This is a genomic window from Dermabacter sp. HMSC08H10 (assembly GCF_001807585.1).
GTDB lineage: Bacteria > Actinomycetota > Actinomycetes > Actinomycetales > Dermabacteraceae > Dermabacter > Dermabacter hominis.
This window is the reverse complement of sequence record NZ_KV789425.1, coordinates 113,824-169,231: the sequence shown is the minus strand read 5'-3', so window position 1 is coordinate 169,231 and position 55,408 is coordinate 113,824. Positions and strand designations below refer to the sequence as shown.

Sequence of the window (55,408 nt, the reverse complement as noted above, 5' to 3'; positions counted from 1 at the left end):
CCGTCAGTTTACGGCGCGAAATTTCTATTTCGTGGTTGCGGCGTGTGATTTGCGTGGAGATTCCGGGGAGGTTCCAGAGGGTGGGGCGTTTAGACTGAGGCCATGACAACTTTGGTTATTGGTGGTGCAGGTTACATTGGCGCACACGTTGTGCAGCTTCTTCTCGAGCGCGGCGAGTCCGTCGCCGTTGTCGATGATCTCTCGACTGGTTTTCGCAACCGCATCGGCGATGCTCCGCTCATTGAGCAGGACGTCACCGCCGACGGCGCCGTTGAGGTTCTCGAGCGCGAGATGCGCGAGCGCGGTGTGAAGGCCGTGATCCATTTCGCTGCCCACAAGCAGGTGGGCGAATCCGTCGAAAAGCCCGAAATGTACTGGCACGACAACATCGGCGGCCTCGCCAACGTGCTCGAAGCAGCGGCGCGTGCAGGCGTCCGCGACTTCGTTTTTAGCTCCTCCGCGGCCGTGTACGGCACGCCCGATGTTGACCTCGTCGATGAGGAACTCGAGTGCCGACCCATCAACCCCTACGGCGCGACCAAGTACGTGGGCGAATGGATGCTTGCCGACGCCGAGCGCGCTCACGGCATGCGCACCGTCGCCCTGCGCTACTTCAATGTGGCAGGCGCGGGCGCCCCCGAGCTCGCCGACACCCTCGTGATGAACCTCGTGCCGATCGTGCTCGACGCGCTCGAAAGCGGGAAGACCCCGAAGGTATTCGGCAACGACTACGACACGCCCGACGGCACGTGCATCCGCGATTACGTTCACGTTGAGGATCTCGCCGACGCGCACGTCGCCGCCCTCGGCTACCTCGAAAACGACGAGCGCGAGCACCGCGTGTTCAACGTGGGCACCGGAAAGGGCTCGAGCGTTCTCGAAGTGATCGACGCGATCGGCCGCGCTAAGGGCATCGAAATCACGCCCGAGATTGCGCCGCGCCGCGCGGGCGACCCGGCCCGACTCGTGTGCTCGACCGAGCGCATCGAGAAGGCGCTTGGCTGGAAGAGCTCGAAGGACCTCGACGACATCGTGCGTTCGGCGGTCGAGGCGACGACCTGCCACTGATACCGCCGCGCGTCGCCGTTCGCGATTTTGCATTTCTCGGGAGGGATCATGAATAAACCTGCCTCTTCGAGGCTCACGGGCGGGTAAACGCCGGGATTTTTCATAATTTGTGACGCCAAAGTGCCCCTGCCTTCGTTTTGTGCAGGGGCACTTTGCTCTAGTGAGGTATGGCGCGCCGAGTCGAGCCGGTGCTTGGCCTAGTTCGAGTCAGTGTTCGTCGGGTCGAAACCGAGCAGCTCGTCGAGAGCTTCGAAAGTCACCCGGGAATTTGTGCCGAGCAAAAGAGGCATACCGCTCAACTGGGGGATGCCGATCGATGAGGGAATCGTGACCGTCGTGACAATCGCATCGGCGGAAAACTGCGGCGACAGCAAATCCATCACGGTTGCCTGCGTAACGTTCACGTCAATCTTGCGAACGTCGTAATGCGCCTCGATGCGCTTGCGGATCACCGAGGAGGTCGCCACCCCGGCGCCGCACACAACCGCGACATGTTTCATCAGGACGCGAGAACCTCGTCGAGAATTTCCTCGGCGCGCTCAGGCGAGCAATCCTCTGCAAGCGCGAGCTCGGAGGTGAGAATCTGGCGGGCCTTCGAGAGCATTCGCTTCTCACCCGCGCTCAAACCGCGGTCCTGATCGCGGCGCCACAGGTCACGAACGACCTCGGCAACCTTCTTGATGTCACCCGAGGCAAGCTTCTCCACATTCGCCTTATAGCGGCGCGACCAGTTCGTGGGCTCCTCAACATAAGGCTGGCGAAGCACCTCGAAAACCTCTTCGAGGCCCTTTTGGTCGACGACATCGCGCACGCCCACCATGTCAACATTCTCCGCGGGCACTTCAATGGTGAGATCGCCCTGCGCAACCTTGAGCTTCAGGTACTTCTTGACCTTGCCCTTGATGGTGCGCTCGTTGACTTCTTCGATGAGCGCCGCACCGTGGTGCGGGTAGACGACTGTTTCGCCGACATTAAAATTCATGAGTTCAGGTCCCTTTCGTCCAGCAGCCATTCTAACATCCACGTGTGTGCTATATTTCGCCGCCACATAATTGGGCGGTGGCGCCCGAGTGTGGGGTAGTCTGTGAGGGTGCTGCTAGCGCGGCGGTTTCCCCTCCGGGTGGGCTCTTAGTCCCGGCCGGGAAGTCCCGCTTCGCGACGCAAACCATTACGTCATCGACAACTACGTGACCTCAAAATCGCAGGAGTCAGAGTGAAACTTCGTCCCCTCTCCCGCGCTGCCGCGCTCATGGGCATCGCCGCCTTCAGCCTCAGCGGTTGTGCCTATTTCAACCCGACGCAAACCCACCACTTCTACCAGCCGGCAGAGGGCGCCCTCCTCAACTTCACGCCCGAAGGTGCCTCGAAGCCCGTCGGCGTCCGCAATCTCCTCGCTGTCAAAGGGGCGAACGGCGTACAGGTCACCGGCGCAATCGTGAATCAATCGACCGAGGATTTCACCGTCAGCCTCGCCTTCGTCGAGGGCGCTAACGGCAGCGCGAGCATCAACGTGCCCGCCGGAGAAACCATCAAGATTGGCGGCGAGGGTGTCGACCCCATCCAGGTCACGACCTCGAAGAAGCCGGGTGACAACCTTTTCGTCGACATCACCGTTGGCAACGAGACGCAGCGCCTCACCGTGCAGCTGCTCGACGAATCTCTCGAATACCTTGCGCCAGAAAAATAGTCGACGCTGAATTCATGTGGCGGCCCTGCATCGCGGGGCCGCTTGCTTTTTAACTCGAGAGCCCGCTGGCTCTGTGCCTCGCGTCCTCTTTTTGGAAGTGGTGAAAAACGGCGTTAACTGCCCCTTTTTCATGGCTTCAAATGGCTGTTTTTCACCACTTTGGATCTGTGGGCGCGTGGTGGGGTCTTGAAGTAGTGACGAATCAGAAGGGCAAGGACGCAGCTAGAGAGTCAAGACGGCAAAAGCCCGGCCCCATGAGGCCGGGCTTCCATGTGGGTGGTAGCTATTTAGCCGCGGTTCGCGCGTGGGCGACGCGCGACGAGACGCTCGGCCCCCGACTGCGCGCCCTTCTTCGCCACCTGCTGCAGGCCCGAAATGACAACGCCGGACAGGATCGTGAAGAGGGCGACCTTCCAAGCGTCAACGTCCTCGTACTCGCTCGTCATGGCCTTGATCTCGGCCTTCGACGCGCCATCCTTCTTTGCCTGCTTCTGGCGAGCCTTGAGGTTCTTCTTCGCCTGTTTCTCGAACTTCGAGTCAGGAACTTCCTCGTCGAAAGCGCGATGCCAGCCGGCCTCGAGCGCCTTCTTCGCGAGGATCGACGTGCCAATCCCGGCAACCGTCACAATAGCGCCGACCAGGGGATTGCTGGGCTTCGAGGGCATGGGAACTCCTGTCGCTGTTGATGCGGGTACCGCCACAGGTTACCGGGAGAATCTGGAACGAGTTAGGGTTCCGACGGTTGCCTAGCCCCGGTGATTCTCGCTTTGCTCGCTGAGCAACGCCAACGCCGGAGTCGCGGCAGGTGATACGTCGACTGATTTCTGCCTGGTGCTCCTTCTCGTTATCTCTCCTGCACCGTCGGTCATCGGAACCGTCGACTATCGGAACTATGGCGACACTTGTGTCTCCCGCAGCTTCCTAAGTGGTGATTTTTAGCCACCTCACGTGCGATATCGAGGGGGTAGACGCCGTTTTTCACCACTTTGAAAGAGGCGAGGGGGAAGGCGGGCGGGGGAGAGGGAGAGGATGGCGCGAGGCGGCAGCAAAAGCGGGGCCCCGGTCAGAAGCCGGAACCCCGCTTTTTACTGAAAAACTGAGCGCCCAGGAGTGCGGCGCCGCTAAGGAATCGCTTTGCGGATCAGAACTCGTCGACGTCCGTGTGCGGGTTGTGCGAGTCGAGCGCATCGCCCGTCACGAGGAACACCACGCGGCGCGCAATCGAGACAGCGTGGTCGCCAAGGCGCTCGTAGAAGCGAGCGAGCAGCGCAAGGTCAACGGACTCCTTGACGGAGTAGGAAGCACCCTCGGCGGAGAGCGCGGCGTAAACCTCCTCCATGGCGCGATCCACGTTGTTGTCGCGTTCTTCGATGACGGCGGCGAGGGCAATGTCGTAGCTCTCGAGAACCTTCCCGGCGTCGTGGACGGCGTTGAGGCTGAGATCGGCGAGCGTCTCGATGGTCGGCTTGAGGTCGGCGGGGATGACCTCGTTCGGGTGGCGGCGGCGCAGCACAAGCGCGATGTGAGCGGCGAGATCGCCCATGCGCTCAAGCGACGCGCTCATGCGGAGCGTCGCAACGACTGTGCGCAGGTCCGTAGCGACGGGGGACTGAGTCGCGAGGACGTCAACGGCCTTCTCGTCGAGCTCCGCCTGGAGATCGTCGATCTCCTGGTCGCGGACGATGACCTTCTCGGCAAGCGCGAGGTCGCCGGTGAGCAGCGCCTTCGAGGCGTCCTCGAGTGCGGTGGCGACGAGGGAGTTCATCTCCATCAGGCCATCGCGCAGGACCTGAAGTTCATTCTGGAATGCTGCACGCATCGGATCGTCCTTTTCTGTAGGGGCAGTAATGCACCTCCCATTTTCCCGGTGGGAAGTGAATGTTCGCAAACCCCAAGGTGAATAACCAGGAAACGAAATTGGGTTCGATGGGGCGCAGGGAGCCGTCGGACCCCGAGACCGCGTACCCTGGTGGGGTGAATTCCGTTGCTCTCCTCTTCGTCGCTGCCGCGTGCGGTCTTGTGGCGGGAGTTGTGGCGACCTACGCGGCGCTGCGTGGAAGCCGGCCCGTGCCGGAACCGGCGAAGCCGGTCGTCCCGGAGCCCACCTCCGAAGTGCTGTCGATCCTCTCGAGCGCGTACGTGCTGCTCGATTCGAGCGGCGACGTCCTGCGCGCCTCACCCCTTGCCTACAGCTACGGCCTCGTGCGTACCACCGGCGGGGACTACCCGAGGCTCGCACACCGCGATCTCATCGACATCGTCACCCAGGTCTCGCGCCAAGGCGGCTTCCGCGAGCAGATGCTGACGAACGAGAAAACCACCCGCTCAGATCAGAACACGCCCACCGTAGTGAGCGTGCGTGTGGGCGCCCTCAGCAGCTCGCGGCGAATCCTCGTGCTTGCCGACGACCTCTCGAAGCAGTCTCGCGTCGAAGAAACGCGTCGTGACTTCGTCGCGAACGTCTCGCACGAACTGAAAACCCCCGTCGGCGCCTTGACGCTCCTCGCGGAAACGATGGAGGACGCCGCAGACGACCCCGAAGCCGTGCGCCGCTTCGCGGGTCGTATGCAAACGGAATCGCGGCGTCTCTCGCTCCTCGTGCAGGAAATCATCGAGCTGTCGCGCGTGCAGGGGGCGCAATCTTTTGCCGACGCCTCCACGGTCGACGTCGACTCCGTGATTGCCGAAGCTGTTGCCCTCAACCAGAACCTCGCCTCGGGCCACGGCATGACGATCCAGTCCGGTGGCACGCAAAACCTTGAGGTTTTCGGAAGCTCGACGATGCTGACCACGGCACTGTCGAATCTGATCATGAACGCGATTACGTATTCACCGCCGAATACCCTCATCGGCGTATCGACCCGCAGCCATAACGGCATGGTCGAAATCTCCGTGAAGGATGAGGGGATCGGCATCTCGCCCGAAAATATGGAACGCATTTTTGAGCGTTTCTACCGCGTGGATAAGGCACGCTCCCGTGCGACCGGCGGCACCGGCCTTGGCCTGTCGATCGTGAAGCACATTGCGAGCAACCACGGGGGCGAAGTCACAGTATGGTCGAAGGAGGGCTCAGGATCGACGTTCACACTTCGAATCCCCGAGCTCGCCGACGATTCACCACGGGATCTGCCCATTCACACAGGAGAATAGGAAACATGGCACGCATCCTCATTGTTGAAGACGAGGAGAGTTTCTCGGACGCGCTCAGCTACTCGCTGCGCAAGGAGGGATACGAGGTCGCGGTGGCGAACACCGGCGACCGAGGGCTCGCGGTGTTCCAGGTGCACGGGGCCGACCTCGTGCTTCTCGACCTCATGCTTCCCGGTATGAGCGGCACCGATGTGTGCCGTGAGATTCGCAAGACCTCGAGCGTGCCCGTCATCATGCTCACCGCGAAAGATGACGAGTTCGATAAGGTTCTGGGCCTCGAGCTCGGCGCCGACGACTACGTGACGAAGCCGTATTCGTCGCGCGAACTGCTCGCTCGCATCAAAGCCGTTCTTCGCCGCGGCGAGCAGCAGAAGGCACCCGGCCAGGACAGCGTTGAAGACGAGGCCGTGCTGACGGCCGGCGGGATCGAGATGAACGTCGATCGGCACGTTGTGCGGGTGCGTGGCGTGGACACGCCGCTTCCGCTCAAGGAGTTCGAGCTTCTCGAGATTCTTCTGCGCAACGCCGATCGTGTTCTCACGCGCGGCCAGCTCATCGATCGCGTGTGGGGCTCAAACTACGTGGGCGACACGAAAACTCTCGACGTGCACATCAAGCGCTTGCGCGCGAAGATCGAGGTCAATCCGAAGAGCCCGGAGCTCATCGTGACGGTGCGCGGCCTCGGCTACAAGTTCGAGTCGCCCGCCGAGGCCTAACCCGTCGGAGCGCTTACGCTTTTTGGTAGGCGAATTCCCATACGAGGCGCCCAGCCGCCGTTGCCTTCTTCTCGAAGGCGGTGCGCACGCGCCCGTCGAACCGCGGCGCGAACCCTACGTTCGGCATTGCGTCGCTCACCGAGTCAGACGCGGTGCCCTCGGGCCTCGGCCCTGACGGGTGGAGGTTCACGAGCAGCCCCTCGGCCGCGACGGTCTCGAAAGCGGCGTGCTGGTGCTCGGCGTAGTCAGCCCAGTCGGTCGCGGTGCGAATAATTCCGCCCGGCTCGAGGAGCGTCGTGAGGGCCCGCAGGAACTCGGGAGAGATCAGCCGACGCTTGTGGTGCTTTGTTTTGTGCCACGGGTCTGCGAAGAAGATCCACACTTCACGGATCGATTCGGGCCCGAGGAGCGTGGGCAGGGAGTTTTCGGCGTCGACCTCGAGCATTTTCACGTTGCGGGGCAGACCCAGGCGCTCGAGGTGGAGCATCGTTTGGGCAAGACCCGGCTTGTACACCTCGAGTGCGAGGAAGTTTTCGCTCGGGCGCGAGGCTGCCGCGGCGGCGATGCAATCGCCCTGCCCGGAGCCGATCTCCACAATGAGCGGGTTCGCATTCCCGTACAGTTCCGAAACGGACAGTCGCACGGAAGGGTCGGCGAGAGTCGAGCGAGCCCCGCGCGGAACGTCCACGACGTACTGAGCGGCATGCGCCTGCCACGCGCGCTCCTGGGCGGCGCTCAGGCGGGAGCCGCGACGCACGAAGCTGACGACCTCGCGCCGAACTCGCCCGTCGCTCGTGAGATTCGAGGCCTCAGGCACGGGTGACCTTGCCGTCGGTGACCTTGAGGGCCACTTCGGTCAGGGGTTTCTCGGCGGGGCCGCCCTTGACGTCTCCCGTTTGAGAATCAAACGTCGAATCGTGGCACGGGCAGTGAAGCACGGGCCCCTCGGGGTTGAGGGCGCAGCCCTGGTGCGTGCAGTACGCCTCGAAGCCGTGGAGGTCATCGCCGCTTCCACGGACGACGGCGACGAATGCCTTTTGACCACCGAAGTTCACGATGGTCGTCTGGTTTTCGGGAAGGTCCTCGAGGGAAACGGCGCCCGAGTCGTCGACCTGGACTTCCTTTGCCTTGAGGCCGCCGCGATCCGGGCCGCAGCCGGCGAGGGCGAGCGCGGCCGCACCGGTCAGGCCGAGCGCGCCGAGATCGCGCCGCTTCACGCACGGCGGCAGCTCACGGGTGGGCTCGGCGGGAAGGTCAGCACGGACGATGCGCGGTTTCATGGGTCTCTCTCGGGTTGGAACGGCGGGCAAATGGCGGGCACGGGCACCCGATCACGGGTCACGTCCACGCGGGTACGGCCCGCGTGTGCGTGCCACGGCCTTTCAGGGGGTGCGGGGCGCCCCGCGTAGGGGAAGGTCCGACGCCTGCCGGGCAAGCGTCGGACCCCAATTTTATCCCCGGACCCTAGCCTTCGTGCTCCTCACACGCCGCCTCCGGGTACTCCCACGGCGAGTTCGGGTCGGGCACGGTCGAGGTGATGAGGGTGCCGTCGGCGCGTGAATCGCCAACGTAGTGCGCCTCGATGTCGCCGTCCTGGAGGACGGGACCCTGGCCGTGAAGAGGAACCCTCACGCTCTCATTCGTGATGCGGACCGTTTCGCCGCGCACGCTGACCTCGAGCTCCTCGCCCTCCTCGAGCGTGAAGGTGATGTCGCCCTTCGTGATCCGGACGGTGAAGCGGCTGCCGCGCACGGTGAGGGGGAACTCAAGGGCGGGCCATTCCTCGGGAAGGCGCGGGTCGAAGCTGATCTCGCCGTCGTTGAAGCGCATGCCGCCAAAGCCTGCGACGAGGCCGTTCCACACGCCGCCCGCGGAGGCGATATGAACGCCATCCTTCGTGTTTTTGTGCAGGTCGGCCAGGTCAACGTAGAGGCCCGTGAGGAAGTAATCGAGGGCGAGATCCTGGTGGCCCACCTCTGCAGCCATGATCGATTGGACAACTGCGGAAAGAGTCGAGTCGCCGGTCGTGATCGGGTCGTAGTACTCGAAGTTCGCCTTCTTGTGCTCGGTCGTGAATTCGGCACCGCGCAGGTAGGTCGCGAGAACGACGTCCGCCTGCTTGATGACCTGGAAGCGGTAGATCACGAGCGGGTGGTAGTTGAGCAAAAGCGGGAAACGGTCGGCCGGGGTGGACTTGATGTCCCACACCTCGCGATCGAGGAAGCGGTCGTCCTGAGGGTGGATGCCCATCGTTTCGTCGAACTCGATGTACATGCCGTCGGCGCACGCCTGCCACTCGTCGATCTCGCGCTCGTCGAGGTCGATTTTTTGCACGAGCGCGCGGTAGGCCTCGGGGAGGCGTTCGCGCAGATCGAGCAGTGTGCGAGCGGCCCGCTCGAGGTTGTATTTCGCCATGACGTTCGTGAACAGGTTGTTGTTCACGACAGTCGTGTATTCGTCGGGCCCGGTCACGCCGTGGATGTGGAACGTCTGCTCGCCATTGGTACGCCAGAAGCCAAGATCGGCCCACATGCGAGCGGTCTCCGCAAGGACTTCGGCGCCTTGGAGGTCGAGGAAGCTCGTATCGCCCGTGATGTCGTTGTAGGTGGCGAACGCCCACGCGATGTCCGCGTCGATGTGGTACTGCGCGGTTCCGGCCGCGTAGTAGGCACTCGCCTCGTCGCCGTTAATGGTGCGCCACGGGAAGAGGGCACCGCGCTGGTTGAGCTCACGGGCTCTCTCGCGGGCCGCATCGAGAAGGTTCACTCGGAAGCGCAGGGCATTGCGTGCCCATTCAGGCGAGGTGAAGGTGAGGAACGGGACGACATAGATGTCGGTATCCCAGAAGTAGTGGCCTTCGTAGCCGGAGCCTGTCATGCCTTTCGCGGGGACGCCTGCTTGGTCGGCACGAGCGGCGGCTTGTGCGAGCTGGTAGATGCACCAGCGGGCCGCCTGCTGCACGGCACTTTGGCCCTCGATGCGGATGTCCGAGCGTTCCCAGAAGCTTTCGAGAAATTCCCGCTGCGCGTCGTGGTAGTGCTCAAGCGTGTACTTGTGCACGCGGTCGAGCGTGCGGCGGCATCGATCCTGGAGCTCGCGCACCGGCACACTCGACGCAAAGTGATAGGCGACGGCCTTCTTGACGAGGAATTTCTCGCCCTCGGGCAACTCGCCACGCATGATGAAACGGCCCATGTCGTCGTCGATCTTGACGAGACTCTGGAAGTCGATTTCCGTCTCGACTGCGTGGTCGGCGGCAACGCCAACGCCGATTCCAGAGTGGGCGGTGCGATAGCCCATGAGCACGCGGTCGCCGGAGGCGTGATTGTCTTCCGGGATCAGCACGCGCGTGTCAAACGACGTGGTTTGCCGCGGATCGTACTTGTTCTCGCCGGCACGCGGGGCCGTCGCGGGCGCGGCATCGACGTTGAGGTCCTGGCGGTTGATGATTTGGGAAGAGATCGCGATCGGGGCGCTTCCCTTGACCATTTCGACCTCGAGGGACATGAGCGCGAGGTGGCGGTCGGTGAAACTCACCATGCGGCTAGAGCGCACGCGCACCTGGGCACCGCTCGGGGTGCGCCACAGAAGATCACGGCGCAGAACGCCTTCGCGGAAGTCGATCCAGCGCTTGTATTCGAGGAGGTCGCTCGTGGAGACGTTGAGCGGCTCGTCGTCGACGTAAAGCTTGATGACGGTCGAATCGGGCGCGTTCACGATGGTCTGCCCGGTCTTCGCGAAGCCGAACGCGTTCTCCGCGTGCTTGATCGGCCAGGTTTCGTGGAACCCGTTGAGGAACGTGCCGTGACTTGCGACGTCACGACCCTCCTCGGGCGTGCCGCGCATGCCGAGATAGCCGTTGGCGGTCGTGAAAATCGTTTCGAGGAAACCGAGCTGTGCGCCGGGGCGCGACTCGACGAGCTGCCATTCATCCACGGGCAGGTGGACCCTGTCCATGGGGTCGGCGGAGACTTTATGGATGCTCATGCCAGCTCCTTGAGGTCGTCAACAACGATGGTGGCGCCGGCTTCGGCGAGTGCCTCGTGGCCCACGCCGCGGTTGACGCCGATGACGGCACCGAAGTTGCCCGCGGCCCCGGCCTGCACGCCGCTCGTGGCGTCTTCAAGCACGACGGCTTTCTCGGCGGGCACGCCCACGAGCTTCGCGCCGTAAAGGTAGGTGTCGGGGGCGGGTTTGCCGGGGATCGAGTGTTCGGCGGCGACGTTGCCGTCCACGATCACCTCGAAGCGTTCGAGCAGTCCAGCGGCCTTCAGCACGGTGCGGGCATTCTTCGAGCTCGAGACGATCGCGATTTTCGCGGTTTCGGGCAGCGAGTCAAGGAACGCGAGCGTGCCGGGATACGGCTCGACCCCTTCCTGCTCGAGGATGTCGAGCACGAGGGCGTTCTTGCGGTTACCGAGGCCGCAGACGGTCATGGCGGCGGGGGCGTCGTCGGGATTTCCTTCGGGCAGGTTAATCCCGCGGGAGGCGAGGAAACTCCTCACGCCGTCGTAGCGCGGCTTGCCATCCACGTACGTGAAGTAGTCCATGTCGGTGTATTTGGCCTGCCCCTCGTAGTCCACGAGCACCTGGTTGAACATACGACTCCAGGCTCGCATGTGGACGTCGGCGGTGGGGGTGACGACCCCGTCGAGGTCGAAAAGGTAGGCGTCAAAGCTAGCCGCGTTGAAGGAAGCGGCGGGCGTGGGATCTTGGGGAGCGTTCGTCGCGTTCTCAGTCACGGAATAACTGTAGGTGGCGGGGCTGAACGGTGTCGCACAGTTTCGTCGAGTGGTGTGGGGTTTTTGAGTTTTCTCTCCCGCTACCCCTCGCTGAGCACGTCTTCTCGGCCGATTCCATCCTCGTAGCGGGAGGCGAGGATGGCGCGGGCAGCGTTGGCGGCAGTGATGTCGGCGCTCGCGGTCGGCGCGTACGCGGCGGGCGTGCGCTGGACGGACGCGGGCCCGGGTGCCACGAGTATCGGCGGGTGCAGGAGAAGCGTCGTGTCCAGACCCGAGAGCCGCACGAGCTCGAGGGCACGGCGGGCAGCCAGCAGGGATGGGTCTGGTGTTCCGACGGTTGCCCACGCTCGCGTTGCTCTTTCGGCGAGGGAGCGTTCGCGGCGCGGAGCTTCGGCCTCGCGCGTGCCGTGCACGGTGCAGCGGAGGGCATCGAGTGGCGCCGTTGCGATGAGCCGGCGAATTCCAGCGCGCCGCATCGCGCGAACAGTGCTGGCGGCGAGCTTTTCGGCATCCTCGTGGGCCTCGAGAACGAGGAAGACCGCTGTTGCGCCGTGGAGTCGAGCGGCGTACTCCTCGAGGGCGTCGGGGATCGCCGCGTAGGTGATTGCACGCGAAAAACGCGTGAGGTGTTCGGGCTGGGCGCTCAGCGCCACTACATCGCCGCCGTCCCGAAGGGCGAGGTAGGCCTCGCTCACGAGAGCGTCGCCGAGGGGGCTCGCGGCGTCAACGATCGCGAGCGCTTCGCGGGGCTGGGGTGTGCTCATGGGCGGAACCTTTCTTCGCTGTAGAGGCGCGAGGGGAGGCGCCGGAATGCGGGAGCGGGGGTTGTCCCGCGGCGAGCCCATGGATCTCTTTGGCGCCCGACCCCCTTCTTGGAGCCGCATCACTTCCCCATATCGAGATAGTTAAGCGACATCATCAGCCTACTCATGGAGAGTGAGCGGTGCTGTCATAGCGCTAGTGCACTAAGGAGGGGTCTGCGTGAGAGCGCAGAGAATCGTGGGGCGGCATTCGCGATGAGTCCCGCGTTGCGTTCGAGGTTAGCTGTCGGGCGAGAGCCGTGCGCGCGCTGAGCGGGGTCGAAACCCCCACAAGGTCTATGCAATCCGGGAGGGGGAGATGGAGCGGGTGACGGGAATCGAACCCGCGTAATCAGTTTGGAAGACTGAGGCTCTACCATTGAGCTACACCCGCGAGAAGCGCCCGAGCGCTTCAGGGATCCATCTTGCCACATGCCGCGCCCTTGCCCAAGGCGTGGACGTGCGGCGTGAGGAATGTATCTCGTCACATCGCGCGAGTGATGTCGCAGCGCCCTCAGGTGGCGGCGGGTAAACTTGGCTGGGTTGCCATAACGGCTTTTGCGGTTCGAAGGAACGTTGGCCGGTGTGGTGGACCGGGATGTAGCTCAGCTTGGTAGAGCGTCCGCTTTGGGAGCGGAAGGTCGCAGGTTCAAATCCTGTCATCCCGACGTCGCAGGGGCCGCCACGTGGCGTGGCTCCGGTTACCGACTTTGAAATACGAGAACTACTACGAGGAGACTTGCACGTGAAGACTGCAGTCGAGAAGCTGAGCGCGACCCGCGTGAAGCTTAACGTTGAGGTTCCTTTTGAGGAACTGAAGCCCGCGATCGATCAGGCCGCGAAGAAGATTGCCAAGGATGTGCAGCTTCCCGGCTTCCGTAAGGGCAAGGTTCCCACGTCGCTCATCGAGAAGCGTTTCGGTAAGCCCGCGATCATCCAGGAAGCCGTGAATGACGCGCTTCCGGGCTACTACCAGCAGGCCGCTGCCGAGGCCGAACTCAAGCCGGCAGGCCGTCCTGAAGTTGAGGTCAAGGAAGTTCCGGGCCTCGACGGCTCGGAAGAGGGCAACCTCGTGTTCGTTATCGAGCAGGATGTGCGCCCGGAGATCGAACTTCCCACCTTCTCCGACCTCGAGATCGAGATCGAGGAGCCCGTCGTTGACGACGACGCAGTGGAGATGCGCCTTACCGCGCTGCGCGAGCGCTTCGGCACCCTCAAGGGTGTGGATCGCCCCGCTGAGGACGGCGACTTCGTGTCGATCGACATGGTCGCAAAGATCGACGATGAAGAGATCGACACCGTCGAGGGCGTCTCGTACAACATTGGCGAGGGCAACATGCTCGAGGGCCTCGACGAAGCGCTGATCGGCCTTTCGGCCGGCGAGACCACGACCTTCACGTCGAAGCTTGCCGGTGGCGACCGCGCTGGTGAGGAAGCACAGATCACCGTGACCGCGCAGAGCGTGAAGGTGCGCGAGCTTCCCGAGGCTGACGACGAGTTCGCCGAGCTCGCGTCGGAGTTCGACACGATCGACGAGCTCAAGGCTGACCTCAAGGCCCAGGCGGAGAAGGATGCCGAGGGCAACCGCGTGGCGCTTGCCCGCAATGCGCTGCTTGAAAAGCTCCTCGAGGACATCGAGATCGAGGTTCCCGAGCAGCTCGTCAAGGACGAGATCGAGGCGCACCTCGAGAACGAGGGCAAGAACGCTGATGATCCTCACGGCGAGGAGATCAAGGATGACACGGTCAAGGCGATCCGTGCGCAGTTCCTCCTCGATGCGATCCTCGAAACGCGCGAGGTCGAGGTGGGCCAGGAAGACCTCATGGGCTTCATGTCCCAGATGGCCGCGCAGTACGGCATGGACCCGAACACCTTCCTCCAGGCTGTCGCGCAGGGTGGTCAGCTCGAGCAGATCTTCGCTGAGGTGCAGCGCTCGAAGGCTCTGGACGACGCCCTTGCTGAGGTGACGGTCAAGTCGAGCGAAGGCAAGGTTCTTGACCTGGGCCTTTCGAAGGGTGAGGAGTCCGACGCTTCCTCGGCCGACGAGGACGCCAAGGACGAGGGCAAGAAGAAGGCCCCCGCTAAGAAGGCTGCTGCAAAGAAGCCCGCGGAAAAGAAGGCCGCCGAGAAGAAGCCGGCCGCCAAGAAGGCCCCTGCTAAGAAGGCTCCGGCGAAGAAGGCGACCACCAAGAAGGCCGCTGAAAAGTCCGAGGACAAGGGCGAGGACAAGTAAGTCCCGCACTATTCCTAGAGGGGCGGCCCCTCTTCGCGAAAGCGGAGATGGGGCCGCTACCCTTTTAAGAGCGCGGCGCCGCGCGAAGGAGGAGACAGTCATGGCTTGGATCGATCACGCCCTGTGGTGGCACGTCTACCCGCTTGGCTTCACGGACGCCCCTATCCGTGCAGAGGATTCGCGCACCGGCCGCGGGCTCGACCACCTCACAAGCTGGCTCGATTACGTGCAGGAACTCGGCCTCAACGGCATCGCCCTCGGCCCCATTTTCGCGTCGAGAACTCACGGCTACGACACGCTCGATTACCTGAGAATCGACCCGCGCCTCGGAGATGACGCCGCATTCGATCGGTTCCTTAGCGCGTGCAAGGAGCGGGGGATTCGCGTGCTCCTCGACGGCGTGTTCTCGCACGTCTCGACCGATTTCGAGCCGCTTCGCCGGGAGCTCGAAAGCCCTGCCGAAACTGCCGCCGCGCGCGAGTTCGATATCGACATGGATGCCGACGGTGGCCCGGCTCCACGCGTGTGGGAGGGGCACGGGGAGCTTGCCCGCTTCAACCACGACAGTGCGGCTGCAAAGGACCGCATCGAGCACGTCATGCGGCACTGGCTCGAGCGGGGGATCGACGGCTGGCGCCTGGATGCCGCCTACTCGGTCCCGGCGCACTTCTGGAAGGCGATCATCCCGGGCCTTCGCCGGGACTTCCCGGAAGCCTACTTCTTCGCGGAAATCATCCACGGCGACTACGCCGAGTTCGTCAAGGACGCCGGAGTTGATTCGGCAACCGAATACGAGCTGTGGAAGGCGATCTATTCGAGCATTGAGCAGAAGAATCTGTTCGAACTCGAGTGGACCCTTGGGCGTCACAACACGTTCCTCGAGCACTTCGTTCCGTACACGTTCGTGGGTAATCACGACACGAGCCGCATCGCGAGCGTGCTTGGCGCAGATGGCGCGCTTACGGCCCACGCGATTCTTTACACGCTCGGGGGCTGCCCCGCGCTCTACTACGGCGACGAGCAAGCGTTCCGCGGCATTAAAGAAGAACGGATCGGCGGAGACGACGACGTGCGCCAGGCCTTCCCCGATTCGCCCCGCGACTTCTTTGGCGAAGGCCTCGCCATGCGCGACGCGATCGCCGGACTCATCGGCGTACGCCGCGCCGAGCCGTGGCTCGTGACCGCACGCACCGAAGTGCTCGCCATCGCGAATGAACACATGACGTACCGCGCCCACGAGCACGGGGGAGAGCGATTCATCGACGTTGACATCACCCTTGAGGAGATGCCCCGCGTGACGATTCGAGATGCGCACGGAACAGTGCTGTGGTCCCAGCCGCAGCTGTAGCGAGGCAAGCGTCGGAACTGCGCCCCTGGCGAACACAGGGGCCGAGACCCCTCGCGCTCGCTAAGGTTGAGGGGTACGAAATTTCAAGACACAAGGAGTGCACCGTGACCCAGCACAGCGTGAACGCGGCCGGTGAGATGCCGCTTGGCCTCGACGACAATGTGTACCAGCGGCTCCTGCGCGAGCGCATCGTGTGGCTCGGCTCAGATGTTCGCGACGACAACGCGAACGCCATCTGCGCGAAGCTGCTCCTACTCGCGGCAGAGGACCCGGACAAGGACATCTTCCTCTACATCAACAGCCCCGGCGGTTCGATCACCGCAGGCATGGCTATCTACGACACGATGCAGTACATCAAGCCAGATGTCGTCACGGTCGCCATGGGCATGGCCGCCTCGATGGGGCAGTTCCTGCTGAGCTCCGGCACCCCCGGTAAGCGTTTCGCGACGCCCCACACGCGTATTCTCATGCACCAGCCGCTCGGCGGCCTCGGTGGCACCGCGTCCGAGATCAAGATCCAGGCCGATCTGATCCTCTCGATGAAGCAGCAGATGGCCGAGATTACCGCTGAGCAGACCGGCAAGAGCGTCGAGCAGATCATTGCCGACGGCGACCGCGACCACTGGTTCACCGCCCCCGAAGCCCTCGAATATGGCTTCATCGACCGGATCGTCTCCGCAGCCGGCGACGTGACCGGCGATGGCGGCATGGACGAGAACTGACGCGGCGAAACTAAAGGAGTACAACCATGACTTTTGAGCCCTCCATGAAGGCCGGCCACATGCCGAGCGCACGCTACGTGCTGCCCACCTACGAGGAGCGCACGGCCTACGGCTTCAAGCGCCAGGATCCGTACGCGAAGCTTTTCGAGGATCGCATCATCTTCCTCGGCGTCCAGGTGGACGACGCCTCGGCGGACGACGTGATGGCGCAGCTACTCGTGCTCGAGTCCCAGGATCCGGACCGCGACATCACCCTGTACATTAACAGCCCGGGTGGATCGTTTACGGCGCTCACGGCGATCTACGACACGATGCAGTACATCAAGCCTGATGTGACGACCGTGTGCCTCGGCCAGGCGGCCTCCGCCGCCGCGGTGCTGCTCGCGGCCGGCGCCCCTGGCAAGCGCCTCGCGCTTCCGAACGCACGCATCCTCATTCACCAGCCCGCGATGGGCGGCCAGGGCGGCGGTCAGGCCTCGGACATCGAGATTCAGGCCAACGAAATTCTGCGCATGCGCGAGTGGCTCGAGGACACCCTCGCCCACCACTCGGGTCGTGACCGCGAGGAGATCCACCGCGACATCGAGCGCGACAAGATCCTCACCGCCCAGGGCGCGCTCGAGTACGGCCTCATCGACCAGGTGCTCCAGCGCCGCAGCGAGCAGGCGCAGCTCGGCCAGTAAGCGCTGCACACCCGTGAACGGGCCGGGGAGGTGCGCCACAGCGACACACGCTCGCTGGTGCGCCTCCCCGTTTCCATGCATCCCTGCCGCTAGTGTGGCAAGGGCCCGAAAACTTCCCCGGGAAGGACTCCTCCTCCATGGCACAGATTGGTGATTCGAGCGAGATCTATAAGTGCTCGTTCTGCGGCAAGTCGCAAAAGCAGGTTGAGCGGCTCATCTCCGGCCCTCACGTGTACATTTGCGAGGAATGCATCGAGCTGTGCAACGAGATCATCGCTGAGGAAACCGAGGCCGCGGAGAAGAAGGAAGAGCAAGCCAAGGAGCTCGAGCTCCCGAAGCCCAATGAAATCTTCGACTTCCTCGAGACTCACATCGTTGGCCAGGAGACCGCGAAGCGCGCCCTTTCCGTCGCGGTGTACAACCACTACAAGCGTGTGATCGCGAGTGAAACGAAGGATTCGGGCATCGGCACCGACATCGACGAAGTCGAGGTCGCAAAATCGAACGTGCTGGTCGTGGGGCCCACGGGTTGTGGAAAAACCTACCTCGCGCAAACCCTCGCGAAGCTCCTGAACGTACCGTTTGCGATGGCTGATGCCACCGCGCTCACGGAAGCCGGCTACGTGGGTGAGGACGTCGAAAACGTTCTTCTCAAACTGCTTCAGGCTGCCGACTGGGACGTCAAGCGCGCCGAGCGCGGCATCATCTATATTGACGAGATCGACAAGATCGGCCGCAAAGCGGAAAATCCGTCGATTACACGCGACGTTTCCGGTGAGGGCGTCCAGCAGGGCCTACTCAAGATCCTCGAAGGGACGGTCTCGGCCGTGCCGCCGCAGGGCGGGCGGAAGCATCCGCAGCAGGACTACGTGCAGCTCGACACCACCAACGTGCTGTTTATTGTCGCGGGCGCGTTCGCGGGTATCGAGGACATCATCAGCAACCGCATCGGTAAGCGTGGCATCGGCTTTGGGAGCCAACTTCACACCCCGCTCGATGAGCAGGAGATTTACGCGAAAATCCTCCCGGAAGACCTCCTCAAGTTCGGGCTCATCCCCGAGTTCATCGGGCGCCTTCCCGTGCTGACGTCGGTCACGAACCTCGACCGTGAGGATCTCACCCGCATCCTGATCGAGCCGAAAAACGCGCTCGTCAAGCAGTACCAGAAGATGTTCGCCCTCGACGAGGTCGAGCTCGACTTCGAGCAGCTTGCACTCGAGGCCATCGCCAATCGCGCTCTCGAGCGTGGAACGGGCGCGAGGGGCCTTCGCGCGATCATGGAGGAAATCCTCCAGCCCGTGATGTTCGAGGTGCCCTCACGCGACGATGTCGTGAAGATCGTCATCACCGAGGCCGTCGTGACCGAGGGGCGCGAGCCGCTCATGCTCACTCGCGCCGATTCCGCCGCCGAAAGCAGCGATACGAAGAAGCGCCGTCGCAGCGCGTGACGCTTTATGGCCGAAGGCCTTTACTCACCCGGCTTCGCCTGGAAGGCTTAGCGCATGAATGATTCTCCAGCGACCCCAAGTGCCGGGACCCACGTCACCGACGAACAGATCGCCCGCGCCCGGGAGGTCCTCGGCCAGCACCGACGCTCGATCGACAATATCGACGCGGCCCTCGTGCATCTCCTCGCCGAACGCTTCAAGTTCACGCAGGCCGTGGGCGCCCTCAAGGCAGAGCACGGCCTTCCCGCTGGCGACCCGGATCGCGAAAAACACCAGGTCGAGCGTCTTACGCGACTTGCCGAAGAGTCTGGTCTCGACCCGGTGTTTACGCAGCGTTTTCTGCATTTCCTCGTCACCGAGGTGATTCGTCACCATGAGCGGATTGCCGCGGAGAAGTAGCGGAATTGATGGGGCCGCCCGGCGCTGAGTGCGCCAAGCGGCCCGGTTGCTGTGAGCGGCGCTCTAGAGAACGTCGCTTTGGCGATACTCGGTCATCGCATCCATAATCCACCGCGCCACGAAATCGGCGAAGCTCGCGCGAGGGAAGAGCCGCCATACGCTCTGGTCCACGCGGTGCAAGAGGATCGGCACGTGCGCGAGCTGGGTCGCGATCGCGCGGCCCGCTGGGAACTCACGCGGGTGTAGATCCGCGTTGCAGCCCTTCTCGAGAAGCTCCTCGCTGGCGCGGCCCGAAAGCTCAAACACGGTGCGGTTCGCGGAAAGATCCACGGCGTGCCCCGGCAATCCTTCGAGAGAGGCCTCGAGGTCAGCGACGGCGGCCTGGGACGTGTCGGAGGGATCGACGTACAGGAACTCGTCGGGCGAGAGCCACAGAACGTGGCCGGCGTCGGACCTTCCCGCGACCTCGCCAACCCGCGCGGGAAGTGCAAAGCCGAGCACGCTCTCAAGTGCACGTGCGCTTTCGCTCCCCGGCTTCGCGCGAAGCCCTGCTTGCAGCGGTGAATCTAGCTCCCGAAGTGCCACGGAACGCGGGCCGACGACACGCGCCGCCTCCATCGCGCCCGCAAGGTGCGCGGCGGGCGTGCGGCGAAATTCTTTCAACTGAGCGTTAGCCATCGCGGCGCTCTCCTTCCGGATCAAAAAGACACAGGGGCCCGATTTCTACGTCGACGAGGCGGCCGTCCACGGGGCTCGAGATGATTTCGCCTTCGCGTTCGCGGCCTCGTTCGATGAGCGCGAGAGCGAACGTGCGGCCCAGCGCCACCGAGTCGTAGCTCGACGTCACGAAGCCGATGTCTTCGATCTGCCCATCACCCGGCAGGAGGGGAGTCGTGGCGTCAGCGTCACGAACCGTGAGGTCCGTTCCCTTTTCGACGAGCTGCGCGCCCTCGCGAAGGCGCAGTCGGCGATCGACTGGAAGAACGCTCACGAGGTGGCGTCGATCCGGGGCAGCGGTGTGGGCACGGGCGAAGGAGCGCTTACCGAGGAACTCCTCCTTCTTTTTCGACACGACCCAGTCCATTCCCGCGTCCTGCGGGGTAACCGTGCCATCCGTATCTTGACCGACGATGATGAAGCCCTTCTCGGCACGCAGCACGTGCATCGTTTCCGTGCCATAGGGAGTAATTCCGAATTCGCGCCCGGCCTCCTCAACGGCCTCCCACACGGCGAGACCGTAGTAGGCCTCAACATTGATCTCGTAGGCAAGCTCGCCCGAGAACGAAATGCGGCACACGCGCGCCGGAATACCGTTTGCGAGGGTCGTGTCGCGAAACGCCATGAACGGGAAGCCCTTGGCGGAAACGTCGATGTTCGGCACGAGTTTCTCGATGACCGCACGCGACTTCGGGCCGGCGACCGTGATCGTCGCGTACTGCTCGGTCACCGACGTGAATGTCACGTCGAGCTCGGGCCACTCCGTTTGCGAGTATTCTTCGAGGTGGTCGAGAACCTTCGCGGCACCCGACGAGGTGGTCGTCATGAGGAAGCGATCGTCCGCGAGCCTCATCGTCACGCCATCATCAAAGATCATCCCGTCGGGCGTACACATCACGCCATAGCGTCCCATGCCGACCTTGAGCAGGCGGAACGAGTTCGTGTACACGCGATCGAGGAATTCCGCTGCGTCCTTCCCGCGAATCTCGATTTTGCCGAGCGTGGTGCCGTCCATGAACCCCACGGACTCGCGGACCGCCGCGCACTCGCGGCGCACCGCTGCGTCCATCGATTCCGCTCCCTGCGGGTAGTACCAGGGGCGCTTCCACTGGCCCACGTCCTCGAACTTCGCGCCGTGGGCGAGGTGCCACGGGTGAATCGACGTGAGGCGTGCTGGGTCGAAGAGGTCGCCGCGCTCGCGGCCCGCGATGACCCCAAACGGCACGGGCGTATAGGGCGCGCGGTAGTTTGAGACGCCGACCTTCTCGAGATTATCTTCGCCGAGCGCGGCCGCGAGGATCGCCATTGCGTTTACGCCTGAGGTTTTGCCCTGATCGTTCGCAGTGCCAATCGACGTGTAGCGCTTGATGTGCTCGATGTTGTGCATGCCCGCGCCAAAGGCGCGCATAATTTCAGCGACGGCCTGGTCACGCTGGAGATCCACGAAGTGCTCGTTCCACTCGGCTGCGTCGCCGTCGTTGGCGGGTACGAGCCACACGGGCCGCACGGGAGAGCGGTCAAGGGGCAGTGAGGTTCCGACGGCTGCCTCGGCAACCTCGCGCTTCAGTTTCCCGGCGTTGAAGCCTTTCGCTTCGGCAGCCTTCTCGCGGGCCTCGATACCTGCGCGGTGACCTTCTTCGAGCGCATCCTCGAGGGAATATTTCCCGGTGAGGGCGCCCGCGTGGTGCTGGTGGGAAACGGGGGAGACGGGCACGAAGCCCGCGATGTCCGTGTTCCACGTGGTTTTTCCCTGGCGGTGGGTGTGGAGGTGCACGGTGGGGCTGTATCCGCCCGAGACGGCGAGGAGGTCGACCTCGATGTGGTCTGCTTCGCCCGTGAGCTCGGCGTTGTCGTTGAGGCCGCGCACCGTGACGGCGTTCAGGAGCCCGCCCTCGCCCGCGTCGGTGTCGATCACGGCGGAGCCCGCGTAGAGGACTGCCCCCACCTCGCGCGCGATTTTCCTGCAGTGCTCGGGCACGCTTGGGCGTGCGTCGATGATCGCGGCGACCTTCGCCCCTGCCGCCGCGAGGTCGAGCGCGCTCTCATAGCCCGCGTCATTGGTGGTGAACAGTGCCGCTCGGTGGCCCGGCAGCGCGCCGTAGCGGTTGATGTAGGTGCTCACGGCGGAGGCGAGCATGATGCCCGGCCGGTCGTTGTTTTTGAACACGAGCGGTCGTTCAATGGCGCCGGTCGCGAGAATGACCTCCGCGGCGCGGAACTGCCACATGCGCTGGCGCGACACTCCGGGGCGCTTGGCGCGTGGAAGGTGATCGGTGCGGTTTTCGACCGCGATCACGTAGTTCGCGTCGTAGCAGCCGAACGCGCTCGTGCGCGGAAGGTAGGTGAAGTCGCTGTTCTTTTCGAGCTTCTCGATTTCAGTGCGTGCCCATTCGGGGCCGCTGAGACCATCGATTTCGACATCGCGTGTGGAAAGAAGTGAACCGCCGGGAAGGGGCTGATCGTCGAGGAGCGCGACCCTGCATTGGCCGGCGAGGGCCGAGCGCGCCGCGGCGATGCCGGCGGGGCCCGCGCCCACGATGAGCACGTCCACGTGGCGGTGTTTGTGGTCGTAGAGGGCCGGGTCGGGACGCGGGTCGAGGGCGCCCTGCCCTGAAACAAACAGAGTCTCGAGGCCCGGCGTAGCCGGGACGGTTGTCACCGGCAGCATTGTTTCGTCGATATCGTGCGCGTCGCGTGAGCGAACCGTGATGAGCCCGTTCGGCTCTTCGATGCCCGCCGCGAGGATTCCTCGTGGGCGGTGGCGGTACATCGATTCGGCCGTGTGGATCCGGCCCGAGGCGATGAGCGCGGAGGCAACCGTGTCGCCGTCGTATGCCTCGATCTCCACACCGTCGACCGTGATCGAGAAGGGTTCACTGTCCGCGAGGCCGTGCCGAGGGGAATGCTCGGGGGATAGTCGCATGCTCACTTGGTCTCTCCCATCGTGTGGGCGGCCTCGTTGCCGCCGTGCAGCTCGGGGCGTTTCTCGCCCGCCGGATAGAACGCGAGGAACTCATGGGTCGCCGTGTCGCGCAGGGCATTGAACCACTTTCGGCAGCCGCCCGTGTGCAGCCATCGCTCGGCGTACTCGCCTTTGGGGTTCGAGCGGTAGAACAGGTAGTGGGCCCATTCGGTATCGGTCAATTCCGCGGTTTTTTCGGGGTAGGCCACGTGAGCCTCGCCGCCGTAGTGAAACTCGATTTCGTCGCGGTCGCCGCAGTGGGGGCACGTGAGAAGAAGCATCGTTGGTCTTCCTTTCGCGGAGGGGTTAGTGAGCGACGGCAGCGGCGCCGTGCTCGTCGATCAGGTGGCCGGTCGTAAAGCGTTCGAGCGAGAACGGTTCATTGAGTTCGTGGGGGCGATCGTTCGCGACCGTGTACGCAAACGCCCACCCGCACGCGGGGGTAGCCTTGAATCCGCCCGTGCCCCACCCGCAGTTGATGTACACGCCTTCGACATCACACAGCGACATGATGGGGGAAGCATCGAGCGTGACATCCACGATCCCGCCCCATGTGCGCAGCAGATGTGCACGAGAGAACACGGGGAATAGTTCGATCGCCGCGGCAATTTGCTCGGAGACCACGTGGAACGAACCGCGCTGGCCGTAGCCGTTGTACTGGTCAATTCCCGCGCCCATGACGAGCTCGCCCTTATGAGCCTGCGATACGTACATGTGCACGTGGTTGCTCATGACGACCGTGGGGTGAACCGGCTCAAAAAGCTCCGAGACGAGTGCCTGGAGCGGATGCGACTGCGTGGGTACGCGCACCCCGAGTTGATCTGTGAGGGTGGTGGTGTGCCCTGCTGCCGCGAGGGCAATTTTGGGGGCGAGGATTCTTCCGCGCGTTGTTTCCACGCCGATCGCGCGGCTACCGTCGGAAAGAACCTTCGTGACCTCGCAGTTTTGGATGATATCCACGCCGAGCTCATTGCACTTGCGCGCGTAGCCCCACGCGACCCAGTCGTGTTTCGCGATGCCCGCGCGCGGCTGGTAGGTCGCGCCCATAACCGGGTATCGCACGTTGTCGCTGATGTTGAGGATCGGGCACACCTCTTTGACCTGCTCGGGTGTGAGCCATTCGGCGTCCACGCCGTTGAGCTTGTTCGCCTCGACCCTTCGCACCGATTCGCGCACGTCGCCGAGCGTGTGCGCAAGATTGAGCACGCCGCGCTGCGAAAAGAACATCTCGTACTCGAGCTCCTCGGTGAGGCCCTCCCACAACTTCATCGCGTGCTCGTAGATCGCGGCGGATTCGTTCCACAGGTAGTTCGACCGGATGATCGTGGTGTTGCGGGCCATGTTGCCGCCCGCGAGCCACCCTTTTTCAAGAAGGGCGATGTTGGTCATCCCGTGATTTTTTGCGAGGTAATACGCGGTGGCGAGTCCGTGTCCGCCGCCGCCCACGACGATCGCGTCGTAGGTTTTCTTCGGGTCCGGGTTATCCCACAGGAAATCGGGGTGTTGGGGCAGTTCTTCCGCCACGGGGCCTCCTAGGTTCTCGTCATTGAGAAAACGACTGGGCGTCATTTCCACGGAAGGTAGTGGTGTCGATCCTAGAAGTAGACCACGAGACAGTCAAGCGATAAACGCAACGAGGTTGCGATAATGACAACTCAGATCTAGGTGGGGCGCAGGCGGGGGCGGTCTGCTCGCTCGAAAGGGCCCCGAGAACCACGGCGGTGTGAAGACCTACCGTGCCCCTCGGGGCTCTTGCGATGATCGGCTGCGTGTTGCGGCCGGTACGCGCCTACTTCTTCTTTGCCGGCGGCTCGCCGAGCTCGACCTTCGACAGCGTGATCGCGCCGTCGGTCGAGGGCTCAAGCGTGAGCTCCTCGATTGAGCCGAGCGCGCACACGTCGAAGCGCACGCTCTCGAACTCGGCGAGTGCACCTTCGGGAAGCGCGAGATTCGCCTGCAGCATCGGAGTCTTTTGCGAGACCTTCGCGTCGCTCTTGACCTTGCGCACCGAAATGATGGCCTCGCTCACCACGCGCAGGAGCGATTCGTCCTGGCCGGCTGCGGCCTTGGCGAGAGGCGCCGAGGTGGGCCATGCCTGCTGGTGAACCGAGCCTTCGCGCCACCAGCTCCACACCTCGTCGGTGGCAAACGGGAGGTACGGCGCGAAAAGGCGCAGCAGGGTCTCGAGCGCAATCGTGAGAGCCGCGCGAGCCGAGGCTGCGGGGCCTTCGCCAGCCGCACCGTGTGCGCGATTCTTCACGAGCTCAATGTAGTCATCACAGAACGTCCAGAAGAACGGCTCGATGACCTCGATCGCACGTGCGTAGTCAAGCTTCGACATTGCCGCGCTCGCCTGATCCACGACGCTCGCGAGGGAGGCGAGCATCGCGCGGTCGAGCGGCTCGGTGACAGCGGCTGGGTCCGCGGGAAGGGTGCCCTCCGGGTCCGACGCCACTTCGCCAAAGCCGAGCGCAAACTTCGAGGCGTTGAGAACCTTGATCGCGAGGCGCCGGCCGATCTTCATCTGGCCCTCTTCGAACGCCGTGTCCGCTCCCTGGCGGGCACGTGCCGCCCAGTAGCGCACGCCATCCGAACCGTACTTTTCGAGAAGGTCGATCGGCGTCACGACATTGCCTTTCGACTTTGACATCTTCTTGCGGTCCGGGTCGAGGATCCAGCCGTTGATACTCGCGCCCGTCCACGGAAGCGAATCGGTGAGAAGATGCGAACGCACGACCGTGCTGAACAGCCACGTACGGATGATGTCGTGGCCCTGCGGGCGAAGATCCATCGGGTAGACCTTGCCGAAGAGATCCGGGTCATCGAGCCAGCCGGTCGCGAGGAGCGGCGTGAGCGAGCTCGTCGCCCACGTGTCGAACACATCCGGGTCGGCCGTGAAGCCGTTCGGCTCATCGCGCTGAGACTCGTCGAAGCCTTCCGGCGCATCGAGGGTGGGATCCACGGGAAGGCGATCCTCGGAAGGAATGAGGACGCGGTCGTAGTCGATCTCGCCCTTCGCGTCGAGGCCGTACCACACGGGGATCGGCACGCCGAAGTAGCGCTGGCGGCTCACGAGCCAGTCGCCCGTGAGGTTCTCGACCCAGTTGCGGTAGCGCGAGGCCATGAATCCCGGATACCAGGTGAGTTCCTCGCCGCGCTTGAGCAGCGCCGTGCGCAAAGTGCCGTCGGCCTCATCGCGTCCACCGTTCGTGATGTACCACTGGCGGCTCGTGACGTACTCGAGTGGCTTATCGCCCTTTTCGTAGAACTTGACGGGGTGGGTGATCTTCTTTGGCTCGCCCACCATGTCGCCCGTCTCGGTGACCATCTCGACCACGCGCTTTTGCGCGCTGAATACGGTGAGGCCCGCGAGTTCGGCGTACCGCTCGCGACCGGCCTCGCTCGTGATCCACGGGGCGTCCTCGAGGAATCGGCCGTCGCGGCCGATCACGGCTCGCGTGGGAAGGTCGAGTTCACGCCACCAAATCACGTCGGTCGCATCGCCGAACGTACAGATCATCGCGATGCCCGCGCCCTTATCGGCCTGTGCGAGCGGGTGCGCGAGAACGGGCACCTCGACCTCGAACAGGGGGGAGAGCACCGTCGTGCCGAATAGCGGCTTATAGCGCTCATCGTCGGGATGCGCGACGAGCGCGACACACGCGGGAAGAAGCTCCGGGCGAGTCGTCTCGATGAACACCTTCTCGCCGTTATCGGCGCGCGTGAAACCGAGGCGGTGGTACGCGCCCTCGCGGTCGTGGTCCTCCTGCTCGGCCTGCGCAACCGCGGTGCGGAACGTGACGTCCCACGGGGTCGGCGCCTCAGCCTGATAGGCCTGGCCGTTCTTCAGATGCGTGAGGAATGCCTTCTGACTCACGGCACGCGAGTTGTCGTCGATGGTCTGGTAGCGCAGGTTCCAATCCACCGAAAGGCCGAGGGTGCGGAAGGTGTGCTCGAAGGCCTTCTCGTCTTCCGTTGTGAGCTCGAGGCACAGCTCGATGAAGTTCTTGCGGCTGATCGGCATCTGGTTTTGAGGCTTCGCGGTCTTCGCGTTTCCGCCGCGGTGGGGTGGTTCGAAGTTCTCCACGTAGGGGAGGGTCGGATCGCAGCGAACGCCGAAGTAGTTTTGCACGCGGCGCTCGGTGGGCAGGCCGTTGTCGTCCCAGCCCATCGGGTAGAACACGTCCTTGCCGATCATGCGGTTGTAGCGCGCGAGGATGTCGGCCTGGGTGTACGCAAACACGTGACCGATGTGCAGCGAGCCAGAGGCTGTGGGCGGGGGAGTGTCGATCGAGAAGACCTTCTCGCGACCTGTGTCTCGGTTAAACGCGTAGACCTTCGCGTTCTCCCAGCACGTGTCCCATTTGCTCTCGAGACCGTCGAGGCTTGGGCGGTCGGGAATCGAGGGGCTCATCGGTGCGGCGGTCGAGTCGTGACCTGCGTCGTGGCTGTTTTCGCTCATGTGCCTCATTGTTTCACGCATGCACGCATCGGTGGTGCTACGGGGGCGTGAGATGCCCCAACGACAAGCACTGAACATGCCCCTTCGCGTAGGGCCCTTCGTGCCAGGTAGGTCCCTAGATGCCGCGTACTATAGGGGCGAGCCGGCGTCGGACCCTCCAGCGCCTCGGCTCCCCACGACGCACACGAGCGGAAGGTCCCCATGAAGCGCCCCGACCCCACAGGCCACGAACTCGAGTTCGAGGCGGGTGAGCTGTTCTTCTCGACGACCGACGAACGCGGCCACATCGACAAGGCCAACGACGTGTTCGTGCGGCTTTCGCGATACGAGGCAAGCCAACTCAAGGGCGCCCCGCACAACATCATCCGCCACCCCGATATGCCCTCGGGCGTCTTCCGGCTCCTGTGGGATTCCGTCGAAAAAGGCCAGCCGTTCGCGGGGTACATTCGTAATCTTTCGTCCGACGGTAGCCACTACGACGTGTTTGCTACGGTCACCCCTCTTCCCGAAGGCGGGTACCTTTCCGTGCGCTCAAAACCCATGAGCAGCGCGACTTTTGACGACGTGTTCGAGGCCTATGCCGTGATCGTTGCCGAGGAAAACAAGCTGCGCAAGCAGGGAAGGAGTGCTCGCGAGGTTGCGGGCGTCGGAGCAAAGCTCGTCGATAATGCCGTGCGTGATCTCGGCTATGACGGCTATGAGGTGTTCCAGCGCAAGGCGCTTTTGCGTGAAGTGATGATGCGTGAAGAGGCGCTTGAGGGCAGCCTCGGCATGGTAGTCACGAACACGATTGACCTCATCGTGCGCGCCGCCCTCGGCATTCACGCCGAGGTCAGCGTGCTGTCGTTCGATCAGGAAACTCTCGAGACGATCGCGGGCTACACCGACTCGGTTTTGCGCCGTATTCGCAAAGACATCGACCTCCAGGCAGCAGCCGAGCTCGGGCTGTGGGATTCGAGCGACAACGCCCTGCGTCCCCGTCTCAGCTCTCTCACGGGCGAACTCTCGACCCTCGCCGCGCTTTCGCGCGAGACCCAGTTCCAGATTTCCCTTGCGCGTCTTCAGTCCGCGATGGTCACGCAGTTCGCGGACGAGCGCTTCGAAATCGAAGAGAGTGCCGCGCGTGCCGAAGCCAATAGTGCGATCCGCGACCTCGTCGCGGCACTCCTCGCGGACCTTGACGTCATGCTGCAGCACATCGGTTCGCTCCACGTCGCGATCGGCCGTGCCCGCACGTCGATCAGTAGCGTGAGCGCGAAAATGCGCGAGAGGCGCGAGCTCGTGGACGAGTTCCTCGATGACTCCTTCGCGAAAGGCACCGACCTTTCCGCGCGCGCCGAGGCACTTGAGCCCCACTTCAGCCAGTCGGTCATCGATGCCGACGTCGCCCTTTCCCGGCTTGAACGCCTCGAAAAGGCCCTGAGCGATTTTGATGCCGAATATGATGCGGAGCCTCTCGAGCGCATGCGCGAGCAGCTCCTCGATGCTCTTGAGCACACGGAGGTGTGATGGACATGAACTCACGAGGCCCACGAACAGCGGTTGTCACCGGCGCGAGCTCCGGAATCGGGCGCGCTACGGCGCTTCGTCTCTATGAGGAAGGGTATCGAGTTCTCGCGATCGCGCGTCGGCGCGAGCGACTCGAAGAGCTCGCCCGCATGGTGAACGATCCCGAAAAGTTTGATGTGCTGCCGTGCGACGTTAGCGTCGACGAGGATGTCGCGCGCGTTGCCGACTACGTCGAGCGCGAGTTCGGCGGAGTGCTCACGTCCCTGTGCAATATCGCCGGTGGTGCACTCGGCATCGAGCAGGTCGCCGATGCAGCCTTCGACAAGTGGGAGGGGATGTTCCGGTCCAACGTGATTGGCTCGGGCCGTGTCACGAAGGCGCTCCTTCCAGCCCTTGAAGCAAGCGGGCACGGCGACGTCGTGTTCCTGACCTCGACGGCGAGCCAGGCGGCCTATGAAGGCGGCTCCGGCTACAACGCCGCGAAAGCGGGCGAACACATGATCGCCGCGGCGCTCCGCCTTGAACTCGCCGGCAAACCGATCCGGGTCATCGAAATCGCCCCGGGGCTCGTGCACACCGAGGAATTCAGCCTCACGCGCCTCGGTGGCGATCAAGCTGCCGCCGACAAGGTCTACGAAGGCGTTGAGAAGCCACTGACTGCCGACGACGTCGCGGATGTCATCGCGTATTCCGTGAAGCTCCCGCACCACGTGAACCTCGATCTCGTGACTCTGCGGCCGCTCGCACAAGCCGCGCAGCACAAGCTCATTCGCTCCGCGTGAGGCCGCTCGAGCTTCCCGATACGGGGCTCAACGACGGCCAAAAGGTCGAGACCAGACGCATTCTCGCGCTCTTTTCCCCGCACAGGGCGACCCTCGCACTCGTGCTCGCGCTCATCGCGCTTGGTGCTCTCACGGGAGTGCTCTCGCCGTTTCTCGTGCGCGAGATCGTCGATGTTGCCCTGCCCGAAGGCAACATCGCTCTTCTCACGTGGTGCGCGCTCGGCATGATCGCCGTTTACGCTGCGGGCGCGGTTTTCAGCGTGTTCCAGTCTTTCCTCTCCACACGAGTGGGGCAGGCGATCATGCACGACCTTCGCGTGCGAGTGTTCGCCCACCTCCAGCGCATGGGACTGCCCTTTTTTACCTCGACCCGCACGGGGGAAATCCAATCGCGGATTTTCAACGACATCGGCGCCATGCAGTCCGTCGTCACGAACGTGGCCACCCAAATCGTCTCCGCGAGCGCCACGATCCTCATGAGCGCCCTCGCGATGATCGCCATGGACTGGCGGCTCTTCCTGTTCTCGCTCGTCACCACACCCATCGCCTCCGTTCTGAATCGACGCGTGGGAAAGCGGCGCCGCGCGCTCGTCAAACGTCGGCAAGAAGCCGCCGCTGACCTTTCCGCCCACATCCAAGAATCCCTCTCCGTCTCCGGGATTCTGCTATCCACGACCCTCGGGCGTTCGGAGCCGATCATCGACGCGTTCGACGCCGAATCTCGTGACCTCTCGAGGCTCGAAGTTGAATCGGAAATGGCGGGCCGCTGGATGCAGGGCCTCTACTCGGTGCTCCTGTGGGTCATTCCCGCCCTCACCTACCTCCTCGGCGGGGTGCTCTTTATCAAGGGCCTCGGCGACCTGACGATCGGCACCCTCGTCGCGTTCGTCGCGATGCAAACAACGCTCTTTCCTCAGCTCAACACGCTCCTGCGCGTCGCCACCCAAGTTCGCGCGAGCCTCGCACTATTCACGCGAGTGTTCGAGTATCTCGACCTCGACATCCCCATCAAAGAAGCCGCGAATGCACGGACATTTCCCGGCGGGCGGGCGCGCGGGCACATCAGCTTCGAGGGCGTGACGTTCACGTACCCGAGCGCACGAAAAACGACAATCGAGGACGTCTCCTTCGAGGTCCCGTCCGGGGCGCACATTGCTCTCGTTGGCAGCACTGGAAGCGGCAAAACGACTCTCGGATACCTCCTCTCACGCCTCTACGACGTGAGCGAGGGGAGAATCCGCATCGACGGCATCGATGTGCGCGAGCTCAAGCTCGACGCGCTCGCGGGCGCCGTCGGAGTGGTCACGCAAGAGACCTACCTGCTTCACGCGAGCATTGCGGAGAACCTGCGGTTTGTGAAGCCTGAGGCGAGCGAGGCCGACATGATTGCCGCGTGCGAGATTGCACAGATCCACGCGCACATCGAGTCGCTTCCGAACGGCTACGACACGGTGGTGGGGGAGCGGGGCTACCGATTTTCGGGAGGCGAAAAACAGAGACTCGCGATCGCGCGTACCATCCTTCGCGACCCGCCTATCCTTGTGCTCGACGAGGCAAGGAGCGCGCTCGATACGGTGACCGAGCGTGCCATGGGTGGGGCACTGCGCTCCCTCAGTGAGGGACGCACGACCATCTCGATCGCGCACAGGCTTTCAACGGTGCGCGACGCCGATCAGATTCTCGTCGTCAAGAGCGGGCGCATATGCGAACGCGGCACCTACGACGACCTGCTCGCCGCCGGCGGAGAATTTAGCCGCCTCGCCACCGGCGAGCGCCGGGCCTAGGTTGGTTCAGGCCTCGACTTCGATGTGGCCCACGCCGCGATCCACACAGCACGCGATGCGTGTGCCGTGTTCGTCCTCTTCGAGGTACTCGTTCTCGTACTCGACTTCGCCGCTCACGAGCGGGACGACACACGTTCCGCACGTGCCGCCTTCGCACGAATATTTCATCGGAACACCCGCATCGAGGAGCGCCTGGAGAAGAGACGTATCCTCGCCAACCTCGACGGTCACGTTGGACTTAGTAGCGGTTGCGGTGAACGGTTCTTTATCAAAGAGACCCACGGAAAACTCCTTGCTTTGAGACATCGTGAGGGATCAACGCCCTCAAGCATGACACACGCCGCTATATCACTCGCTTCTCACGCGCCCAGCGGGAGAGCTCGTAGCGGTTTGTGAGCTGAAGCTTCTTGAGCACGTTGGAGACGTGGGTCTCGATCGTGCGATCCGAAATGAACAGCGCCGAAGCAGCCTCGCGGTATGTATGACCGCGCGCAATAAGCTTCATGACCTCCTGCTCGCGCGGGCTCAAAAGATCCATCTCGCTGGGCACGGACGGTGCTACGCCACGGAACGCATCGAGCACGAATCCTGCGAGGCGAGGCGAGAACACCGCGTCGCCTTCAGCGATTTTGTGGAGTGCTGCGGCGAGCTCTTCGCCCGTCGTGGACTTCGTGACATAGCCGCGCGCGCCCGCGCGGATCACGGCGATCACGTCAACCTCGGCGTCCGAGACCGAGAGGGCGAGGCAGCGCACCGGTTTGCCCGATTCGGTTGTGAGGGATTCGAGAGCTTCGGCGACCTCCGCGCCGCCGCCTCCGCCACCTCCGGGCAGGTGAACGTCGAGCAAAACCACGTCCGGGCGCAGCTCGCGGGCCTTGTCGATTGCCTCCTCGACGGTGAGGGCAATGTCGACGATTTCGATGCCGCCGAGCCTGCTGAGCTCTTCACTCACACCCGACGCGAAGATGCGGTGGTCATCGACCACGAGCACGCGAATGTTCTCAGCCATGGCGTTGGTTGTCCTGTCTCTCAAGCACGAGTGATACTTCGCAGCCGCCGCCGATCGCGCCTCGCACGCTCGCGAAGCCACCGGCGCGGGCCATGCGTCCAAGGATAGACTCGCGCACTCCGAGACGCCCTTCAGGGATGGCACTCATGTCGAAGCCCTCGCCGCGATCACGCACGAAAACCTCGATGTTCTCGCCTGTCGCGTCGAGGAACACCTGCACCCCCACCTTGCCGTGTCGCGCGGCGTTGCTCGTGGCCTCGCGAAGGGCGAGAAGGAGTGGTTGATAGCCGTCCACGAACGGTGCATCGCCGACGCATACGACTTCGATCGGGACTTCGTGCGCGCGTTCCGCCTCTTCGGCGGTGCGGGTGACGGCCTCGCGAAGACTCTGCGGCGGAGCGGCCGCAGCCCGTGGCGTGGCGTAGGGCGGCGCGGAACCGGGGGTGATGTTCCCGTAGAGCCAGCGGCGGAGCTCTACTTCCTGCTGGCGCGCGAGATGTTTCATGCGCTCGGGAGGTGTGGACTCGCGCTGGATCACGGTGAGTGTTTGGAGCACCGAGTCGTGAAGGTGCGAGGCGATTTCTGCCTGGTGGTCTGCGAGTGCACGCTCGCGGGATTCCTCGCGCATGCCTGCCCACAGGCGTCGCGTCCAGGGCACGACGAGAATCGAAGCGAGGGCGAGTGAAAAGAGGGTCGCGGCGGCGGTGATCCCCATCGCGCGCACTCCGAGGAGAGCCCCGACGATCACGAGTGCGCCTCCCACGAGGAGGAGGCCGCCAACAACGACCGCGCCGGTCACGGCTAAGGGAAGGCTTGAGACCCTTCCCGTCCAGCGCGCCGTGTCGACGCTCGAGAGCGGCAGCGTGCCGAGGGCGATACCTGCCGCGAGGATGCCCGCACCGATCGCGAGGGGTGCCTGGATGTCGATATCTGGCAGGAGCGCCGGAAACACCCCGACGCTGACGATCGCGACGGAGGCCCCCACGATTCCTGCGAGGATCGCCCACCGCACGGCGGTGCCAAACGGCGTGTGGCCGCCCTCGAGAGGAAGCGCTGCCTGCCGAAGAGCAGGCTTGCCCCTGACGGGAGCGCTCGAGAGCTCGGCGAGAACTTCGCGTTCGTGCTCGCGGTCGAGCGGAAGGGCCCACCACGCGAGGACGTACACGAGCATGACGCTCCCACCAATGCCGAGGAGCGCGTAAAGGACCAGCGGTGTGAGGTCGAGAAGGAGGGTCGCGGGGAGCACGCACGCGAGTGCGAGACCGCCGAGCGCGAAGAACGTGCGCACGGCGGCGACCGGAATCCCCATGGCGTTCGCGAGGGCCGCGCACACGCCTGTGAGTTCCGCACCGACGCGCTCGCGTGTCCACGCGTGCGCGGTCGGTTGGAGGAGTTCACTCATGCGACCATAGTGACATGACATCCCCCTCGGCGCACCGCGAGCCTCCTCGCGATGCAGAGCGCACCGACCGCACGATCGCCGCGCTCGCGACCGCGCAGACGAACTCGGACGCGACGACGTTCGCGCTCCGCTATGGGCTTGCGCGTCGCCCCGGCGAGGGGCTCGCCGCAGGCGTGTGCACGGCTCTCGCGCACGCCTACGGGCTGCCCGTGAGGCTCGTGCGCATCTGGACGCTCGCGCTCGTGCTTCTCGGCCCCGGTCTCTTCGTGTATCTCGTTTTCTACCTTGCACTTCCGCGCCCCGAACGCGTTCGTGCACGCGGGGGAGTGGAGGTGCGCGCTGGTGCCGAGAACGCCCGCTACGACACCCCCGCGCGTGCGGTGATCCGCAGGCGACCTCAGCCGGGGGACCTCATCGTCGCACTCCTCGTACTTCCCGCCCTCGCTCTCGGTGTCGCGATCGTGTGGGCGTACATTGTGTATGCCCCGATCGTCCTCGCGTTCCTCGTCCCGATCTCGCTTGTGCTCGGCGTCATCGTCGTCTGGGGCGGTTGGCGCGTAAGCCGCGCCCGCACGACCTACCTGTTCATGCGTCTTGCGGAACAAGCCGGCATCATCGACGATCGCGAGGCGCTTCGCACACTCGCGCGGCTTCGAAGCGAAGCACCGGCTGCATGGGGCGCGGAAGGTGACCCCAGCAGCCCCGACTCGAACGATGCACGCGGCGCAGGCATGATCAGGGGGCGCACGGTCCTGTGGCTTTTCGCGGCCTTCGTTTTTCTTGGCGTCGCCGTTTTCTCCCTCGTCAGCTACCTCCCTGGCCTCTTCCCGGCACTTAACCCGAACGGGCCGCTTGAAGTCATCCCACGCGTGGGTGTCGGCGCCGCCGCCATCACGCTTGCCTGCGGCACGGTGCTCATCATCGCGGGAGCGCGAGGCAAGCGCAGCCGTCAGATTCTCGCGTTCGGGATCGCCTCTTTGCTCGTCTTCGCCGTGTCCGTGTCGTGGGTGCGCCTGACCGACTCACGCGGCAACGCCCCGATCTACATGAGCGTCGATGAGTTCCAACCCGGCTCCTACCTCGAGTGCACCGGCGGTGGCGTGCGCGAATGGTCGCGCCCCGTCGTGATCGACCTGAGTGAGCTTGGCGATCCCCCGACGGATGAAGAGGCGCGGGCCTCGTGGGCCGTGGCGAATGGCGAGCCGGATCCGCTCCTCGTGGACCTCTCGCTCACAATCGTGTGCAATCGCAGCGTCGGCAACATCACGGTCATCCTCCCCGAAGAGGACTGGCGCGTGAACTCGACCCTCGCCTCGACTCTCGGCACAACGACGAATTCGGAGGCAAAGGGGTATAGCCGCTGGGACCCGTCGCACGTCACCATCCAGATCGATGGCCGCACTATCTTCGGCGACGTCACCTACGTGCGGGAAGGAGCGAAAGCATGAGGCGCGATTCATTCACGTTTGCCGTCGGGGTCTTTCTCGTCGCCATGACCGTGTTCCTCGCTCTCGTGCTCATCCTCGGCGGTGCGATGCCCTCGTGGGTGACCGCGGCTGGCGTCATCGTGATCCTGTGCGTGTGCATGTTGCTCGGCTCGTTCGGGAAGTCTCACCCCGAAAGCGGCGAGGACGATCACGAAAGTGACCGTGACGCGCCAGCCTCGTGATACTTTTGGTCTCAAACGGCGTCGATCCGGCCATCACCGGGTAGCCGCGGGAAGAACGGCAAGCGTCGGGCTCTCACGCCCCCGCGCCGCCAAGTAGAACCCGCCGGGACCAGCCCGTCACAGCTGAGGAAAGAGTGAGCGCTAGGCGAAGCCCCGCGAGCCGCGCGCTAACCGAGGTGGTACCGCGCCCTCGTGCGTCCTCGGGCCCGAAGACTACACAGCTAGGTCGTGGCCCCAGGTCACGCATAAAGCCGAGGAGCGCGCATGGCATACCCCAAGAACGGTAAGAGCCTCACGAGTTCACCAAACCTCCCGAAGCTCGAGGACGAGGTGCTCGCCTTCTGGAAAGAGGACGACACATTCGCCGAATCCATTCGTCGCCGCGAGGGCGCCGAAGAGTTCGTGTTCTACGACGGCCCGCCGTTCGCGAACGGCCTGCCGCACTACGGCCACCTCCTCACCGGCTACGCGAAGGACGTCGTCCCGCGCTACCGCACCATGCGCGGCAACCTCGTGGAGCGCCGTTTCGGGTGGGACACCCACGGGCTTCCCGCCGAGCTCGCTGCGATGGAGGAACTTGGCCTCACCGAGAAGCGCGAAATCGAAGAGATGGGCGTGCAGGCATTCAACAATGCCGCGCGCGGCTCCGTGCTGACGTACGCGAACGAATGGATCGACTACGTCACGCGCCAGGCGCGCTGGGTCGATTTTGACAACGACTACAAGACGCTCGACGTGACGTTCATGGAGTCGGTGCTGTGGGCGTTCAAGCAGCTCTACGACAAGGACCGCGCGTACGAGGGCTACAAGGTTCTCCCGTACTGCTGGGTTGACCAGACCCCGCTGAGCTCCCACGAGCTGCGCATGGACGACGACGTGTACAAGGACCGCCAGGATGCCTCCGTCGTCGTGACGTTCCCGCTCACGGGCCAGAAGGCGGCCGAGCTCGCACTCGACGGCGTCAAGGCTCTCGCATGGACGACGACCCCGTGGACCCTCCCCACGAACTTCTCGCTCGCGGTGGGCCCGGAGGTCGAGTACGTGACGGTTCCGGCGGGCCCGAACGGAAGTTCCGACGGCACCCCCGCCGGTGGTGCGACCTACCTCCTCGCGAAGGATCTCGCCGGCGCGTTCGCGAAGGAACTCGGCTACGACGGTGAAGAGGACGTTCTCGCGGCTCTCGGCGAGCGTGTGTATGCCGGTTCCGAACTTGAATACGTCGAGTACACCCCGCTGTGGGACGTGTACGCACAGGACCGCGAAAAGTGGGGCCTCGAGAAGGCTTGGATCATCACTGTCGCCGACTACGTCTCGACGAGCGACGGTACGGGCATCGTGCACCAGGCAACCGCATACGGTGAGGACGACCAGAAAATCAACGCCGAATACGGCATCCCCGTGGTGGTGAGCGTCGACGAAGGCGCAAAGTTCCTCGAGACGTTCCGCGGGACTGCGCTCGATTCGATCGTGGGTCTGCAGGTGTTTGAGGCTAATCGCCCTCTCATCCGCCTTCTTCAGGCAGATGGCCGGCTCTTCCAGGAGAAGAGCTACGTGCACAGTTACCCGCACTGCTGGCGCTGCCGCAACCCCCTCATCTACAAGGCCGTCGGCTCGTGGTTCGTGAAGGTTGCAGATCAGCGCGAGCGGATGCTCGAACTGAACGAGGAGATCAACTGGGTTCCCGGCAACGTGAAGCACGGCCAGTTCGGAAAGTGGCTCGAAGGCGCACGCGACTGGGCAATCTCTCGCAACCGCTACTGGGGTACGCCCATTCCCGTGTGGAAGAGCGATGACCCGAACTACCCGCGCATCGAGGTGTACGGCTCGCTCGCGGAGATCGAGGAAGCCTTCGGTGAGCTTCCGCGCGACGAGAACGGCGAGGTGAACCTCCACCGTCCGTACATCGATAACCTCACGCGCCCCAACCCCGACGACCCGACGGGCAAGTCAACCATGCGGCGCATCGAGGACATTTTCGACGTGTGGTTCGACTCGGGCTCGATGCCGTTCGCGCAAGTGCACTACCCCTTCGACAACGAAGAGTGGTTTGACTCGCACAACCCTGCCGACTTCATCGTCGAATACATCGGGCAGACCCGCGGCTGGTTCTACGTCATGCACGTGCTCTCAACCGCACTGTTCGATCGCCCGGCCTTCAAGAACGTCATCTGCCACGGCATCGTCCTTGGCGACGACGGCAACAAAATGTCGAAGTCGCTCAGGAACTACCCGGACGTGCGCGAAATGTACGATTCGTACGGCGCGGACGCGATGCGCTGGTTCCTCATGAATTCGCCGATTTTGCGCGGCGGCAACCTCGTGGTCGCGGAAAGCAACATTCGCGATGCGGTTCGCACGGCCGTTCTTCCGCTGTGGAATACCTGGTACTTCCTCGCTCTATACGCGAATGCGGCGGGGGAGAAGGATTCCGACGGTAAGCCGACCGGCTACGAGGCCAAGGTTCGCTATGACTCCGAGGACGTCATGGATCGCTACCTGCTTGCGCGTACGGGGCAACTCGTTCGCGAGGCGCAGGACTGCCTCGACGAGTTGCGGATTGCTGATGCCGGTGAAGCGATCGCCCAGTACCTGGATGCACTCACGAACTGGTACGTGCGCCGTTCCCGCGAGCGTTTCTGGGAGGGCGATGAAGCCGCGATCGACACGCTTTACACGTGCCTCGAGACCCTCGTGAGGGTTGCCGCGCCTCTGCTTCCGCTCGTGACCGAGGAAATTTACCGTGAGCTCACGGGTGAGCGGAGCGTGCACCTCACCGATTGGCCCGATGCTTCCCTGTTCCCCGCGGATGACGCGCTCGTCGAGGAGATGGACGCCGTGCGCCAGGTGTGTTCGCAGGGCAACGCGCTGCGCAAGAAGGAGGGCTTGCGTGCCCGCCTCCCGCTCGCGGAGCTGACCGTCGTGGCGGTCGATGCTGCACGCCTCGAGCCGTTCACCGACATCATCCGCGATGAGCTCAATGTCAAGGCCGTGCGGTTGCTCGATGTCGCGAGCGAGGAGGCCGGAAAGATGGGCGTCGAGCAGCGCTTGAGCGTGAATGCCCGCGTCGCTGGCCCGCGCCTCGGTAAGGACGTGCAGCGTGCGATCAAGGGCGCGAAGAGCGGCGACTGGAGCGTCGCCGAGGACGGCACCGTCACCTCGGGCGGCCTCGACCTCGTCGAGGGCGAGTACACGCTCGACCTTGTCGCGGGCGATAGCTCGGATGCGGAAGGCCGCTCAATCGGGGTTCTGCGCGGTGGTGACTTCATCGTTCTCGACACTCGCGTGAGCCCCGAGCTTGAGGCGGAGGGCCTCGCGCGTGACGTCGTGCGTGTGGTGCAGTCCGCTCGCCGCGAGGCAGGCTTCGAGGTTTCGGACCGCATTTCGCTCGCGGTTGCGGGATCCGAAAGTGTTCTCGAGGCCGTGCGTGCGTTCGAGACCCTCGTTTGCCACGAGGTTCTCGCCACGAGCGTTGCGTATAGCGAGGGTGCGCTCGCGGGCGCCGACTTCGAGACGACCGAGAAGGTCACCGGGGCGAGCGTTACCGTTCAGGTGAAGCGCGCTTAACGCCACTTGTCGAGAAGGTCATCCGGTGGCGGGGGAGTCGAGCGGTCGATTCCCCCGTCATCGTTTGTGCCGCCGGGCTCGATGGCGGTTGCGGGCTCACGAACGAACTGGACGTTTATGTCTTCGACGAGCGTGAGGCCTTCGCCCATGTAGAGGCCGTCGATGTCGCCCTTGACTTCGAGCAGGTCGGAATTGAGTTCCTGCTGCGCGAGGAGCGTTGGGTAATAGCCGTAGTGCGGGTCGATCGAGCCGTCGGGTAGGCGCCGAAGCGAGTCGTGAACGGCCCTCAGATCGTAGCCCGGCCACTTCACTTCCGCCGGCGCTTGCCCCGGTTGGAAAAAGGAGATTCCTGTGTTGAAACCCGCGTCGTGGTCCGTCGCGGGGGTGAGATCAATGTTGGTGACTTGCGGTGAGTGCGGACCGTTGAGTCCACCGAGATCGAGGAGTGGAACAGGGTCGACCGTGAAGGAGATTCCCGCTTGTGAGGGGCCACCAAGAATGGTGTCCGCGTAGGGTCGCAGCCCCTGCTTGTGCGCGATCGCGAAGACCTTGGTGTTCGATTGCGCGGGAATGTAGGCGTCCACGGGAGAACCAAAGGTGACGATATCCGTGACGTTGTAGCCGTCTTCGCCATTGAAGTCATGTTTTGAGGAGAGCGAGACTGCTGCGAGGCCTCCCTGGGAGTGTCCAACGAGCATGAGGTTTGCGCCTTTGGGAACGCCCGCGGCTTCGAGCGCAGCGCGCGCGTTCTTCATCGTCGTGACGTCCATGCCCGCCATCATCCCCAGGTTTGAGGCCCAGTCGCGCGAGTTACCGGCGGTTCCATCCCACGCCTTTTCCGTGCCCATACCGATCTGGGTGGGAGGCATGTACATCACGTAGGTTTCTTCTCCCGTCGAGGTGCGAAAGTGCTGTACACGATAGTTTTCGCGGTCTTCGCCCGCGTCGCGTGCGTGGCGTGCCTCCTCGGTGAAGTAGAGCAAGTCCGCGAGTGTGCGCGGTGGGTGCGAATCCTTGTAGTCGCTGATGCTCACGAGCGTGCTTTGTTCGGTCGTCGGGGTGACCGTGAACCGAGGGTTGTGGAAGTGTTTCCTGCCGAGCGCGCTGGCATAGTCGATGGTCTCGAGCGCGATTTTGCCGATCTCGTGGTTGAACGTGTGGGTATTGGGCCTTCCCACTGCTCGAACGCGCTTGGAGCCGCGGCCAAACAGGTTCCTCATCCCATGAGCGATACCCGCGAGAGCGGTGATCCCGAGTACCTGCGCACGTGTCGCCTCTGCGAGACCTAGGGCGGACGCCGAACCGGCGCCTCCGCTCGCGGCGTCGCTCGCGTGCGACGCCGCATCCTGCTCGAGCGCATTGCTCTCGAGCGCGTGTGCAAGTGCGAAAAGCTGCTTCACGGCCTCGTGCATTCCGGGTGCAACGATGCTCGAAACGCGCGCGCGGAAGGCTTCGGCATCCGCGCCCTCCCACGGGACTGCCCCCGCTTCGTCTTTCACGCGAGTCGCATCCGCGGTGAGTCGTCCCGCAAGGTCGTTGAGAGCGCGCGCAGAGTTACGCGCCTGCTCGGTATCCATGCCTAGAAAATCGCCCACGCCCTACCCCTTTGCGCTTCCCGTGAACCGCGGCGACCCCTGTGACCGCGTGCTCAACTTGAGAGTAGGCAACCGTCGGACTCCACGCGTGCGCGCCGTGGCGTCTGGGGGCGGCCGTGAGGTGTGGAGCACGAGCCGCGCCCTGGGCGGCCCTCGCGGATCCCCTCCCCGGCAAGGCCGCACTACACTGAAACCCACGTATCACCGGCGCGAAAGGCAGAGTGAAGCAGTACATGGCACGGCCAGGCGGCATCGAGCACAGCGAAGCGTTCACGAGGGCGTGGACGGATCTGCAATCGCGCGCCCCCGAAAACGAGATCGAGCCGAGCCTCACACGCATAGCGCGCCTCCTCGAGCTCATGGGGCATCCCGAACGCGCATACCGCACCTTCCACATCGCGGGCACGAACGGGAAAACATCGACCGCGCGCATCGCCGAAGCGCTCCTTATCGAGGCGGGCCTTCGCACGGGAAGACTCACGAGCCCACATATGCACACGCCCACCGAACGTATTGCGCTTGATGGGCAGCCCATCAGCGAAGAGGGCTTCGTCCAGGCGTACGAAGACGTGCTCCCTTTCGCCGAGGTCGTCGACCGTGAATTCGCCGAGACTGGCGTGCGAATCAGCATGTTCGAATTCCTCACGGCCATGCAGTTCCAAGCATTCGCGAGTGCGCCGGTCGACGTCGCGATCGTCGAGGTGGGCCTCGGGGGCCGCTGGGACGCGACGAATGTCATCGATCCCGACGTCACCGTGATCACCCCGATCGCTTTCGATCACCAGGACTACCTCGGGGAGACGATCGAGGAGATCGCCGGGGAGAAAGCGGGAATCCTCAAGGAAGGTGCGCTCGCGGTGATTGCCGCGCAGCAGTTCTCCGGCGCGCTCGACGTGCTTAAGAATCGCTGCGCCGAGCTCGGCGTGACCGCCGCAATTGAAGGGGAGCAGATCGGCGTGCTCGATCGCGTACCCGCGGTCGGCGGGCAGATGATCGCGGTGCAGTCGATCGCCGCGCGCTACGAAGAGGTCTTTGTTCCGCTTCTGGGCGCCCACCAGGCACACAACGCGCTTCTCGCGATCGCAGCGGCGGAGGCGCTCCTCACGGGTGGTGATGCCCCACTTGACGGCGATCTCGTCCGCGCGGGCCTCGAGCGCGTGACATCCCCGGGTCGCGCCGAAGTCGTGCGCCAGGCCCCGACAATCCTCGTCGATGCCGCCCACAACCCAGCGGGAGCCGAGGTTCTCGTCGAAACCGTGCGAGAGAGCTTCCGGTTTACACGCACCGTGGGGATCGTGGGCATTCTCAAGGAGAAAGACGCGAGCGAGATCCTCGCGATCCTCGAACCGCTCTTCGACATCGTCGTCATTACCGAGAGCACGTCGCCGCGCGCAATCCCCACGGACCTGCTCGCGATGGAGGCGCGCGACATCTTCGGGGACGAGGACCGCGTCATTGAGCAGGCGAGCCTGCCCGATGCGATCCAAGCCGCCGTTGATGCAGCCGAGCAGGAAGGCGACGATTTCGCAGGCATCGTTGCGACCGGCTCCATCACTCTCGCGGCAGAAGTGCGCCAGCTCCTGGGGCGCGTGGGGAAGTGAGCGGCATGGATATCACCCCCTCGACCCGCAAGTCCGGCGCGCAGCGGATGCTGTGTGCGACGACCCTCGCGTGCGAAGGCTTCGTGGCCCTTTTTGCCGGCCTCGTCGCCCACGGTCTCGCCCCCGATACTCGGCTCGCAAGCTGGATTCTTTCGCTCTCGTTGCTCGCGGCCATGATCGTCGCGGCGAGGCTGCTCTCATCGTCACAGGCATGGCCGTATTGGCTCGGCCTTGCACTCCAGGTCCCGTTTATCCTGCTCGGGCTTTTCGTCCCCGCGATGTACGTCGTCGGTCTGCTTTTTGCGCTGCTGTACTGGCTCGGCGTCGTCAAAGGGCGCCAGCTTGACCGCGAGAAAGATGCGATCGATCGGCGCGTTCTAGGAGAGGACACCGAGGCACGCTAGGGTGAGATGCATGACACAAGAACGCACGCTCATTCTCCTTAAACCCGATGCCGTAAAGCGCCAGCTTCGCGGCGAGATCATCCGCCGCATCGAGCAAAAGGGCTACGAGATTCTCGCGCTCGACCAGCGCGCTGCGAGCCTCGAGGAGCTCACAGCGCACTACGCCGAGCACGAGGGCAAGCCATTCTTCCCGCCCATGCTCGACTTCATGAGTTCGGGTCCGCTTGTTGCGCTGGTTGTCGCGGGGGAGGAGTGCATCGCGGGGATGCGCACGCTCATGGGGGCGACAAAGCCGACGGAGGCCGCCCCCGGCACGATCCGCGGTGACCTGGGTCGCGCCTGGGAAAAGCCCGTGATTGAGAATCTCATCCACGGTTCGGATTCGCCCGAATCGGCCGCGCGCGAGATCGCTATTTGGTTCCCGGCTCTCTCGGCGTGACGCGCGCGTGAGGTCGAGGCTTCGTACGGGATTCGCTATCGCGAAGAACACACGTAGATTCAGGACTCACGGCCTTCGCTCGCGATCTTTCGAGTAAAGGTGAGGTAAAATTTCAGGTATGGAATCTGTCATCCTCTTCATGCTTGTGGCCGTCGCACTGGCCGCGGGGCTCATCGCCGTCGTTGTGATGTCGCAGAAGAAGTCGGGCAATCTTCCCTCGCGTTCAAAGGGCTCGCCGAAGTCAGTGAGCCGTACCCCCTCGGCGTCAATGCGCGCGAGCGTGCCCGTTCAAGCCTGGCCCCTGCGTGAGCGTGAAGGGCGCAGCGCCGCATCGCGCACGGATCGTGACTCATCAAATACCGATCAAGCCGGAGCAGAGAGCGAGCCGTTGCGTCTCGCTTCATGAGGTGCTGCACGCGCATCGTCTCACCACAGCCACGCCCGCGATTGCGCGGGCGTTTTCGTACACTAGCGAGGAAGTCTTTGCCGCGCGCCCTCACGTGCGTGGCTGGTTAAGGGAGGGCTAATGGACTTAAACGAACTGATATTGACCCTCGTCGCAAGCGGCGGCGGTGTCGCCGTTATCGCGGCGGGGTTGTGGGCGCTCACGCGGCCGTCGGGAAGTGACACCGACGGCAAAGAGGCGCCGGAGAAAGACGCCAAGGGCGAGCGCAAGGAAGCCGCAAAGCCGGAGCGTCCCGCCGCCCCCACGTGGGGGGAGTCGCTTTCGGCGCCTGCTAAGAAACCCGCGCGCGAAGCGGGAAGCGAAGAGGAGGAGGGGGCCGACGCCTCTCAGGCTCCCGTCGACGCCGAAGTGCCGCACGAGGGCGGCGTGCAGGCGTCGGACACAGCCGAGGCCACCCCTGCCGCGCCCGTGGCGCCCGCTGAACCCGTTGAACCGGTCGAGCCCGTCGCGCCGGTCGAACCCGTTGAAACTGCTGAGCCGGTCGACCCCGTCGAACCCGTCGAGCCCGCCGAGCCGGTTGCTCCGGCCGAGGAAGTCGAGCAGGCGGACGTCGAAGCCGAGCCGCACGCCCCCGTCGAGACGCCTGAGCCGACCGCCGATCGCATGGTGCGCCTTCGCGCGCGTCTCCAGCGCTCCGGATCGATTGGCCGAGGAATCCTCGCGCTGCTCACGAGCGGCGATATCGACATGGACACGTGGGACGAGATCGAGGAAACCCTCCTCATGGCCGACCTCGGCCCCGATGCGACCGACGAACTGATGGAGGCGCTGCGCGATCGTGTGCAGGTGCTCGGCACGAAGGACCCCGACGCGGTCCGCGAGATTCTGCGTGAAGAACTCGTCAAGCTCGTCAACCCCGGCCTCGACCGTCGACTCGCGGCGAGCGCGATCGAGGCGCCCGACGGCTCGATGGTGCCGAGCGTCGTCATGATGGTCGGCGTCAACGGCACCGGAAAGACGACGACGACCGGTAAGTTCGGCCGCGTCCTCATCGCCGAAGGCCGCACCGTACTCTTTGGGGCTGCCGATACATTCCGTGCCGCAGCTGCCGAGCAGCTCCAGACGTGGGGCGAGCGCGTGGGCGTCACAACCGTGCGCAGCGAACGCGAAAACGCCGATCCGGCCTCGGTCGCCTTCGACGCTGTTCAGGCCGGCATCGACCAGGGTGTCGATGTCGTCGTGATCGATACGGCCGGTCGCCTCCAGAACAAGAAGGGGCTCATGGACGAACTCGGCAAGATTCGCCGCGTCGCCTCGAAGGCCCTCAAGGGGGCCGAGATCCAGGAGGTCATCCTCGTCCTTGACGCGACGACCGGCCAGAACGGCATGCAGCAGGCGCGCGTGTTCGCTGAGGCCGTGAACGTCACGGGCATCGCGCTCACGAAGCTCGACGGCACCGCGAAGGGTGGCATCGTCGTCAACGTCCAGCGCGAGCTCGGCGTGCCCGTGAAGCTTGTGGGTCTCGGTGAAGGCATGGACGACCTCACGCCGTTCGACCCGTACGGGTTCGTGGACGCGCTCCTCGAGTAGTTCCCCTCACCTCTTTCGCGCGAGCCGGAGAGCATCGACCCCCGTTACAATGGGTGCGCTCCGGCTCGCGGGGTGCGCCCCCACGGGTGCGCGCCGTCACCTCGCTCGCCGCCCCAAGTTTCCCGAGGCTATTTTTTCGTGTTTGACAATCTTTCCGATCGCATTAGTAAGACCCTCAAGGGCCTGCGTGGCCAGGGCCGCCTCACTGAGGCCGATATCGACAAGACCGTGCGTGAGATCCGCCGCGCACTGCTTGACGCGGACGTCGCGGTCCCCGTCGTTCGGCAGTTTGCCGCGCGCGTGCGCGAGCGCGCCCTCGGCGCAGAAGTCTCGAAGGCGCTGAACCCCGCGCAGCAGGTCGTCAAGATCGTCCACGCTGAGCTCGTCGAGGTTCTCGGCGGTGCGACCGGCCAGCTCCAGTTCGCGAAGAACCCGCCAACCGTGATCATGCTCGCGGGCCTCCAGGGCGCCGGTAAAACGACACTTGCCGGCAAGCTTGCCAAGTACCTCAAGGACGAGGGCCACACGCCGCTGCTCGTTGCGTCCGACCTCCAGCGCCCCAATGCCGTCAACCAGCTCCAGATCGTCGGTGAGCGGGCGGGCGTCAAGGTGTTCGCCCCCGAGCCCGGCAATGGCGTGGGGGACCCTGTTGTCGTTGCCCTCGACGGTGTCGCGACGGCGGCGCACGAGCAGTACGACGTTGTGATTGTTGATACCGCGGGCCGCCTCGGCATCGACGAAGAAATGATGCAGCAGGCGCGGGATATCCGCGATGCCGTCAACCCCGACAACACCCTTTTTGTCGTCGACGCGATGATCGGCCAGGATGCCGCGCGCGTCGCTGAAGCGTTCCGCGACGGCGTGGGCTTCACGGGCGTGGTGCTGTCGAAACTCGACGGCGATGCACGCGGTGGCGCGGCCCTCTCCATCACGGGCATCACCGACCGCCCGATTCTCTTCGCCTCGACCGGTGAGGCACTCGGTGATTTCGAGCGGTTCCACCCGGACCGCATGGCGAGCCGCATCCTCGATATGGGCGACGTGCTTACCCTCATCGAGCAGGCTGAAAAGCGCATGGACCGCGAGGAAGCCGAGAAGGTCGCCTCGAAGCTCGCGCAGGGCGAAGAATTCAACCTCAACGACTTCATGTCGATGCTTCAGCAGATCAAGTCGATGGGCTCGATGAAGAAGATGCTCGGCATGATGCCGAACATGCGCCAGTACAAGCAGGCGATCGATCAGTTCGACGATTCGATGATCACGCGTATCGAAGCAATGGTGCAGTCCATGACGCCGTTCGAGCGCGCGAACCCCAAAGAGATCAACGGCACACGCCGAGCACGCATCGCAAAGGGCTCCGGCACGACCGTGACCGAAGTGAATCGTCTGCTCGATCAGTTCAAGCAGATGCAAAAGATGATGGGCTCGGTGGGCAAGGGCCTGGCCGGCGGCGGTGGTTTCGGGGCGCCGGGCATGGGATTTGGCAAGAAATCCCGCGGACGCATGCAGTCCCCGAAGAAAAACAAAAAGAAGTCCCGTTCGGGCAACCCTGCGAAGCGCGCAGCCGAAGAAAAGGCGTGGGCGGAGCAGCAGGCCCAGAAGAAGGGTTCGGCCTTCGGCGGCGCGGGCGCGTTTGGAGGGGTGGGGAATTCCGCCGACGCCAGCGCCGACTTGTCGAACCTCGACATGAATCAGCTTCCGCCAGAACTTCGCAAGATGCTCGGAAAGTAGCCGATGTCCACCGTCACGACCGGTAGCCTTCCCGCTCTCACCTCGGGACTTCGATTCCCCACGTCGAGGCGTGGCGCGCGCTACTGCATCGATAACGTCGATCGTTTCCTCGACACCTTGGATGAGGAACTCGTGCTCACTGAGGGAGACGTCGAGCGCTCGCTCGCTCTCGCCGAGCGTATCGAGGCGCAGTCGTTCCCGCGCGTCGGGCTTATGCGTGAGGGCTACCAGGCAGCCGTCGTGGACGAAGCCCTCGAAGCGGTCGTGCGTGAACTGCGGGCCGATCCGCTCAGCGATCACAATGCTCTCGTGATTTGCGTGGATGACTTTCTTGCGGCGCATCAGCCACTGACGTGGGCCGACGCGCAGGCCGGCGCCGTTGGTGGAACCGTGAGGCTGTACGAACGCTCGAGCGTGGAAAAGGCCTTCGCTGACTTTCGCGCGATCGCTACGGCCGGCGATACGCACGAGACGCATCGCAAGCTCAGGCAGTTCCGCAAAGAGCTCACGCTCGCGCGACTCGGCGATTGGGAGAGCGGGGCAGGTGCCGACGGCGAGGGCTATCCCGCGTTCGCCGTCGATCGGTTCTTTGCGCTCAGTATTTCCGACCATTGCTCGGCGCCGCTGTCTGGCGAGTAACGGCGGAGGCGCAGCGGCCGTCGGATCCTTAACTGTGCCCGGTGGCACACGCTGCGGCCTTTCGCTGAGGGGCCGGTTTCGGGCATAATTGACCCTTGTATGTGCCCGCTCCGGAGCCCTCTACCCGGCCGGGCACGTCCAGCCGAGGAAAGCGCAGCTTATGTTGACCCCACGGGCGGCGCGATTCTCACCCATTCTTACGCAGAAGGAGAGACAGCCTCGTGGCCGTCAAGATTCGTCTAAAGCGCATGGGCAAGGTCCATGCACCGGTTTACCGCATCGTTGTTGTTGACTCGCGCAAGAAGCGCGATGGCGCCGTGATCGAAGAGATCGGCAAGTACAACCCGAACGAGCAGCCCTCGTTCATGGAAGTCGACTCGGAGCGCGCGCAGTACTGGCTCGGCGTGGGTGCCCAGCCCAGCGACCAGGTCGCCGCGATCCTCAAGGTCACCGGTGAGTGGGCAAAGTTCAAGGGTGAAGAGGGCACCGAAGGCACCCTCAAGGCCAAGGAAGCAAAGGTGAGCGCCGAGGAGCGCATCGCCGCCGCTGACAAGGCCGCCGCTGAAAAGCGCGAAGAGGTCAAGGCCGCCAAGGAAAAGGCTGAGGCCGAAGCCGCCGCTGAGAAGGAAGCCGCTGAGGCTGCCGAGAACGCCGAGTCCTCCGAGGAGTCGGCTGAGGGTGCCGAGGCCGAGACTTCCGAAGAGACCACCGAAGAGGCCTGAGCATGAGTGCCCGCGCCGAAGCTCTCGCGCACCTCGTGTGCGGGATCGTCGACAACCCCGATGACGTGCGCGTCAAGGAAAAGTCGACCCGCCGGGGGCCGCTGCTCGAAGTGCGCGTTCACCCCGATGATCTCGGGCGCGTGATCGGGCGTTCGGGTCGCACGGCCCGGGCGCTGCGCACCGTGACCACGGCACTGTCCAACGACGACATTCGCGTGGACATCGTGGACACCGACAAGCGCTAACGGTGACAACGCACCTTGAGGCGGCAGCAACGCTACAGTGTGGCGCGGCTGCCGCCTTTCCTTATGAGACCCGTGAGTGAGGATTCCATGAAGCTCTCCCGCATTCTTCGCCCGCTCGCTGCCTTCGGCGCAGCGGGACTTCTGGCGCTCGGCGCTGCCGGGTGCGACGCAATCGGCTCGACAGGCGGTGAGCCCTCGGGTGGTGGCACCGTAGAGGTCACGACGATAAAGAAGAAGCCCCAGGTCGATCCCGCGACCGAGTACGCGTGCACCCAGTTCTTTGGCGACCCAGATTACGTCTCGCCCGAGTACTTCCAGGCGATTGCCATGGGGGCGAGTGCCCTTGAGATCGGCGGTACGAACGAGTACATGTTCCAGACTGCCGCCGAGGATGTGCGTGGGACGTTTGCCGAATCCACCGAGGATGTTAAGGGTGCGGCCGGCAAGGTCGCCGACTGGATCGAAACTGAATCCGCGAAGGGGAAGGACGCCGATACCGAAGCCTTCAAGGGAGTGCTCGAGGGTCTCGCATCGGCGTGCGCGCCGATGTCGGTGCACGCGACGTGGGCGAGCGGTGGCGGTGAGAAGGGCAAGAAACCCGCAAAACTCGTGTGTGCTGAGCTTGCGACAAAGCCGCAGCTGTTCACCGAATACCGCAACGGCAACGTTTTCACCTCGAACTCCTTTAAAGCCATTGGTTTTCGCGGCAAGTATGTTCCGAAGTCCGATCGTGCAAAGGTCCAGAACCTCAGCGACATTCTCCAGGACGAGATCGATAACGTCGATGACGAGGGCGTGAAGAAGGCCCTCACCGAGGTCCAGAAACCGTTCCAAAAAGTTCTTGACGGAGATCCGAACTCTTCTGGCTCGCGTGCGACTCTCGATGGTTTCGGCGCGGCGTGCGAGGCAGCGGGATACGAAGGCGCCGTTGACCTCCCGAGCGAGGACCCGGGCGAGAGCGGCGAGGGCGGCGGAGGTGAGCTTGCCGGTGAGTGACAACGTGACGGTAGTCGTGGGCACAATCGGCAAGGCTCACGGTCTCAAGGGCGAGGTGTCGCTCATCGTACGCACCGATATTCCCGAAGAGCGCCTCGTGAAGGGTGCCCGTTTCGACGTTGACGGGGGCGAGGGAACGCCCCAACAGCTCACGCTCGCCGCGACGCGCACACAGCAAGGGCGGTGGTACGTGAAGTTCGCCGAGATCCACGATCGCACGGCGGCAGAGGGGCTTCGCGGCGCAGATCTGGTACTCGAGCTGGATCGCGACGAGGAGTTTGAAGAGGATCCCGATGCGTGGTACCCGGAGGAACTCAAGGGGCTTGAAGTCCGTACGGACGATGGCCGAGTGCTCGGCACCGTGATCGGGCTCGATCACTATCCCGCGCAGGACCTGTTGATCGTGCGGGCGGTGGATGGCCGGCGCGTCATGCTTCCGTTCGTCGAGGAGCTCGTGCCCGAAGTCGACATTGAGGGCGGGTTCGTGGTTGCGGATCCTCCCGGCGGTCTCTTCGATCCCGAGAACGCGCTGAGCGAGCGCGATGGTGCGAAGGGCTAGCGTCTCGTGCGTATCGACGTCATCACGATTTTTCCCGAATACCTCGCCCCGCTCGAGCTTTCCCTCATCGGCAAGGCCCGCAAGGACGGGCTCATCGATGTGCACCTGCACAACTTGCGCGATTACACGCACGATCGTCACCGCACAGTCGATGACACGCCCGTGGGTGGCGGGGCCGGCATGGTGATGAAGCCCGAGCCGTGGGCTGAAGCGTTTGCGGATGTGCTCGCCTCGGGGAAGGGGGAGTCCGACGATCGCTCCGCTTCACCGCTCGTTATTTTCCCGAACCCGGCGGGCGAACCGTTTACGCAGCGGGCTGCGGAACAGCGGGCCGAGGAGCCGTGGCTTATTTTCGCGTGCGGCCGCTACGAAGGGATCGACGAGCGCGTTTATGAGTACCTCGCCGATCAAGGCGTGCGCGTTGCGCTCAGCTCACTCGGTGATTATGTGCTCAACGGTGGCGAGGTTGCGGTTCTCGCGATGACCGAGGCGATCGTGCGGCTCGTGCCGGGGGTCGTGGGCAATCCCGAATCGATCGTCGAGGAGTCTCACACGAGCGGGCTGCTCGAGTACCCGCTCTATACAAAGCCCGCGCGTTGGACCTCGCCCGATGGCGTACAGCGCGACGTGCCCGAAGTGCTGCTCAGCGGCCACCACGCGCGCATCCAAAAGTGGCGCCGCGAACGTTCACTCGAGCGCACTGCCGAGCGCAGGCCAGATCTGCTCGAGGGGCGCGAGTAGCCCGCTAGCGCCCTCTTAGTCTTCGCCTCGTTCCTGGTCCTTCGGGTGGTCCTGGGCTCCGAGATGACGCACGAGGCGCCTTGTTGTGAAGGGCCAATAGAAGGCCGCGAAGGCAATGGCGATGAAGCCAAACGCGCATCCAATGTCGAGGAAAACGCGCTGAGGCAAGCTCCCCGCCATAAGGGCATGGCCAGCGCACGCGAGTGCGGCAAGGATTGCGAGCACGCCGAAGCCCACAAGAACGGCGTTGACGGGCTTGACTTTCGAGTGATGGTCGCGTGCAACCGCCGCTGACTCAGGCGTTGTTGCCACGTGCCCTTCCTCGACCGCTTGGAGGACGCCGTGGCGCCTCCCCGGCACGAAGTGAATAACGAGCCCCGCAATCACGAGTGCGAGCGCGATGGCGAGCCCCACGATCATTGAGCGGGCGGGGTCGTCGCCAGTCCAGGGAAGGAGCGCGAGCGCCCAAAACAGCGCGGCGGGTGCGAGGAGCACGAGGAGGAACGAGACGAGGTTCGAGACGTGCTCCTTCGTGGAGTGCTTAACGAAGGTGGTTGCTTCCGCGTGAGTGAGGCCGCTGCTCGTGATGGCCCGGTGCGACCGGGTAGCGTCGGTGGTTTCTTGGTTGTCGTGCGCGTTCACGGTGCTCCTTTCGTGCGAGCAACCTCGCACTCTCCTTCACGGGACATCCTATTGCGTGCCTCTTGGAGCAGTGGCAAAATGGATGACCGTGCGTGTTGCGCCGTGACCTGCCTCGGGGGGTTGCGGCACGAGGCAACAGGGCAGATCCGTCGCCACGGGAATGGCGGCCAGAGGCCCGGCACATGTGAATGATTCATAGACGCCCTCGGTGGGTCTGACCCGCCGCCAGGGGGTAAAACATTCGCCGTCCGACCCGGGGCGGGAGGCAGGAGAAAACTTATGCAGAAGTTCGATGAACTCGATGCGGCGCACCTCAAGAGCGACGTTCCCGATTTCCGCGCTGGCGACAACGTCAAGGTGCACGTGAAGGTTGTTGAAGGTAACCGCTCGCGTATCCAGGTGTTCCAGGGCTACGTCATCGCTCGCAAGGGCGGCGGCATCAAGGAAACCTTCCGCGTCCGCAAGGTCTCGTTCGGCGTCGGCGTCGAGCGTGTCTTCCCGGTTCACGCTCCGACGGTCGAGAAGATCGAGGTCGTTTCTCGCGGTGACGTTCGCCGTGCGAAGCTCTACTACCTTCGTGGCCTCACCGGCAAGAAGGCCCGCATCCGCGAGAAGCGCGAACACTCCTGATTCGCGCCTTGCGCTCTCAATCGCAGCCGCGGCGATCGCTCCTCGTGTGGGTGATCGCCGCGGTTTTATGCGTCGTACTTCTCGCCGTGCTTGGTGTGCGACATTTCGTTGTGACGACCTACCACGTGCCGAGTGGGTCAATGGCGCCGACGCTCAACGCGGGGGAGTACATCGTCGTGGATCGCACGAGCCGAGGTACGGCGCGTCGTGGTGACGTCGTGGTGTTCGACGGTAAGGGGTATTTCGGCGGAGCGTCACAGTATTGGGTGAAGCGTGTGATCGGCGTCGGCGGCGATCGCGTGCGCTGCTGCACCGACGAAGGCCAGCTCGAGGTGAACGGTCGCCCGCTCGAGGAGCCCTATCTTCCCGATTCCCTCACGCGTGCGAGCGCGGTCGATTTTGATGTCGCGGTGCCCGAGGGGCACATGTTCCTTCTCGGCGACAGCCGCGATCACTCATCCGATTCGCGCAATCACCTCGGTGATCCCGGTGGAGGCATGGTTCCCGTTTCACGTACGCAAGGGCGCGTAACGCGTGTCGTGTGGCCGCTTTCCGATGGGCGCGAGATCTCCCACTAGACTGGATCCGATGTCTGAGCTCGAGCCCCCTGCCCCCGCGGTCCCCGAACCGCGCGAATCGTCGACCGCACCGGATCCCGCCGATCCGAGTGGGGATTCGTCGCGCCGTGCCGGCGCCAGGGCCCACGCGAAAAAGAGCGGAGTGCTCAGCTCGGTTCTTGATTGGACGGTCACCATTGTCATCGCACTCATCGTTGCTGTGCTGATCAAGACTTTCCTCGTGCAGTCGTTCTTCATCCCGTCGGCGTCGATGCACCCGACCCTCATGGAAGACGACAAGATCCTCGTCTCGAAGCTTCATCCGGGAGTTCTCGACCTGCACCGTGGCGATGTCATCGTGTTTCAAGACCCGGGTAACTGGGTGGGAGGCAACCACGATCGCCCGCTCACAGCCGGACAGCAGGCCTCCAAAGCCCTCAGCTACGTGGGGCTCGCCCCGGACCCGACAGAAAATCACCTCGTGAAGCGCCTCATCGGTGTGGGCGGTGACCACATCGTGTGCAAGGAACGCGGCGGCCCGATGAGCGTTAACGGTGTGGAGCTCGACGAAACCTACATCGTTCCCGGTAACGGTGCGTGCCAGGTGTCGTTCGACGTCACGGTCCCCGAGGGCAAACTGTGGGTCATGGGGGACAACCGCTTCAATAGCGCCGACTCCTCCGAGCATTACGCGCGTGGCGAGGACCCGTTCGTCGACGAATCGAAGGTAGCGGGCAAAGCCGTCTTGCTCTTCCTCCCGTTCGAGCACTGGAGCACCCTCAAGGACGGCGAGAAGGTGTTCGAGAAACTGAACAACGCCGAGAGCGCGGCAAGCATCGGCCCCACGCGGTCGAGGGATCTGTCGCCCCTCGCGCTCGCCGCGTAAGGCCCGCGTGACGCGAATGCCACGTCCCCCCGCGACTGCCGAGCGCGAGCTTTTTCTTGCGAGTGCATTTCTTGCCGCACACCCTGAGGCCTCGTCGTGCGCGGTCATTGGGCTCGACGAAGTGGGTCGCGGGGCTCTCGCCGGCCCGGTCGCGGTGGGCGCGTTCGCGGTGAGGTGCGAGCGGGGTGAGGATCCGGTTCCGACGCTTGCCGAGCTACCGTCGGGCCTCAAAGACTCCAAGCTGCTCAGCCCCACCAAACGCGAGGCGTTTTTCGCGACCCTCGCGGGCGGGGCGAGTTCGATTCCTCTTCCGCTCGGGCTCGTTGCGCGATGCGGAACCGAGGTGTGCCCGGCAGCCGTCGGAACTGCACGGGCCAGGGAGATTGACGAACACGGTATTTCTCATGCGCTCACCCTCGCGGCGACGCGTGCTCTCGAGGCGACCCGCGAGGCACTCGACGTGCCGCTCGCGGGCGTGATTCTGGATGGGAACCACGATTATGTGTCGCGCGGGTGCGAAACGCCGCTCGAGTGCCCGCTCGAGGTGGTCGTCAAGGCCGATCAGACGTGCGTATCGGTGGCCGCGGCGAGCATTCTCGCGAAGGTTGCGCGAGATCGCCACATGGGTGCGCTCGACACCGAAGCCCCCGGGTACGGGTGGGCCGGCAACAAAGGCTACGGGTCCAAGGCGCACCGCGAGGCGATCGCAAAGCTCGGGATCCACGCCGAGCATCGCGCGAGTTGGAAGCTCGTGCCGGCTGAACAGCCGGGATTCGATCTGCCACTGTAATCTTGACAATCGCGGGTGGCACGCCGCTGCGAACAACCATGAGAGCCACGACGTGAGGGAGGGCGCTTTGAACGTGCATGATCTCGATGCCTACGAGGCCGACATGGAGCTTCAGCTCTATCGCGAATACCGCGACGTCGTGGGAACGTATGCGTACCGCATCGAAACGGAGCGTAGGCTCTACCTCGCGAACCAGGTTGACGTGCATGTTCAGCATGCGGGTGGCGAAGTGTTCTACGAGTTGAACCTTGCCGATGCGTGGGTGTGGGACGTGCACCGAACGTCGCGATTCGTGCGTTCCGTTCGCGTGTTGACGTTCAAGGACGTCAACGTTGAAGAGCTTGAGAAGCCCGAGTTCGATCTCTAGCCATGCCGTAGTCGGTGGTTCGCGCCTCACAGGGCGCACCCATCCACAATTGGTCGTTGCTCGACTGACACCGATGCGTAGTTTCGGCATCGTGTGAGGCATGACGATCACGACAGAAGTCGACACTCGCGGTGCCGACACCCTCTCCACCAAAAAACTTGGCAACCTCGGCGAGGACATCGCCGCAGACATCCTCACGCGCGCGGGCTACGAGATCCTCGAGCGGAATTTCCGCACGCGCCACGGCGAAATCGACATCGTCGCGCTCGACGGCGACACGCTCGTGTTCATCGAGGTCAAAACGCGGCGCAGCCTCGTGATGGGCTCGGCGGTAGAAGCGGTCGATTCCCGCAAGGTACGCAAGCTTCGCACGATGATCGGCGCATATTTTCTCGAGCGAAGCCCGCAGCACTCTGGTGTGCGTCTCGATGCTTTCGGTGTCTTCGTCATGCCCGGCGGGCACGTCGACGTCACACACCTCAAGGCAGTGGGCTCATGAGCGTCGCGCGCGTGCTCGGCATGAGCCTGTGGGGGCTCGAGGGGCGAATTGTTGAGGTTGAATGCGAAATCAGCAGGGGGCTTCCCGCTTTCGTGATCGTGGGGCTCCCGGACTCCTCGACCCTCCAGGCCCGCGAGCGCGTCAAGAGTGCGTGCGCCAACGCGGGCCATGCCGTTGGGGAGAAGAAAGTTACCGTAAACCTCTCGCCCGCGTGGATGAAAAAGAGTGGCTCCGGGTTCGATCTCCCGATCGCCGTCGCGACCCTCGCTGCGAAGGGGGTCCTCCCGCCGGGGCACCTTGAGAACACGCTCTTCATCGCTGAACTTGCGCTCGAGGGGAGTCTCAGGCCCGTGCCCGGGATTCTCCCCGCAGTGCGGGCAGCCGCTAAAAGCGGGGTGCGTCGGGTCGTCGTCGCCGAGGCTAACGCTGACGAAGCGCGCCTCGTGCCCGGCATCGACGTGCACTCTGCGTGCCATCTCGGCGAGGTCCTTAACGCATTCGGGGGAAAGGCCG

The 55,408-nt window shown here is 64.0% G+C and carries 54 protein-coding genes and 2 tRNA genes (1 of these 56 cut by a window edge); 36 read left to right on the top strand and 20 right to left on the bottom strand.

Annotation, left to right across the window (positions count from 1 at the left end):
- Positions 1 to 102 precede the first annotated feature (102 nt).
- Positions 103 to 1,068 (top strand): UDP-glucose 4-epimerase GalE, encoded by a 966-nt coding sequence (gene galE, locus HMPREF3176_RS06520; protein WP_070459026.1) that lies wholly within the window; start codon positions 103 to 105, stop codon positions 1,066 to 1,068.
- Between the two features lie 197 nt (positions 1,069 to 1,265).
- Here galE and HMPREF3176_RS06515 read toward each other — a convergent pair whose 3' ends face one another.
- Both HMPREF3176_RS06515 and HMPREF3176_RS06510 read right to left on the bottom strand, forming a co-directional pair.
- Complete coding sequence (locus HMPREF3176_RS06515) at positions 1,266 to 1,568, bottom strand: PTS sugar transporter subunit IIB (RefSeq protein ID WP_070459024.1); 303 nt, start codon at positions 1,566 to 1,568, stop codon at positions 1,266 to 1,268.
- Positions 1,568 to 2,050: a CarD family transcriptional regulator gene (locus tag HMPREF3176_RS06510; RefSeq protein ID WP_016663106.1), complete on the bottom strand. Its 483-nt coding sequence runs from the start codon at positions 2,048 to 2,050 to the stop codon at positions 1,568 to 1,570. Before HMPREF3176_RS06510 ends, HMPREF3176_RS06515 begins: the two co-directional genes overlap by 1 nt.
- 231 nt (positions 2,051 to 2,281) lie before the next feature.
- Between HMPREF3176_RS06510 and HMPREF3176_RS06505 the strand changes: the two genes are divergently transcribed.
- Positions 2,282 to 2,755: a hypothetical protein gene (locus tag HMPREF3176_RS06505; protein WP_070459022.1), complete on the top strand. Its 474-nt coding sequence runs from the start codon at positions 2,282 to 2,284 to the stop codon at positions 2,753 to 2,755.
- Positions 2,756 to 3,042: 287 nt separating this feature from the next.
- Here HMPREF3176_RS06505 and HMPREF3176_RS06500 read toward each other — a convergent pair whose 3' ends face one another.
- On the bottom strand, positions 3,043 to 3,420 hold the full coding sequence (locus tag HMPREF3176_RS06500; RefSeq protein ID WP_070459020.1) for a DUF4235 domain-containing protein: 378 nt from the start codon (positions 3,418 to 3,420) through the stop codon (positions 3,043 to 3,045).
- A gap of 476 nt (positions 3,421 to 3,896) precedes the next feature.
- Positions 3,897 to 4,574 (bottom strand): phosphate signaling complex protein PhoU, encoded by a 678-nt coding sequence (gene phoU, locus HMPREF3176_RS06495; RefSeq protein WP_070459018.1) that lies wholly within the window; start codon positions 4,572 to 4,574, stop codon positions 3,897 to 3,899.
- Positions 4,575 to 4,633: 59 nt separating this feature from the next.
- Here phoU and HMPREF3176_RS06490 point away from each other — a divergent pair, with 59 nt between their 5' ends.
- Positions 4,634 to 5,905, top strand: a complete 1,272-nt coding sequence (locus tag HMPREF3176_RS06490; protein WP_141742379.1) for a sensor histidine kinase — start codon at positions 4,634 to 4,636, stop codon at positions 5,903 to 5,905.
- 5 nt (positions 5,906 to 5,910) lie between these two features.
- Positions 5,911 to 6,621, top strand: coding sequence for a response regulator transcription factor (locus tag HMPREF3176_RS06485; protein WP_016663101.1), 711 nt, complete (start codon positions 5,911 to 5,913; stop codon positions 6,619 to 6,621).
- Positions 6,622 to 6,634: 13 nt separating this feature from the next.
- Here HMPREF3176_RS06485 and trmB read toward each other — a convergent pair whose 3' ends face one another.
- From trmB to HMPREF3176_RS06455, 6 genes are all read right to left on the bottom strand, one after another.
- Positions 6,635 to 7,438 carry a tRNA (guanosine(46)-N7)-methyltransferase TrmB gene (gene trmB, locus HMPREF3176_RS06480; protein WP_070459016.1) on the bottom strand — a complete coding sequence of 268 codons (804 nt, stop codon included), beginning with the start codon at positions 7,436 to 7,438 and terminating at the stop codon, positions 6,635 to 6,637.
- Positions 7,431 to 7,901 (bottom strand): QcrA and Rieske domain-containing protein, encoded by a 471-nt coding sequence (locus HMPREF3176_RS06475; RefSeq protein WP_083286293.1) that lies wholly within the window; start codon positions 7,899 to 7,901, stop codon positions 7,431 to 7,433. The genes trmB and HMPREF3176_RS06475 overlap by 8 nt, the downstream gene beginning before the upstream one ends.
- A gap of 184 nt (positions 7,902 to 8,085) precedes the next feature.
- The gene (locus HMPREF3176_RS06470; RefSeq protein WP_070459014.1) at positions 8,086 to 10,608 is read right to left on the bottom strand and encodes a glycoside hydrolase family 65 protein; all 2,523 of its coding nucleotides are present in this window, start codon (positions 10,606 to 10,608) and stop codon (positions 8,086 to 8,088) included.
- The gene (locus tag HMPREF3176_RS06465) at positions 10,605 to 11,363 is read right to left on the bottom strand and encodes an HAD family hydrolase (protein WP_070459012.1); all 759 of its coding nucleotides are present in this window, start codon (positions 11,361 to 11,363) and stop codon (positions 10,605 to 10,607) included. Before HMPREF3176_RS06465 ends, HMPREF3176_RS06470 begins: the two co-directional genes overlap by 4 nt.
- An 80-nt stretch (positions 11,364 to 11,443) precedes the next feature.
- The gene (locus HMPREF3176_RS06460) at positions 11,444 to 12,127 is read right to left on the bottom strand and encodes an NAD(P)H-binding protein (protein WP_070459010.1); all 684 of its coding nucleotides are present in this window, start codon (positions 12,125 to 12,127) and stop codon (positions 11,444 to 11,446) included.
- A gap of 356 nt (positions 12,128 to 12,483) precedes the next feature.
- Positions 12,484 to 12,557, bottom strand: a tRNA-Gly gene (locus tag HMPREF3176_RS06455).
- Between the two features lie 200 nt (positions 12,558 to 12,757).
- Between HMPREF3176_RS06455 and HMPREF3176_RS06450 the strand changes: the two genes are divergently transcribed.
- The 7 genes from HMPREF3176_RS06450 (at position 12,758) to HMPREF3176_RS06420 (ending at position 18,996) form a co-directional block, all read left to right on the top strand.
- Positions 12,758 to 12,831, top strand: a tRNA-Pro gene (locus HMPREF3176_RS06450).
- Positions 12,832 to 12,908: 77 nt separating this feature from the next.
- Complete coding sequence (gene tig, locus HMPREF3176_RS06445) at positions 12,909 to 14,396, top strand: trigger factor (protein WP_070459008.1); 1,488 nt, start codon at positions 12,909 to 12,911, stop codon at positions 14,394 to 14,396.
- A gap of 100 nt (positions 14,397 to 14,496) precedes the next feature.
- Positions 14,497 to 15,744 carry an alpha-amylase family glycosyl hydrolase gene (locus tag HMPREF3176_RS06440; protein ID WP_070459006.1) on the top strand — a complete coding sequence of 416 codons (1,248 nt, stop codon included), beginning with the start codon at positions 14,497 to 14,499 and terminating at the stop codon, positions 15,742 to 15,744.
- Between the two features lie 137 nt (positions 15,745 to 15,881).
- Positions 15,882 to 16,466, top strand: coding sequence for an ATP-dependent Clp protease proteolytic subunit (locus HMPREF3176_RS06435; RefSeq protein ID WP_051120673.1), 585 nt, complete (start codon positions 15,882 to 15,884; stop codon positions 16,464 to 16,466).
- Between the two features lie 26 nt (positions 16,467 to 16,492).
- A complete protein-coding gene (locus tag HMPREF3176_RS06430) occupies positions 16,493 to 17,149 on the top strand; it encodes an ATP-dependent Clp protease proteolytic subunit (protein WP_016663092.1) in 657 nt (218 codons plus the stop codon).
- Positions 17,150 to 17,286: 137 nt separating this feature from the next.
- Complete coding sequence (clpX, locus tag HMPREF3176_RS06425; protein WP_070459004.1) at positions 17,287 to 18,597, top strand: ATP-dependent Clp protease ATP-binding subunit ClpX; 1,311 nt, start codon at positions 17,287 to 17,289, stop codon at positions 18,595 to 18,597.
- Between the two features lie 54 nt (positions 18,598 to 18,651).
- A complete protein-coding gene (locus tag HMPREF3176_RS06420) occupies positions 18,652 to 18,996 on the top strand; it encodes a chorismate mutase (RefSeq protein ID WP_016663090.1) in 345 nt (114 codons plus the stop codon).
- 63 nt (positions 18,997 to 19,059) lie between these two features.
- On the opposite strand, the gene HMPREF3176_RS06415 is transcribed toward HMPREF3176_RS06420, so the two are convergent.
- The 5 genes from HMPREF3176_RS06415 to valS all read right to left on the bottom strand — a co-directional run bounded on the left by HMPREF3176_RS06415 (position 19,060) and on the right by valS (position 27,137).
- Positions 19,060 to 19,674, bottom strand: coding sequence for a sarcosine oxidase subunit gamma (locus HMPREF3176_RS06415; protein ID WP_016663089.1), 615 nt, complete (start codon positions 19,672 to 19,674; stop codon positions 19,060 to 19,062).
- Positions 19,667 to 22,636 (bottom strand): 2Fe-2S iron-sulfur cluster-binding protein, encoded by a 2,970-nt coding sequence (locus tag HMPREF3176_RS06410; protein ID WP_070459002.1) that lies wholly within the window; start codon positions 22,634 to 22,636, stop codon positions 19,667 to 19,669. The genes HMPREF3176_RS06415 and HMPREF3176_RS06410 overlap by 8 nt, the downstream gene beginning before the upstream one ends.
- Positions 22,637 to 22,638: 2 nt before the next feature.
- Positions 22,639 to 22,956, bottom strand: coding sequence for a sarcosine oxidase subunit delta (locus HMPREF3176_RS06405; RefSeq protein WP_070459000.1), 318 nt, complete (start codon positions 22,954 to 22,956; stop codon positions 22,639 to 22,641).
- 25 nt (positions 22,957 to 22,981) lie between these two features.
- Complete coding sequence (locus tag HMPREF3176_RS06400; protein WP_083286289.1) at positions 22,982 to 24,199, bottom strand: sarcosine oxidase subunit beta family protein; 1,218 nt, start codon at positions 24,197 to 24,199, stop codon at positions 22,982 to 22,984.
- A 265-nt stretch (positions 24,200 to 24,464) separates the two neighbouring features.
- Positions 24,465 to 27,137: a valine--tRNA ligase gene (valS, locus tag HMPREF3176_RS06395; RefSeq protein ID WP_070458996.1), complete on the bottom strand. Its 2,673-nt coding sequence runs from the start codon at positions 27,135 to 27,137 to the stop codon at positions 24,465 to 24,467.
- Between the two features lie 201 nt (positions 27,138 to 27,338).
- On the opposite strand from valS, the gene HMPREF3176_RS06390 reads away from it, so the two are divergent.
- From HMPREF3176_RS06390 to HMPREF3176_RS06380, 3 genes are read left to right on the top strand one after another with little or no spacing between them, the layout of a single operon-like run.
- Complete coding sequence (locus HMPREF3176_RS06390) at positions 27,339 to 28,646, top strand: PAS domain-containing protein (RefSeq protein WP_016663084.1); 1,308 nt, start codon at positions 27,339 to 27,341, stop codon at positions 28,644 to 28,646.
- Positions 28,646 to 29,428: an SDR family oxidoreductase gene (locus tag HMPREF3176_RS06385; RefSeq protein WP_070458994.1), complete on the top strand. Its 783-nt coding sequence runs from the start codon at positions 28,646 to 28,648 to the stop codon at positions 29,426 to 29,428. The genes HMPREF3176_RS06390 and HMPREF3176_RS06385 overlap by 1 nt, the downstream gene beginning before the upstream one ends.
- Positions 29,425 to 31,212 (top strand): ABC transporter ATP-binding protein, encoded by a 1,788-nt coding sequence (locus tag HMPREF3176_RS06380; RefSeq protein WP_070458992.1) that lies wholly within the window; start codon positions 29,425 to 29,427, stop codon positions 31,210 to 31,212. Before HMPREF3176_RS06385 ends, HMPREF3176_RS06380 begins: the two co-directional genes overlap by 4 nt.
- Before the next feature lie 6 nt (positions 31,213 to 31,218).
- Here the strand turns inward: HMPREF3176_RS06380 and HMPREF3176_RS06375 are convergent, their stop codons facing one another.
- The 3 genes from HMPREF3176_RS06375 to HMPREF3176_RS06365 all read right to left on the bottom strand — a co-directional run bounded on the left by HMPREF3176_RS06375 (position 31,219) and on the right by HMPREF3176_RS06365 (position 33,623).
- The gene (locus HMPREF3176_RS06375) at positions 31,219 to 31,494 is read right to left on the bottom strand and encodes a 2Fe-2S iron-sulfur cluster-binding protein (protein ID WP_016663081.1); all 276 of its coding nucleotides are present in this window, start codon (positions 31,492 to 31,494) and stop codon (positions 31,219 to 31,221) included.
- A 61-nt stretch (positions 31,495 to 31,555) separates the two neighbouring features.
- Entirely contained in the window at positions 31,556 to 32,221 is a 666-nt protein-coding gene (locus HMPREF3176_RS06370) for a LuxR C-terminal-related transcriptional regulator (protein ID WP_016663080.1), read from the bottom strand.
- Positions 32,214 to 33,623, bottom strand: a complete 1,410-nt coding sequence (locus tag HMPREF3176_RS06365; RefSeq protein WP_034370304.1) for an ATP-binding protein — start codon at positions 33,621 to 33,623, stop codon at positions 32,214 to 32,216. Before HMPREF3176_RS06365 ends, HMPREF3176_RS06370 begins: the two co-directional genes overlap by 8 nt.
- A 14-nt stretch (positions 33,624 to 33,637) precedes the next feature.
- Between HMPREF3176_RS06365 and HMPREF3176_RS06360 the strand changes: the two genes are divergently transcribed.
- From HMPREF3176_RS06360 to ileS, 3 genes are all read left to right on the top strand, one after another.
- Positions 33,638 to 35,071, top strand: a complete 1,434-nt coding sequence (locus tag HMPREF3176_RS06360; protein WP_070458990.1) for a PspC domain-containing protein — start codon at positions 33,638 to 33,640, stop codon at positions 35,069 to 35,071.
- Positions 35,068 to 35,292: a hypothetical protein gene (locus HMPREF3176_RS06355; RefSeq protein ID WP_070458988.1), complete on the top strand. Its 225-nt coding sequence runs from the start codon at positions 35,068 to 35,070 to the stop codon at positions 35,290 to 35,292. The genes HMPREF3176_RS06360 and HMPREF3176_RS06355 overlap by 4 nt, the downstream gene beginning before the upstream one ends.
- A gap of 264 nt (positions 35,293 to 35,556) precedes the next feature.
- On the top strand, positions 35,557 to 38,856 hold the full coding sequence (ileS, locus tag HMPREF3176_RS06350) for an isoleucine--tRNA ligase (RefSeq protein WP_070458986.1): 3,300 nt from the start codon (positions 35,557 to 35,559) through the stop codon (positions 38,854 to 38,856).
- Here the strand turns inward: ileS and HMPREF3176_RS06345 are convergent.
- Entirely contained in the window at positions 38,853 to 40,451 is a 1,599-nt protein-coding gene (locus tag HMPREF3176_RS06345) for a WXG100 family type VII secretion target (RefSeq protein ID WP_016663075.1), read from the bottom strand. The two genes, ileS and HMPREF3176_RS06345, sit on opposite strands and share 4 nt — an antisense overlap.
- Before the next feature lie 233 nt (positions 40,452 to 40,684).
- On the opposite strand from HMPREF3176_RS06345, the gene HMPREF3176_RS06340 reads away from it, so the two are divergent.
- The 12 genes from HMPREF3176_RS06340 (at position 40,685) to trmD (ending at position 50,524) form a co-directional block, all read left to right on the top strand.
- The gene (locus tag HMPREF3176_RS06340; RefSeq protein WP_016663074.1) at positions 40,685 to 42,052 is read left to right on the top strand and encodes a bifunctional folylpolyglutamate synthase/dihydrofolate synthase; all 1,368 of its coding nucleotides are present in this window, start codon (positions 40,685 to 40,687) and stop codon (positions 42,050 to 42,052) included.
- Between the two features lie 5 nt (positions 42,053 to 42,057).
- A complete protein-coding gene (locus HMPREF3176_RS06335; RefSeq protein WP_016663073.1) occupies positions 42,058 to 42,456 on the top strand; it encodes a DUF4233 domain-containing protein in 399 nt (132 codons plus the stop codon).
- 10 nt (positions 42,457 to 42,466) lie between these two features.
- Positions 42,467 to 42,895, top strand: a complete 429-nt coding sequence (gene ndk / locus HMPREF3176_RS06330; protein ID WP_070458984.1) for a nucleoside-diphosphate kinase — start codon at positions 42,467 to 42,469, stop codon at positions 42,893 to 42,895.
- A gap of 118 nt (positions 42,896 to 43,013) precedes the next feature.
- Positions 43,014 to 43,301: a hypothetical protein gene (locus HMPREF3176_RS06325; protein WP_070458982.1), complete on the top strand. Its 288-nt coding sequence runs from the start codon at positions 43,014 to 43,016 to the stop codon at positions 43,299 to 43,301.
- 120 nt (positions 43,302 to 43,421) lie between these two features.
- A complete protein-coding gene (gene ftsY, locus HMPREF3176_RS06320) occupies positions 43,422 to 44,891 on the top strand; it encodes a signal recognition particle-docking protein FtsY (protein WP_070458980.1) in 1,470 nt (489 codons plus the stop codon).
- A gap of 138 nt (positions 44,892 to 45,029) precedes the next feature.
- Positions 45,030 to 46,622 (top strand): signal recognition particle protein, encoded by a 1,593-nt coding sequence (gene ffh / locus HMPREF3176_RS06315; RefSeq protein WP_070435772.1) that lies wholly within the window; start codon positions 45,030 to 45,032, stop codon positions 46,620 to 46,622.
- Between the two features lie 3 nt (positions 46,623 to 46,625).
- Positions 46,626 to 47,261 carry a hypothetical protein gene (locus tag HMPREF3176_RS06310; RefSeq protein ID WP_070458978.1) on the top strand — a complete coding sequence of 212 codons (636 nt, stop codon included), beginning with the start codon at positions 46,626 to 46,628 and terminating at the stop codon, positions 47,259 to 47,261.
- A 221-nt stretch (positions 47,262 to 47,482) separates the two neighbouring features.
- A complete protein-coding gene (gene rpsP / locus HMPREF3176_RS06305; protein ID WP_034370277.1) occupies positions 47,483 to 47,983 on the top strand; it encodes a 30S ribosomal protein S16 in 501 nt (166 codons plus the stop codon).
- A 2-nt stretch (positions 47,984 to 47,985) separates the two neighbouring features.
- Positions 47,986 to 48,228: an RNA-binding protein gene (locus HMPREF3176_RS06300; RefSeq protein WP_016663066.1), complete on the top strand. Its 243-nt coding sequence runs from the start codon at positions 47,986 to 47,988 to the stop codon at positions 48,226 to 48,228.
- A 72-nt stretch (positions 48,229 to 48,300) separates the two neighbouring features.
- Complete coding sequence (locus HMPREF3176_RS06295) at positions 48,301 to 49,224, top strand: hypothetical protein (protein WP_141742377.1); 924 nt, start codon at positions 48,301 to 48,303, stop codon at positions 49,222 to 49,224.
- Complete coding sequence (gene rimM / locus HMPREF3176_RS06290) at positions 49,217 to 49,783, top strand: ribosome maturation factor RimM (RefSeq protein ID WP_232049674.1); 567 nt, start codon at positions 49,217 to 49,219, stop codon at positions 49,781 to 49,783. The genes HMPREF3176_RS06295 and rimM overlap by 8 nt, the downstream gene beginning before the upstream one ends.
- Before the next feature lie 6 nt (positions 49,784 to 49,789).
- On the top strand, positions 49,790 to 50,524 hold the full coding sequence (gene trmD, locus HMPREF3176_RS06285) for a tRNA (guanosine(37)-N1)-methyltransferase TrmD (RefSeq protein WP_070458973.1): 735 nt from the start codon (positions 49,790 to 49,792) through the stop codon (positions 50,522 to 50,524).
- Positions 50,525 to 50,539: 15 nt separating this feature from the next.
- Here trmD and HMPREF3176_RS06280 read toward each other — a convergent pair whose 3' ends face one another.
- The gene (locus HMPREF3176_RS06280; protein WP_070458971.1) at positions 50,540 to 51,166 is read right to left on the bottom strand and encodes a hypothetical protein; all 627 of its coding nucleotides are present in this window, start codon (positions 51,164 to 51,166) and stop codon (positions 50,540 to 50,542) included.
- 279 nt (positions 51,167 to 51,445) lie between these two features.
- Here HMPREF3176_RS06280 and rplS point away from each other — a divergent pair, with 279 nt between their 5' ends.
- The 7 genes from rplS to HMPREF3176_RS06245 form a co-directional block, all read left to right on the top strand.
- A complete protein-coding gene (gene rplS, locus HMPREF3176_RS06275; protein WP_016663061.1) occupies positions 51,446 to 51,796 on the top strand; it encodes a 50S ribosomal protein L19 in 351 nt (116 codons plus the stop codon).
- An 8-nt stretch (positions 51,797 to 51,804) separates the two neighbouring features.
- A complete protein-coding gene (gene lepB / locus HMPREF3176_RS06270) occupies positions 51,805 to 52,374 on the top strand; it encodes a signal peptidase I (RefSeq protein ID WP_246826686.1) in 570 nt (189 codons plus the stop codon).
- Between the two features lie 10 nt (positions 52,375 to 52,384).
- Positions 52,385 to 53,239: a signal peptidase I gene (lepB, locus tag HMPREF3176_RS06265; RefSeq protein ID WP_070458967.1), complete on the top strand. Its 855-nt coding sequence runs from the start codon at positions 52,385 to 52,387 to the stop codon at positions 53,237 to 53,239.
- 16 nt (positions 53,240 to 53,255) lie between these two features.
- Complete coding sequence (locus HMPREF3176_RS06260; RefSeq protein ID WP_083286287.1) at positions 53,256 to 54,029, top strand: ribonuclease HII; 774 nt, start codon at positions 53,256 to 53,258, stop codon at positions 54,027 to 54,029.
- 67 nt (positions 54,030 to 54,096) lie between these two features.
- The gene (locus tag HMPREF3176_RS06255) at positions 54,097 to 54,396 is read left to right on the top strand and encodes a DUF2469 domain-containing protein (RefSeq protein ID WP_016663057.1); all 300 of its coding nucleotides are present in this window, start codon (positions 54,097 to 54,099) and stop codon (positions 54,394 to 54,396) included.
- A gap of 100 nt (positions 54,397 to 54,496) precedes the next feature.
- A complete protein-coding gene (locus HMPREF3176_RS06250; protein ID WP_052126686.1) occupies positions 54,497 to 54,895 on the top strand; it encodes a YraN family protein in 399 nt (132 codons plus the stop codon).
- On the top strand, positions 54,892 to 55,408 hold the beginning of the coding sequence (locus HMPREF3176_RS06245) for a YifB family Mg chelatase-like AAA ATPase (protein WP_070458964.1). Its footprint extends 1,025 nt past the window's final position; 517 of the gene's 1,542 nt are visible here — the first part of the coding sequence; the start codon lies at positions 54,892 to 54,894; its stop codon lies beyond the right edge, outside the window. Before HMPREF3176_RS06250 ends, HMPREF3176_RS06245 begins: the two co-directional genes overlap by 4 nt.

What these genes read in the sequence shown, in the direction of transcription:
- galE (WP_070459026.1), top strand. Translation starts at nt 103, where the DNA reads ATGACAACTTTGGTTATTGGTGGTGCAGGTTACATTGGCGCACACGTT.
- HMPREF3176_RS06515 (WP_070459024.1), bottom strand. Translation starts at nt 1,568, where the DNA reads ATGAAACATGTCGCGGTTGTGTGCGGCGCCGGGGTGGCGACCTCCTCG.
- HMPREF3176_RS06510 (WP_016663106.1), bottom strand. Translation starts at nt 2,050, where the DNA reads ATGAATTTTAATGTCGGCGAAACAGTCGTCTACCCGCACCACGGTGCG.
- HMPREF3176_RS06500 (WP_070459020.1), bottom strand. Translation starts at nt 3,420, where the DNA reads ATGCCCTCGAAGCCCAGCAATCCCCTGGTCGGCGCTATTGTGACGGTT.
- phoU (WP_070459018.1), bottom strand. Translation starts at nt 4,574, where the DNA reads ATGCGTGCAGCATTCCAGAATGAACTTCAGGTCCTGCGCGATGGCCTG.
- HMPREF3176_RS06490 (WP_141742379.1), top strand. Translation starts at nt 4,634, where the DNA reads ATGTTCGCAAACCCCAAGGTGAATAACCAGGAAACGAAATTGGGTTCG.
- HMPREF3176_RS06485 (WP_016663101.1), top strand. Translation starts at nt 5,911, where the DNA reads ATGGCACGCATCCTCATTGTTGAAGACGAGGAGAGTTTCTCGGACGCG.
- HMPREF3176_RS06475 (WP_083286293.1), bottom strand. Translation starts at nt 7,901, where the DNA reads ATGAAACCGCGCATCGTCCGTGCTGACCTTCCCGCCGAGCCCACCCGT.
- HMPREF3176_RS06470 (WP_070459014.1), bottom strand. Translation starts at nt 10,608, where the DNA reads ATGAGCATCCATAAAGTCTCCGCCGACCCCATGGACAGGGTCCACCTG.
- HMPREF3176_RS06460 (WP_070459010.1), bottom strand. Translation starts at nt 12,127, where the DNA reads ATGAGCACACCCCAGCCCCGCGAAGCGCTCGCGATCGTTGACGCCGCG.
- HMPREF3176_RS06440 (WP_070459006.1), top strand. Translation starts at nt 14,497, where the DNA reads ATGGCTTGGATCGATCACGCCCTGTGGTGGCACGTCTACCCGCTTGGC.
- HMPREF3176_RS06435 (WP_051120673.1), top strand. Translation starts at nt 15,882, where the DNA reads ATGCCGCTTGGCCTCGACGACAATGTGTACCAGCGGCTCCTGCGCGAG.
- HMPREF3176_RS06430 (WP_016663092.1), top strand. Translation starts at nt 16,493, where the DNA reads ATGACTTTTGAGCCCTCCATGAAGGCCGGCCACATGCCGAGCGCACGC.
- clpX (WP_070459004.1), top strand. Translation starts at nt 17,287, where the DNA reads ATGGCACAGATTGGTGATTCGAGCGAGATCTATAAGTGCTCGTTCTGC.
- HMPREF3176_RS06420 (WP_016663090.1), top strand. Translation starts at nt 18,652, where the DNA reads ATGAATGATTCTCCAGCGACCCCAAGTGCCGGGACCCACGTCACCGAC.
- HMPREF3176_RS06415 (WP_016663089.1), bottom strand. Translation starts at nt 19,674, where the DNA reads ATGGCTAACGCTCAGTTGAAAGAATTTCGCCGCACGCCCGCCGCGCAC.
- HMPREF3176_RS06410 (WP_070459002.1), bottom strand. Translation starts at nt 22,636, where the DNA reads ATGCGACTATCCCCCGAGCATTCCCCTCGGCACGGCCTCGCGGACAGT.
- HMPREF3176_RS06405 (WP_070459000.1), bottom strand. Translation starts at nt 22,956, where the DNA reads ATGCTTCTTCTCACGTGCCCCCACTGCGGCGACCGCGACGAAATCGAG.
- valS (WP_070458996.1), bottom strand. Translation starts at nt 27,137, where the DNA reads ATGAGCGAAAACAGCCACGACGCAGGTCACGACTCGACCGCCGCACCG.
- HMPREF3176_RS06390 (WP_016663084.1), top strand. Translation starts at nt 27,339, where the DNA reads ATGAAGCGCCCCGACCCCACAGGCCACGAACTCGAGTTCGAGGCGGGT.
- HMPREF3176_RS06385 (WP_070458994.1), top strand. Translation starts at nt 28,646, where the DNA reads ATGGACATGAACTCACGAGGCCCACGAACAGCGGTTGTCACCGGCGCG.
- HMPREF3176_RS06370 (WP_016663080.1), bottom strand. Translation starts at nt 32,221, where the DNA reads ATGGCTGAGAACATTCGCGTGCTCGTGGTCGATGACCACCGCATCTTC.
- HMPREF3176_RS06365 (WP_034370304.1), bottom strand. Translation starts at nt 33,623, where the DNA reads ATGAGTGAACTCCTCCAACCGACCGCGCACGCGTGGACACGCGAGCGC.
- HMPREF3176_RS06360 (WP_070458990.1), top strand. Translation starts at nt 33,638, where the DNA reads ATGACATCCCCCTCGGCGCACCGCGAGCCTCCTCGCGATGCAGAGCGC.
- HMPREF3176_RS06355 (WP_070458988.1), top strand. Translation starts at nt 35,068, where the DNA reads ATGAGGCGCGATTCATTCACGTTTGCCGTCGGGGTCTTTCTCGTCGCC.
- ileS (WP_070458986.1), top strand. Translation starts at nt 35,557, where the DNA reads ATGGCATACCCCAAGAACGGTAAGAGCCTCACGAGTTCACCAAACCTC.
- HMPREF3176_RS06340 (WP_016663074.1), top strand. Translation starts at nt 40,685, where the DNA reads ATGGCACGGCCAGGCGGCATCGAGCACAGCGAAGCGTTCACGAGGGCG.
- HMPREF3176_RS06335 (WP_016663073.1), top strand. Translation starts at nt 42,058, where the DNA reads ATGGATATCACCCCCTCGACCCGCAAGTCCGGCGCGCAGCGGATGCTG.
- ndk (WP_070458984.1), top strand. Translation starts at nt 42,467, where the DNA reads ATGACACAAGAACGCACGCTCATTCTCCTTAAACCCGATGCCGTAAAG.
- HMPREF3176_RS06325 (WP_070458982.1), top strand. Translation starts at nt 43,014, where the DNA reads ATGGAATCTGTCATCCTCTTCATGCTTGTGGCCGTCGCACTGGCCGCG.
- ftsY (WP_070458980.1), top strand. Translation starts at nt 43,422, where the DNA reads ATGGACTTAAACGAACTGATATTGACCCTCGTCGCAAGCGGCGGCGGT.
- HMPREF3176_RS06310 (WP_070458978.1), top strand. Translation starts at nt 46,626, where the DNA reads ATGTCCACCGTCACGACCGGTAGCCTTCCCGCTCTCACCTCGGGACTT.
- HMPREF3176_RS06300 (WP_016663066.1), top strand. Translation starts at nt 47,986, where the DNA reads ATGAGTGCCCGCGCCGAAGCTCTCGCGCACCTCGTGTGCGGGATCGTC.
- rplS (WP_016663061.1), top strand. Translation starts at nt 51,446, where the DNA reads ATGCAGAAGTTCGATGAACTCGATGCGGCGCACCTCAAGAGCGACGTT.
- lepB (WP_070458967.1), top strand. Translation starts at nt 52,385, where the DNA reads ATGTCTGAGCTCGAGCCCCCTGCCCCCGCGGTCCCCGAACCGCGCGAA.
- HMPREF3176_RS06260 (WP_083286287.1), top strand. Translation starts at nt 53,256, where the DNA reads ATGCCACGTCCCCCCGCGACTGCCGAGCGCGAGCTTTTTCTTGCGAGT.
- HMPREF3176_RS06250 (WP_052126686.1), top strand. Translation starts at nt 54,497, where the DNA reads ATGACGATCACGACAGAAGTCGACACTCGCGGTGCCGACACCCTCTCC.